Here is a 57,479-nt window from a genome sequence, read left to right on the forward strand (position 1 = left end):
CAATACGGATAAGGTGTTCCACGGACGGCTCCCTTGTTTGAGATCTCAACGAACTCATTCTGGCACATCCGATGCCGTCGGGCGCCGTCCACCCCATCATGCCGTGACATCAGAGTGTTGCTGCGGTGCAGAACTTTTGATGCAGGCTGGACAAGGAAGGTGTGAAGGATCGCTATAGAGCGCTTCATTCTGAGCCGCTACATTCTTCGGCTGATGTAACGGCATGGATCCCAGGGTCTCCGCGACGTCGCTTCGCTCCTGCTCCGCCCTGGGATGACGAAGCTTGGTGGGTATCAGCCAATCTCAAAAGATTGCGATAGTTCAAGCCCCGCAGCGGAACCATTGGCAGGCCCTTCAAGCCGCTTCAGCCAAACACTTCGCACATGTCCCACGAAACTCGATCACCGCCTTCTTGGCGGCGAAGCCGGTCGAGCGTACCCATTCGTCGAGCCGGTGTCCGACATCGTGGTCGGAGAACTCAGTCACCTGGCCGCAGGTGTCGCAGATGGCAAACGCTGTCATCGAATGGCTGTGGTCGTGCGGCTCGGCACAGGCGACGAAGGAATTGAGGCTTTCGAGCCTGTGCACGAAGCCGGATTTCACCAGCGTGTCGAGCGCCCGGTAGACCTGCAGCGGCGCGCGAAAACCGCGCTCGCGCAGTTGGTCGAGCAACGTATAGGCGCTGAGCGGGCCGCTGGCGGCCTCGAGCTTCTCGAGAACGCAAAGCTGGTTCTTCGTCAGTACATCCCTTGCCGCCATGATCCTGTTCCAAGCCGCTCCGTGCCGATCGCTGCCATTTCGCAAGCAGTCGGACCTCTTCCACTGAGATAGCGACGAACTGCCATTTTTGCTACTGTTTCTATTCGCAGCCGGTGGTCGGCTGGCCGGCGGCGCCATATTCAAAATACTGACAAAATCCTCGGCCAGGCTGGCCGTGCTTGGAAATTCGATCGGGCTTGGGGAAGCAATCATGATCAAAGTGACGCGGCGGACGCTGCTTACCTGCACGTCCGCGCTGGCCGCTGCCGGCCTGGTGCCGTTTCGGGCATTCGCAGCGGCGCGCACCTACCATGCGCTGCTTGTTGCCTGCACCGATTACCCGAACCTGCCGAAGAAAAACTGGCTGATCGGACCGAAAAACGATGCCGGCCTAGTGCGCGATTACCTCCTGGGGAACACGCCCGCGCCGGTAAAATTCCTGGCCGAAAACGTCACGCTGCTCGCCAAGGATGTCGAAGGCGCCAACGGACCGCCGACACATGCGGCGATCAAGGCGGCGTTGGCCGATCTTGCCGCCAAGGTCCAGCGCGACGATTTCGTCTACCTGCATTTGTCCGGTCACGGCGCGCAGCAGCCGGCAGCGAACAAGGGCGACGAGACGGACGGCCTCGACGAGATTTTCTTGCCGTCCGACATCGACAAATGGGTGAACCGCGAAAAGGGCGTGCCCAATGCGCTGGTCGACAACGAGATCGGCACCGCGCTCGACGCTATTCGCGACAAGGGCGCCTTTATCTGGGCCGTGTTCGACTGCTGCCATTCCGGCACGGCGACGCGCGCCGCCGAGGTCGACGACGAGTTGGAACGCAAGGTCGAGTTCGCCGATCTGGTTGGCGGCGACGACGCTGCCAGGGCGGCTGCGGTGAGAGCCTATGACGAGATTGCGTCGGCCGCGCCGCGCGGCTTTGACGAGGACGGGCAGCGCAAGCCGGCCTTCAAGCTGACGCCGACCGGCGCCGAGCCGACCACCAAGGGCAAATTGGTCGCCTTCTACGCGGCGCAGACGGTGGAGACGACGCCCGAGATGCCGCTGCCCAAGGGCACGGCCGATGCACCGCGTTTCGGGCTGTTCACCTTCACCATCCTGTCGAAACTGGCCGAGAACCCCAACATCACTTATCGCCAGCTCGGCCAGGCCGTGCTGCAGCAATATTCGGCGGACGGCCGCACCCGGCCAACGCCGCTGTTCGAGGGAGAACTCGACGCACGCGTCTTCGGCACCGACAAGACCGAGGCGGTCATGCAATGGCCGATCGTCATCGAGAACGACAAAGCCACGATCGGCGCCGGGTTGCTGCATCGCCTCACCCCCGGCAGCAGGCTCGCAATATTGCCGTCGGCGCTGTCGCCGCTGTCCGAGGCGCTTGGCTATCTCCAGGTTCAGTCGGCGAAAAACCTGGAAAGCCGGGTCAAGCCGGTCGAGTTCGGCGGCAAGCCGGCGCTCAAGCTGGCCGACATCCCCGCCAATGCCTATGCGCGGCTGGCCGAGCTCGCCGTCGACTACAAGCTCGTGGTCGCGCGGCCGGCAGCGGCCAAAGGCCTCGAGAAAGAGGCCGCGCTGGCGAACTCGGTTCTCGACGAACTGGCGGCCAGGGAGAACTCAGGGTTCCACATCGCGCTGGTCGAGCCCGGCAAGAGCGCAGATCTGCGTCTCGCAGTGCTGCGCGAGAACGCCATTGCCGGCGCCGCGGAAGACGCCACCGACGCGCCGGCGCTGTGGTTCCTGCCGGCTTCGGGCGACATGACGCTCAAGGGCGGCAGCAAGCCGCCGTTGATCGTCATTCATCCGGACGGCCGCGAAAAGTTGATCGAGGCCGCCGCAGGGAATCTGACGAAAATCTTCCGCGCCATCGGACTGTCGAGGCTGGCCGCCGCTTCCGATTATCGGCCGGAAGAGGTCAGCGTCGAGTTCCGGATCAAGCGTTTTGACAGCGACACGCTGCAGCCGATCGAACCGTCGACGGTGCCGCGTGTTTCGCCCGACGATCAGGTCCACGTGCTGGCCAGGAACGGTTCGACCAACCTGGTCGACATCAACGTGCTCTATGTCGGCTCCGACTATTCCATCCAGCATTTTCTTGCCGAGCGCCTGACCGAAGGCGCCGTGCTCGAGGAAGGGCTGTTCAAATTCACCGACACCAGCTTCGGCATGGAGCGGATGATCGCCGTCTTGACCGAAGCACCGCCGCAGAGCGAGAAGCAGGATCTGAGCTTCCTGGCGCAAGAGGGGGTTGTCTCGGTAACGCGCGGGCTCGGACAGCCAAGCTTCTCCGATATGCTCGCCGATATCGGCATGGCGCCGGCGACGCGGTCGGCCATGCGGCTTACCGACGACAAGGGATCGAAGGGCGCCGTGATGATCTTCCCGATGGAGACGGTGCCGCGCGCCTGAGGCGGGGTCAGGTGCCCGGCCGGGCCTCTTGCCTAATCGGCTGATAATGAACATTCTTCGACCGCCGCTGTCGGCGGCCGAACGGAACGGATGAGGGCGTTCGTGAACAGGATCGTATTTTCGTGGCGCGCAACAACCGCCGGCCTTGTCGCCGGGCTGTTGCTGGCCGCCAATGCTTCGGCGGACGAGGCTTGCGGCCTCTGCGCCAAGGAGGTCGTCATCAATTCCGAACTGGCGAGTTGCTTTCTCGACCAGTATGACCAGATCGCCAAAACCAGCAACGCCGCCGTCGTCGTCGATCTCAGCAGTTGCACCTCGCGCGGCGTGGTCGAACCATTGCCGTCGCCGAGCAAGGCGCAGGTGGCGCCTGACGTGCAGTTCATCGTTTCGCGGGCGCAGCTGGATTGCCTGAAGAAGAAGCTGGAGACGCCGGGCATCGTGCTCGACCCGTCCGCTACCATAGAACTGGACAGCTGCGGATGACGAAAGCGGGGGGCAACGCAACGCAGCAGGCAGTGACGGCGCCGGTACCGCAAAAGAAGCCGGTGTCGCTGCCGGAAACCGTCGAAGGCCTGCCGTGGGTGAGCAATCACGAGGTCAAGAAGGAGGCGAACCCATTCACCGATCGCGACTGGCGCATGCTCGTCTATGCCTGGTCCGGATTGCTGGTGCGCCTGGCGATCATCTTCACCTTGATCTTTTCGGTCTACCAGTTCCTGGCGAACCAGGAGCAGAAGCGCGTCGAGCAAACGATGTCGCTGGTCGAGCTCTGGGAAAGCAAGGATTACCAGCAGGCGCAACGGGCCCTCAAGCAACGCCTGGCGGCGCTCAACGCCAAATACGGCAATCTGCTCAGTGCCAATCCGACTCCGACCGAGGAACAGGTGTTCAGACAGCGCATCGGCATCGAAGCGATGAGCGCAACCGGCGGCGACATGCCGCTTGCCGAGTTCAGCGACAATTTCGACCGCATCGTCTATTTCCTCAACCGCCTTTCCTTCTGCGTCGAAGGCAGGCTGTGCTCGCGCGACGTCGCCGACTCCTATTTCCGCGACTATGCCGCTTCGTTCTGGAGCTATTTTGCCGGCTATATCGACAAGGAGCGCAAGGCCGGTTCACCGACTTTCGCCCAGCCGATCGAGAACTATGTCCGCCAGGCGCCACCCTCGGCCCAGTCCAGATAATTCCCGAAAATGCGAAAGCCGGCGACGGAAATGCTCCGCCGCCGGCCGGTTTTCCGCGACGATCGCGGCCGAAATTCTGCAGGCCTATTTGTACAGGCTGTTGATCCACTGGACGTTGATGGCGTTCAGACGCACGGCTGTGTTGGCATCCGGGCTCTCGGCCACGTTCACGCCGGTGATGACGCGCTGCTTGGAGCCATTGTCGTAGGCATAGACCGAGCTGCCGCTCGATCCTGGATAAGTGTCGCAGTCGTACTGGAAATACTCGGTGGCGATGTGTTCGGCGAGCACTTCGCAGGTCGCCTTCCACATCGTGCCCATCGGCTTGTCGCCGGGATAACCGACGATGTTGGCGGTGAAGTCGCCAAGATCCACGTAATTGGCATAGCCCAGCCAGCCGAGATTGGTGCCGACATCCTGTTTCAGGGTGACGATGCCGAGATCCCACGGCACGACCGAGCCGTAAAAGCCCTGGTAATTGTCGATGAAGCCCTGGACGATATAGGCGCTTTCATAGGTGAAGGCGCCGAACGGTGCGTCGTCGGCGGTCTTGCCATTGAGAGCCGGGACGAACAGGATATCGTCCAGCCAGGCCTTGTCTTCGTGGCTGTAGAGGCAGTGCGCCGCGGTGAGCACCGTGCGCGGGCCGATCAGCGTCGCCGAGCAGCTGCCATAGCTGCCGCTCTTCGATTTGCCTTCGAGATAGCCGATCGCCGTGAACGGGTAGGTTTTGGTATTCTTGATCTGCTCGCGGTCGTCCGTCCCGAACACCTGGCGGCCGGCCTCTTCGCCTCCGCTCAGCCCGGAATTCTCGGACTTCTGTCCCTCGGCGGGCGCGTTCATTTCCTTGATGACAAGGTCCTTCAGCGTCTCGTTCGGATCGATCTTGATGTCCTTGCCATCGGCGGAGCGGCCGACGATGCCATAGGATTTGACGGCCGTTGCTTCGTCGGTGAGCGGCGCGGCGCGGTTGGCCTCGTCCTCGGTCAGTTTCGGCGGGGCGATCGGTTTCGCCCGGCCAGGCTTGTAATCGCCCGATGTTACGTCCCGCATGCTTTCGCCGTTGCCGGCATTGGCGGAACCTGGATCGGCAGCCAAGGCAGGAACCGCCCACATTGCCGTGGAAAGCAACGCGGACGCAATAATGCACTGTGTCAGTTTTGTCATGGTGAGACTCTCCCAAAACTCAGCAAGGACTGGATCAAGATACAGAAATATTGTCGAGATCGTGGTGGCGCAGAAAAATGAAATTAGTTACCGGTGCCTTTACCGGGCCATTATTCAGTGCAGCCAGTTTAGGTCCCCGCCAAAAAAGCCTGCACCGGTATACTGCCTAAAATAATCCAACATTGGCAACGACAAATTGCTTCCACATAGCCCGTGGGGGGCTATAGGATTTTGGGCGGGTTTGGCTCGACAGCACGACTAGCAGAAATGGTGCTCGGCTTTGTGACGGATCGTGCTTCGCCTTGGAGCATGATCTCACCGGCCGGTTCCATTTTAGTGGATCATGCGTCGGCGACTGACCTGTCGGGAACATCGTCTCAGGGGGTTCGAGGTGAAGATCATCCATAGGTTCAGACCGATTGCCGCCGCCGCGCTGCTCGGCATCGCGGCGGCCGTGCCGGCCGTCAATTCCGTTCATGCCGGAGACGCGGCCGCCCGGCCGGAGGCGGCAATCTCGCCGATGAAACGCGTGGCCGAGGCCAGGGCAAAGGCCAGGGTGGAGAATCCCGACGGCGCCGATCGCGTCTACGGCGGCGAAGAGGCCGAGAAGGGCGCTTACCCGTTCCAGGTGGCATTGTTGACCACCAACAGACTGGACAAAAGCCCGGCGTCGCAGGCGAATGCGCAGTTCTGCGGCGGCAGCCTGATCGGGCCGCAATGGGTGCTGACAGCGGCGCACTGCCTCAATGACGACGGCGAACCGATTTCGCCTGATGTGGTTACCGTGCTCACCGGCGCCACCGATCTCAGCGAGGGCAAGCGCTACAAGGCGGCGGAAATCATCGTCAACGAGGGCTATAGCGAGCAGACGCTGGACAACGATCTCGGCTTGATCCGGCTGGCCGAGCCGGCCGATGCCCCGACCATCAAAATTGCCCGTGAGCCGACACCGGACACCGGTAAGACGACGGTCACCGGTTGGGGCAAGATGCAGGACGGAACGTTTCCCACCGCGCTGATGGTCGCCGACCTGGATCTCCAGCCGAACGCAACCTGCAACAGCGGCATCAAGGCGATTTATGCGCGTGATTTGAAGGCAGCGCTCGGCGAGCTCGCCCGCCGCATGCGTTACTCGGAAAGGGGCATCGAGGCGGCCGCCAACGCGATTGCAGCTGACATGGCCGATCCGCTGACCGGCAACATGATCTGCGCCGGCACCGCCAGCGGCGAGCGCGATGCCTGCAATGGCGACAGCGGTGGACCGCTGTTCATGACCGGTGCCGACGGTCCGCTGCAGGTCGGTGTCGTCAGCTGGGGCGAAGGTCCGGCCGACGGCAGCACCGCCTGCGGCCACAAGAACGCCTACGGCATCTACACGCGGCTGGCGAATTACACCGGCTGGATCGAGGAGAAGATGAAGACGGCAGCGCCCGCAGCGCCCAAAGCCCTCGGCACGGCGCAGAAGCCCGCCACGCCCTGACCGGTGTCATTTGCTGAATGACGGCGGGAGCAATCCCGCCGTTTCTGCCCGGAACCTTCGGTTGGGACTAAAACCAGCGATCGCGGCGCTGGTCTGTGGCGGCCAAGGCGAGGCCCAGTAGCGCCCCTACGGCCGCTCCGAGTATGAAGGCGGACGATACTGTCCCAGGATTCTCCTGGACAACCCCGGACACCGTCTGCGCCCTGTTGCGCAGGGCTTGTGCCGTCCGCGAGGCGCGCTCAGCAGCGTTGCCATACCAATCGCCGGCGTCCTCGATCGCCTCTTCCGCGCGTTCCGCCAAGGTTCGGTTGATCTTGTTGATCTCGCGCCTCAGCTGCGCGACCTGCTTCTCCAGGGCTTCCTGAGCTTCACGTTGAGTCATCTTCGGTGCTGCGGATTCGTTTGGTTCGTCGGCCATTGTAATCTCCTTTGCTCAGGCTCGGCTCAACGGCCGGCCCACTGTGCAGGTTCCTCCGCAAAACGCGTATGTCCGGTGTTTGTTCGGTGAGAAACCGGCTTTTGTCCGGCATGTCTGCGAATTCGGCATCAACATCGGATCGTTCCGGCGCTCCCCGCGTTGGTGAAAACGCCACAAGGGAGGAACCGCCATGGACGACGATCGGCATGAAAAAATTCGGCAGCGAGCCTATGAAATCTGGATGCGCGAGGGCCGCCCGGATGGCGCGCATGAGCGTCATTGGCAGCAGGCGAAGCAAGAGCTTGGCCTCGACGACGCGGACGTTCCGGCGGGAACGATCGCCAGTTCCGACGTTCTGACGGTCGAGGCACTGGCGATGCGCACCGGGATAACCGGTGATCAGGCGCAAGAGCTGATCGACAGGCTTGGCAACGACAGGGCGACGCTGGAGGAAGCCGCGCGGAACCTCAAGGCAGCCGAAAGTTAGAGCGTGTTTGAGAAGGGGATTTCCAGCGTGGCTCCGGCGTACTTCATCGCACGCTCTTAGCGGCGCTCGACACCCCTTGCCGCCAGGATGTCATCAACAGCTGCCGACATCAGAAATGCCGACAGCTGGTTGGCAGCTTCTGCGTCCGTCGAATCGGCGCTGATGCCGATGGCGAAGTCGACGTAACTTTGGAGTTCTTCCGGAAACCGACCGACAAGCACGACATCGGGAGCGGCCGCGAGAATCGAAGTCACGGGAACCACCCCCAACTCGGCTTCCCCACGGCCCACGGCCGGCGCTGTCTGCCCTCCTGGTATGGCCACCAGCTTGGGCTTCACCTCATCCGCTATCCCCAAACGTTCCAGCAAACCGGAGAAGTAGCCACCGCTGGTTCCTTCACTGGCGTAGGCGATCGATCTGGCGCTCTTCAACGCCTGTTCGAATGCTTCCACGGACCCGATGTCGAGCGGTCGACTGCCTGCCTTGGCTGCCACCCCCATTGCTATCCGGCCAAACGCCACCTGGCTCCCCGCCTTGACCTTTCCCGAGGCAGTCAGATCCTGAACCAGGTCCGGATTGGTGATGACGAGGTCAAAAGCTTCCCCAGCTTCAATCTGCTTCTTTACTGTCGGATTGAGCTCCCACCTGACCGCAACTGTGAATCCCGTGCCCGTTTCGAACCGGGGTATGAGAGCTAGAATGGCGGGGCGGACCGCAATAGCGCCAAAAAGCCGGATTTCCTGATTCATCGCCTAACCCCGAATCGGACGAAACGACCTTCTTGCAATACCCATCCAGCTGCCCGGCCATTCTATGCTCAGCGTCCCGGAAGCCGTCGCCCTTCGGCCACCGGATGCCGTCATCGCCTACTTCCTCGGCGGCCCCTTGCGCTCGGCCGATGCCGCCCAGAGATTGATGTCCGACTCGCGGGCAAAGGTGTCGATCTCGGCGAGCTCGGCATCGCTGAAGTCGAGCGCCTTCAGCGCGCCGACGCAATCCTCGACCTGTTCCGGCCGGCTGGCGCCGATCAGCGCCGACGTCACCCTGCCCCGGCGCAGCACCCAGGCCAGCGCCATCTGCGCCAGCGTCTGGCCGCGGCGACGGGCGATGACGTTCAGCGCCTCGATATTGGCGATCGACTTGTCGTTGATGAATGCCGGGCGCAGCGACTTGCCCTGGCTGGCGCGGCTGCCATCGGGGATGCCGCCGAGATATTTGTCGGTCAGCATGCCTTGCGCCAGCGGCGAGAACACGATGCAACCGACGCCAAGCCCCTCCAGCGTATCGAGCAGGCCGTCATCCTCGACCCAGCGGTTGAGCATCGAATAGCTCGGCTGATGGATCACGCAAGGCGTGCCGAGCTGCTTCAATATGTCGGCGGCCTCGCGTGTGCGCTGCGAATTATAGGAGGAAATGCCGGCATAGAGCGCCTTGCCCGAGCGCACCGCGTGATCGAGCGCGCCCATCGTCTCTTCCAGCGGAGTGTCTGGGTCGAAGCGGTGGGAATAGAAGATGTCGACATAGTCGAGCCCCATCCGCTTCAGGCTCTGGTCGAGGCTGGCCAGCACATATTTGCGGCCGCCCCATTCGCCGTAAGGCCCTGCCCACATTTCGTAGCCGGCCTTGGTCGAGATGATCAGCTCGTCGCGATAACCGGTAAAGTCCGTCCGCAGGATCTCACCAAACGCCCGCTCCGCCGAGCCGGGCGGCGGGCCGTAATTGTTGGCGAGGTCGAAATGCGTGATGCCGAGATCGAACGCCTTGCGCGCGATCGCCTGCTTGGTTCTATGCGGCGTGTCGTCGCCGAAATTGTGCCACAGCCCAAGCGAGATCGCCGGCAGCTTCAGGCCGGACCGCCCGCAGCGATTGTAGACCATCTTGTCGTAGCGGTTTTCGGCGGGGACATAGGGCATGGGAAATCCTCAAATCGAAACGAGCCCGACGGCTGCCGCCGCGACAGTGGGGCAGTCGAGCTTGCCACCCTTAGCCTCTCCCCGCGCAAACGGGGAGAGGCTTTTTGCGGTGCTTGGGAGGTGCGCCGCCTACTTGGTTTTCTTCTTCGCCAGCAGCTCCTTCGCCGCCTTGACGCCGAGTGCCGCGGGCCGCTCGCAGCTGGTCTGCATGGCGACGAACTTTCCGGTCTCGCCCGAACGCAACAGGCCGGTCATGACGTCGACGGCATGCAGCGCCAGTTCCATCGAGCAGCGGTGCGGCCGGCCTTCCCTGATCGCGATCGCCATGTCGGCCAAACCGGCGGTGCGGTAGTTGGCCATCATGCCTTGCGAATGCATCTCGTTGGGCACGCCGAACGGATGCGGCCATTTCGGCAGCTTCTTCACCGGTTTGGCGGCTTCGGTGTAGCGCACTTCGCCGCCGAAGAAGTTCGGATCCGGCACGAACACCGTGCCCGCCTCGCCATAGAGTTCCATCGGCGCGTGGCCATGGCTCCAGACATCCCAGCTGGTGTTGAGCGTCACCATGGCGCCGTTCTCGAATTCCAGCACGCCGTGGATCGTCGTCGGCGTGGAGACCGGGATCTTTTCGCCGGCGCGCGGCTTCGAGCTGATGATGCGTTCCGTCATCGGGATCGAAGCGAAGGCGGCGACCTGCTTCACCGGCCCGATCAGCTGGATCAGGTTGGTGATGTAATACGGTCCGATATCGAGCACCGGCCCGGCGCCCGGCTGGAAGAAGAAGTCCGGATTGGGGTGCCAGTGCTCCATGCCATGGCTCATCACATGACAGGTGCCGCTGGTGATCCTGCCGAGCCTGCCGGTGTCGATCAGGTCGCGGACAAGCTGGTGCGCGCCGCCGAGGAAGGTGTCGGGGGCCGAACCGATGCGCAGCCCCTTGCTTTCCGCCCGTTTTTTCAGGTCGAGCCCTTCCTTGACCGACAGCACGAAGGGCTTCTCCGAATAGACGTGCTTGCCGGCGTCGAGGATCTGCTTCGACACCTCGTAATGCACCGCCGGAATGGTCAGGTTGACGATGATGTCGATATCGTCGGCCTTGAGCAGCCCCTCGACGGTCTCGGCGCGCAGCTTGAACTCTTTTGCCCGCGCTTTCGCCGCTTCCATGTTGATGTCGGCGCAGGCGCGCATCTCGATGCCGCGAAACAGCGGTGCCAGCGAGAAATACGCCTTCGAGATGTTGCCGCAGCCGATGACGCCGATGCCAAGTTTTGTTGCCATGCTGGTGTGCTCCTAATAGGTCTTGGCGGCTGCGATCGAGCGGCGGGCGAAGCGCTCGATATCGTTGGGATTGTCCTGTTCCATGACGTAGTATTTTGCGGCGCTTTTGGCGCGTAGCGCCTTGATCAGGCCGGGCCAGTCGATGGTGCCGTGGCCGACATCCGACCAGCCGTCCTCGTCGAGGCCCTCGCCCGGCTTGGCCAAGTCCTTGACATGGACGGCGACGATGCGCTTGCCGTGCTTCTCGATCCAGGGCAGCGGATCGACGCCGCCGCGCACCACCCAGGCGACGTCCATCTCCCAGCCGATGTCGGGCGCCGAGGACAGGATGTGGTCCTGCGGCACCGAGCCGTCGGCGAGCGCCTTGAACTCGAAATCATGGTTGTGCCAGGCAAAGCCATAGCCGGCTTTCCTGGCCGTCTCGCCGACCTTGGCCAGGCGTTCGCCGAAGCCGCGCCAGCCGGCTGTGTCGGCCGGCCTGAACTCGGCGTTCAGGAACGGGCAGATGAGCAGCGTGATGCCGAGCGCGTCGGCCGTCCTGCGCACGCCGTCGAAATCCTTCTCGAGCGCGTCGATCGAGAAATGCCCGGTCGGCATGGCGAGCCCGTTCTTGTCGAGCTCGGCACGGAACGCCTTGGGACCGTCATAGACGCCGCCGAACCCTTCGACTTGGCTGTAACCAAGCTCCCCCAGCATCTTGAGCACGCCCTCCCAGGGCTGGAAATTGCGGGCGCTGTAAAGTTGGAATGACCAGTTCATCGTCTCTGTCCGTTTTCTTGTGGATGGTTAGTTTTGGGGGGATGAGTCTTGGGGGAGTGGAAGAGTCTTGGGAGTGGAAGAGTCTTGGGAGGCTAAATCATGCTCTAGAGGCGGTTACCTGTGGCGGCGTCGAAAAGCGAGGCGCGCATCGGGTCAAAACCGATGCCGACCGCCTCGGCGTTGTTTGGCGTGCGCTCGGCTGTCACCCGCACCGTGAAATTCTGGCCGGCGAGCTTCAGCCAGACCAGCGTGTCGGAACCCATGGGCTCGACGACCTCGACATTTGCCGTGGCTGCGAACGGCCATCCCGTGCCGCTGTTGAACGCCACGTGCTCGGGGCGGATGCCGAACACGGCCGGCCCTGGCACCGGCTCCTTCTCGAAAGCATAGGTGGCAAGCGGTATCCGCACATCATCGGCGACGAAGTGCCAGTCGCCTGCCGCTTGCTCCAGTCTGCCGTCGAGGAAGTTCATTGCCGGCGAGCCGAGGAAGCCGGCGACAAACCGGTTGACCGGCCGGTTATAGATGGTCTGCGGCGCATCGAGCTGCTGGATGACGCCGCCCTTCATCACTGCGATACGGTCGGCCAGCGTCATCGCCTCGATCTGGTCGTGGGTGACGTAGATCATGGTGTTCTCGAGCTTGCGATGCAGCAGCTTGATTTCGACGCGCAATTCCGCGCGCAGTTTGGCGTCGAGGTTGGAGAGCGGTTCATCGAACAGAAAGACATCGACGTCACGCACAAGTGCGCGCCCGATCGCCACGCGCTGGCGCTGGCCGCCGGACAGCGCCGCCGGCTTGCGATGCAAAAGCGGTTCGATCTGCAGGATCTCGGCGGCCCGGGCGATGCGTTTGGCGATCTCGTCCTTGGCGAGGCCGGCAACGCGCAGCCCGAACGACAGGTTCTTCTCCACCGTCATCTGCGGATAGAGCGCGTAGGACTGGAACACCATGCCGATGCCGCGATCCTTGGGCTCTTCCCAGGTGACGTTCTTGCCCTTGATGAAGATGCGGCCTTCGGAAACGTCGAGCAGCCCGGCAATGCAGTTGAGCAAGGTCGACTTGCCGCAGCCGGACGGGCCGAGCAGCACGATGAATTCGCCTTCGGCAACATCGAGGTTGAGCGTCTGCAGCACCGATATCGCACCGAAATTCAGCGACAGGTTCTGGATCGAGACGCTGGTGCCGTTTGCCGCAATGCTGCCGTTTGCGTTCATCGCCATCATCCTTTCACCGCGCCGGCGGCGATGCCGCGCACAAACAATTTTCCGGACAGGAAATAGACGATCAGCGGCACCAGGCCGGTCAGGATGGTGGCTGCCATGTTGACGTTGTATTCCTTCACGCCTTGCACCGAGTTGACGATGTTGTTGAGCTGCACCGTCATCGGATAGGTGTCGGGGCGGGTGTAGACGACGCCGAACAGGAAGTCGTTCCAGATGCCGGTCACCTGCAGGATGATGGCGACGACAAAGATCGGCAGCGACATCGGCAGCATGATGCGGAAATAAATGCCCCAGAAGCCGGCGCCGTCGACACGCGCTGCCCGGAACAGCTCCTCCGGCATGGAGGTAAAGTAGTTGCGGAACAACAGTGTGAGGATCGGCATGCCGAAGATGGAATGGACGATCACCAGGCCGCTGAGGCTGCCGTAGAGGCCGACTTCGCGCAGGATGATGACGATCGGATAGATCATCACCTGATAAGGGATGAAGGCGCCGACGATCAGGATGATGAAGAAGGTGTCGGCGCCTTTGAAGCGCCAGTTGGCAAGCGCATAGCCGTTCACCGAGGCGAGCGCGATCGACAGGATCACCGACGGGATGGTGATGCGCACCGAATTCCAGAAGCCACGCGACAGCCCGTCGCAGTTGAGCCCGGTGCAGGCGCTCGACCAGGCCTTGACCCACGGCTCGAAGGTGATCTCCATCGGCGGCGAGAAGATGTTGCCGAGGCGTATCTCGGGCATGCCTTTGAGCGATGTCACCACCATCACGTAGAGCGGCAAAAGATAGTAGAGCGCAACCACGATCAGCGTGCCGTAGAGGAAGATGTTGCGGCGCGAGAATGTGTGGCGCGGCTTCGGCCCGCTCGGCCCGTAGGCTTCGAGCCCGCCGGCGCCGGCAATGGCGGGCAATGAAATGGCTTGGTCAGACACGCTTCTTGCCTCCGAACTCGAGATAGGCCCACGGCACGATGACGATGATCACCGACAGCAGCATCATGGTCGAGGCGGCGAACCCCTGACCGAGGTTCTGGGCGAAGAACATGTAGTCATAGACATATTTGGCCGGGACTTCGGAGGCGATGCCGGGCCCGCCGCTGGTCTGGGCGACAACCAGGTCATAGATCTTGACGATACCGGCAGCGATGATGACGAGCGTGGTGATGAAGACCGGCCGCATCATCGGTATGATGATGAACAGATAGGTCTTCCAGGTCGGTATCCCGTCGACCCGCGCTGCCTTCCAGATATCCTCGTCGATGCCGCGCAGGCCGGCCAGCATCAGGCACATGATGAGCCCGGTGCCCTGCCAGAGAGCGGCGATCAATATGCCGTAGATGACGATGCTGGAATCATAGAGCGGATTGAAGCTGAAGCTCTCCCAGCCGAGGCTGCGCACCACTCCCTGGATCCCGAACTCGGGGTTGAGCAACCACTGCCAGACGAGGCCGGTGACGATGAAGGAGAGGGCGAAGGGATAGAGGAAAATGGTCCGGAACGTGTCCTCGAACCGGATCTTCTGGTCGAGCAGGGCGGCAAGCAGGAAGCCGATCACCAGCGAGAACAGCAGCGACAGCACGCCGTAGATCAACAGGTTCTCGATCGAGACCAGCCAGCGCGGCACCGACCACAGCCGGTAGTACTGGTCGAGCCCGACGAAATTCAGCCGTGGCAGGAGCTTCGAACTGGTGAAGGAATAAAGCACCGTCCACGCGCTGCCGCCGACAAAGATCACCAGCGCTGTGAGGATCATTGGGATCGAGGCGATTTTCGCATTGAGGTTGCGAAAGAGTTGGCTAGGGCGTTCGCTCTTGCTCATCTGCACAGCCGCGCTGGATCGGGTAAGGGCCGGAGGGTCAAGAGGCCTTGACCCGAGCTCCCGACCCTGCGTTTGCAGGGGCGGGAGTGAGGCGGTCGGTCGATCGCTCAATCGGCCGAACCGACAATGGCGGCGAAGCGCTTCTGCGCATCTTCCACGGTCATGTCCTGCTTGGCGAAGAACTCGGAGAAAAGATCCTCCTTCTGCTTCTGCGTATCCTGCGAAAGCAACTGGTCGGTCCAAGGCATGACATTGCCCTTGGCGAGAATTTCGAGCCCCTTCTTCATGCAGTCGTTCGCCGCCTTGAGGTCGACGTCGCCGCGCACCGGCAGCGAACCTTTCTTGAGATTGAAGGCGACCTGCGTCTTGGGATCGAGCAGCGTGTGGGCCAGCACTTCCTGTGCCTTCGATTTTTCGGGATCCTTCAGCAGCGGGAAGTAGAAAGCGTCGCCGCCGGTGGCGATGACCTCGTTGAGACCGAGGCCCGGAAGGCAAGTATAGTCCTTGCCGGCGGTCTGGCCGGCAACCTGGAACTCGCCCTGCGCCCAGTCACCCATGATCTGGCCGCCGGCCTTCCCGGTGATGACCAGATTGGTGGCCTGGTTCCAGTCCTGCACATTGGTGTTCTTGGCCATCTTGCGGGCGTCGTCCGCGGCCTTGAAGACCTTGGCGACCTCGGGCCCAGCGGCGAATTCCGCGTCCTTGTCCTTGTAGACCTTGAGGAAGGCGTCGGTGCCGCCGACCGCCGCAAGCAGCACGTCGAAAGCGCCGGAGGCCTGCCAGGGCTGGCCGCCGACCGCTAGCGGCTGGATGCCTGCCTTTTCAAGCGCGGGCGCCGCAGCGACATATTCATTCCAGTTCTTCGGCACCGGCACGCCGGCTTTTTCGAAGGCCGCGTTCGACAGCCACAGCCACTGCCAGGAGTGGATGTTGACCGGCACGCAATAGATCTTGCCGTCGAGGGTACAGCCGTCGAGCAAGCTCTTCGGCTGCACGATTTCCGTCCACTTTTCCTTGGTGGCGAGATCGGTGAGGTCGCGCATCAGCCCGGCCTGCACCAATTCTTCCGCCTGCCGGCCGTGATTGAACTGGGTCGCGCCCATCGGGTCGCCGCCGGTGATGCGGCTGATCATGATCGGCCGCGCCGTGCCGCCGGAGCCGGCGATGGCGCCGTCAACCCAGTGATTGCCGGTTGCGTCGAAAGCCTTGGCGAGTTCGGCGACCGCTGCCGCCTCGCCGCCGGAGGTCCACCAATGGGTGACTTCCAGATCCGTCGCGGCCGCCGGGCCGGCAAATTGCAGCGCGACCGTCGCAGCCAGCGCAGCAGTCATGAGTTGGTATCGCATTTCGTTCCTCCCAGAATCTGAAACGTTACAGATTTTCGATACGGCAATTGCTTGAGGCGCGCAACCCCTCAGGCGAAGGTGGCATCAAGTTTTTTCGAAGCGCGAATAAAATCGGGTGGCTCGTCGGCCTACCGCATCGCAACAAGAGGGGTTGCACTGCAAAATGCAATGCTGCGACGCCAGAAAACCGGAAAAGCCCCCTCTGTCGCTCTTTTTAGCGCCGACCGGAGTGCCGCTCGTTCTGCATCTGTCACCAGTGATATGGCGACGGTCGTGACAATCTGTAACGTTTCAGTATATAGCGGTTTCATTCGGTGAGGGCCCGCGGCGAACCCGCGGCCGGCCGATTGCCGGCCTGTCCGGCAACTGTTATGCGCCTGACGGGGCGGGATGAATGAACAGGCATCAAAAAGAGAAGGCCGACGAAGCGTCGGGCCAGGGCCGGCCGACACTGAAGACGCTCGCCTTCATGACCGGGCTGGGCGTCACCACCGTGTCGCGCGCGCTGAAGGACGCGCCCGAGATCGGCGCCGAGACCAGGCGGCGCGTCCAGCTTGTCGCCAAGCAGATCGGTTATCGGCCCAACCGTGCCGGCGTCCGCCTGCGCACCGGCAAGACCAATGTCATCAGCCTGGTGCTCAACACCGAGCACGAGATCATGAGCTTTGTCTCGGACATCATCTACGGCGTTTCCGAAGTCATTGCCGACACGCCCTACCATTTGATCGTGACACCCTACTCGCGCTCGCAGGATCCGCTCGACCCGATCCGCTACCTCGTGGAAACCGGTTCAGCCGACGGCGTCATCATTTCGCGCACGCAGCCGAACGATCCGAGGGCCCGTTATATGCTGGAGCGCGGCATCCCCTTTGCCACGCATGGCCGCACCGATATGGGGCTGATCCATCCCTACCATGATTTCGACAATTACGCTTTCGCAGCCGAGGCAGTGCGCCATCTGGCCGGCCTCGGCCGCCGCCGCCTGGCTCTGTTGGCGCCGCCGGTCGAGCTGACCTATCACGGCCACACGCTCGCAGGCTTTGCCGATGCGCTGAGCGAGGTCGGCGCCAGCGAGATTCCGTTCAACACCGTTTCGATCGATCATTCGATCGAGCAGATCAGAATGCGGACCGCACAGCTGATGCGCCGCGAAAGCCGCCCCGACGGTTTCATCAGCAGCGCCGCCGCCGCGACGCTCGCCATCGTCGCCGGCATCGAAGACGCCGGCCTCAAGCTTGGCCGCGATGTCGATGTGGTGTCCAAACAATCGTCGGAGCTTCTGCACCTGTTTCGCAGCGAATTGCTGGTCGTCAACGAGAACTTCCGACTGGCCGGCGCCGAACTCGCCCGCTCGGTGCTGGGCTGGATCGGCGGCGCCGCACCCGGCTCCTTGCAGAGCCTGAGCAAGCCGACCGGGGTTCTGGCATATCGCCGTCCCGACTAGAGCGGATACGTTCAAATTGAACTGGGCATCCCGCTCCATCTATTTGTCTTAGCCGCATTTCTGCGACGCCAAGTGTTCCACTTGGCTGCAAAATGCGCGCTGCTGACTGGCAGCCTTGGGGCCGCAAGCGGTCTGTCCGCTTGTCGGCAAAATAGCCAGTACAGCGGACTATACACACGACGACATAGGTGGAAGGTCAGCCTATTGGGTCAGCCTGTTCGCCCAGTTCAGTCGTACCTGCCTGCGCGCTCGTTGGCCCGGGCGCTACACCCAGCTTATCGAAAACCGCCTTGGCAAGTTCATCATCCAGCTTGGCCAGCGTCCTGGCCACCGCCCACCAACTCTTCACACGCATGTAAGCGCCGTGCATCGAGGAAGATTGCACCCCAACTATCTTCGCAAAGCCTTCTGGTGCCCAGAAGCCCTGCTCAGGCTGTCCACTCACGTCCCAGAACGCTGCTCCGCTTGCACCCTCAAGGTTAGGCGTCGTCGTAAAGGATTTGCCGACCACGTCCGCGATCCGCGAATATTCGTAAAACCAATCGAGGCCTTCAAGCACGGGCTGCTCAGCGCCTTTCGGCACGGATGGCAGGAGGGCAGTCATGACAGTGATAGGCTTGAATATCATTGTTTTGCCGTCGACGTCGTATTCCGACCTGGGGAAGCCGACGAGCCATCCGCCGCCCGGCGGATTGACGCTGACCCGGACGTTGTCGAGCGTAAGGAAATTCCAGTTATCTTTCAACGCACTCACGGAATCCGGATGAATGATCTCCATAACAGCAACGTCAACATGTTGGTTTCTGGGACGCGTGTACTGCATATTGAGGATGCGGGTATAACCACTTGTCTGTCGCGAGTCGGGTATTGCCACGTGTTCAAGGTGGCTAGGGTTGTCCATGAACAGGTGGGCAGCTGTGACGATGAAATGGCGGTCGTTGATCCGCAAGAGGTTCCCCGTGCCAACGGGTACAGGTTTATTGTCCTCTATTTCCACCATAATTGGCACGGTGGACTTCAAGATGAATCCGCGAACCGCGTCGACGCGCTTCATCAACTCTTCGCCAACTTCCATATTTCGCCTGTCTCCTCCGAATCAAGTGGTCCGCGCCGCCGATGTTATGTAGGAAAGCACTGTGCCGCCCGCGAGGCGAGCCTATTGGATGTTGCTTGCAACCGGGCTTCATCTGTGCACCGCCCCGTCACAAATGCAAATGCAAAACCTTCATGGGGCTGTGAACCGATTGGCGGCTTCTGGAGAGCAAGACTAAATAAGCAGACTCGCTCTTGTGTTCGAAGGTCGCCGTCGCGGTATGCGTGTTGTCGATTGGTCTAAATGCCATCATCGATACGATGAATAAATAGGATCTGCATGGCGCTGCCGATTTGACAGCTTACAAATTGCCCAATTAGTTCGACTCGTCGAATTTAGAGCACGCTCAATCGCACAACGCTGAGAGTGTTGCGTCGACTTTTGCCGTGTGCTGCCACAATTCCGGAACGGCATGACACAGCGTGCGCAGGTGAGAGCGAAAACGGGCCGCTTCTTTCCGCTCAAGCTCTCCGTTGGCAATTTCAAGCAGCCACTCACCGACGGTTTTGCACCATTCGAGTTTGTCCTTCCTCGAAGCGCATGCCACGAGTGCGATCCGCATCTTGGCTTCGGCATCGGCTTTCAGGTCTCCACGCCGTCCCAGTACGCGTGTTAGGATACGAAGTTCGTCTGCGAGCTCGGGATATCGCGCGGAAGCGGCAATGGAGGCGAGACCCATTAGCAACGTGAAGGTAATATCCGCATCTTGTTCGAATGCGAGCCGATATTTTACGCTCCTCAGCAGGTTTGAAATTAATCCGGCAATCTCCTTATCGAAGTGAAAAGTCATCGAGAAGTTGACGACGCTTGCGAAGATTTTCGCTTCCAAAACCTTACCATCTTGAGGTGCTCTAAGGTCGGCTTGAAGGTCCTTGGGAAATTCTATTGGTGCAGCGATGCCGCCTTCGACAGGGCTCGGAGCGGCGGCCGTAGGCACCGAGGTCAAAGTCTCCAGTTGATTTGGCTCTTTGCCCAACACTAGCGAGCGAAGCGGTCCGTCAGATATGTCGGATTGAAATTCATTGCTCACGATTCTCGCGCGCATCAACAGCTCCAAACGGAGTTGCGCAGGGGTCATCAGGTCGGGAAGCCAGCGCGGTTCTTCGCGAAGGTCTGCTAAAGTTTGCATAAAGAAGTGCTGGGCACGCAGATGTGCCCATTCGCTCCAATCCTCGCCGGCGCCTCCGAGCGATACAATCGCTCGCTCCAGTATCGACGCTTGCGCTGTAGCGGCAAGTCGCCGCCAATATGGCGGCGCATCGGCAAAGCACCGTGTGCGCGCCAATTCTCCATCCGCAAAAACAAAAAGGTGCGCTGTTAGTGCCAATCTTCCGTCTTTATCGGATGGATTTTCATCGCGAACGTCTTCTATGATCTTTACGAGATACGGTTCGATCTGGGGATATTTCGAGAACGCACGTATGCCAACTTCTACTCCGGCGATTTGAGAGAAACGATCTCCCTCATTTGCGAGCCATCTAAAAAAACTCTTCACTTCCTCCGGCGCTTTGCCGGAAATATCGATGAGGGCGCTAAGGCGAGGATTTGCGCAAAAGAGAAGGCATTGGGCCAACCCTCGACCGAAATCCCAGTTGAGGAGCCGATCGACCTGCGCCTTGGCATTGCCAGCTGCGTATTTTTCCACATTCGCGGCATCGCCCCGATCCCCGATCAAGCCTCGATAGTATCTAGCGTTGCGAGGGACGAGGACTGAAACTCGGCCTTCGTTCTGCATGGCCTCATGTCGAATTGCCTTGGCCACTTCTTGGGGAACGAGCGCAAGGTCTTCTTTGAGGTCGCTCATTTCCTCGTCGCTGAGTGGGCGCTCCTCGATCTTTTGCCGCCACGATTCGATAGTATCCGTCGGTAGGTTCCGCTCTGCGACCTCGACTTGGAAGCCGGACAAACGGATGTCTTTATTTTCGGCAAGCATCCAAAAAGAGGGTATCTCATGGCGTGCTTCGCCCAACGAAAGGAAAAGCTTCGGTTCCTTTTCAAGCTCCATCGACAGTTTTGCGGATGTTCCATCGACCGTTTTGACCGGGATGGAAGTTTGAGGGTTGGCATAAAGTGCGCGGATTGCCGGGAAAAGCGCCGACCTTTTGATGGAGGCATCGAGCCCGTTAAATGTGATCGTCGCGTCTAGCGAGAGACCGTAACGCTCGCGGAAAACGGTGTCCTCCAATGCATCGACGCCGATAGACGGCGGAAATATCCGCAAAAGCTCTACCGCCAAGTTTTTTCGGGTGTCCAACGGTTCAACCATCGCTCCCCCCATCCGGCAAACCTTTCGCTATCTCGAAATCGATCACATCGCGGACCGATTCGAGCAACTTATCGTACGATTGCGGTTGCTCGTCTTTGAACTCGTTAAGCAGAAAGTCTTCAAGCCACTTCCAGTAGCGTACTCGGACCGCTTCCGTAGCCGACGGGAATATCATCAGCGCCATGACCTGCGCACGGTGACGATCCGTGCTATCAGTTGCCATGTGAACCGCTATGTGTGCCCAGCCGCGCGGGTCGAGCAGTTTGAGCACCCAATTCGATCGGGCGCGTGCCTCGACTTCGGGAATTTCATCGTTCCATTGCGCTCTGAGAGCGGTTAGGAGTTCCTTGATAAGTGTATCTAGCCACTCGCTCTCGGCCGGTAACTGAAGCGCGTCTGTCATGCGGACGCGGGTAATCGATTCCCGAATAGCGCGGAGCTCGGCCGTTTCTCGAACGCGAGAGTCAACGACCGGTGCGGCATTGAGAAGCGTCGATATTTCGCCGGCACAGTGCGGCACGAAGGCAAGGCCGGCCCAGCGCAGACAGGTGATAGCCTCGGTGAGGTCGTGCTCCGAAAGTGCGCCATCGCCCGCCATCGTCGTCAGCACATCTACAGAGGTTGCGGTCGGTGCAGTGTTGGTAGTCGGATATTTGTTGACGAACCGATCATCGACAACCACGGCATCGACGTCAGGGGTCTGCGCGATCATTAAGCGACTGGGATTTAGGTCGTAATTGTCGTTCACATCTCCCGGCATTTGGCGTCCAAGAACGACTTTGCCGGATGCGATGCCATCTCGAAGAATGTTCTGAACGGTTTCGACCGTTACCCGAGCTTCCGCGCCGGACTCATCGAAGTTTGTAAGCGCGTCGGCTTGTTGCGCCTCCGACGAGGTAATGAAAGCTTTAAAGCCAGCTTTTGCCAAACGTGGGAGCAGTTTCAATTGTTGGAGGTATGACACCGTCAGATCGTCGAGATAAAGAGTAGATCCCGGTTGAATTCGAGGAGTATGTGGCCATGGCGTTTCGTGCAGTTGAAGGAAAGAAAGCGCGTTCGTGCGCTCGACTTCCGTCAAAACTCCGGTCGTTCTGAGGACTTCGATAAGGTCTGTACATCCGGCGAAATGACTTTCGAAGCCGGATACATCCGCCTTTTCCTCCAATAGCGATCCCGGTCGATGAAGCGGGTACGGGCATATAACGATCTTTTGGGAGGCGTCTTCGCTATCGACAGTCTGTGCTGCAATCAAATACTTGGCGATTTCGTCTCCGACTTCGTGCTCAATCGCAGGAGGTGGAGCGCCCCCTTCGAAAATGTGCAGCTGTCCGTCGTCTATGAGGTTTTTGATTTCTTGCGCTCGCTGGACTTGGCTGGGTTGGTGAAACGCCAGTTTCGCTCGTTCTTCGAAGAGCCACGAAAGGGTCGTGTGCGAAATAAAAACGCTGTCGCTCCAATCGAGCACGCGTTGCAAAACACCGGTCACAGCGAAGGACAGTATGCTGGTAATATCGAGTGCAAGCCTTTTCCCACCGACACGTCGGATCGGTCTGTTACCGGCATAGGCAAAAATCAGCGGTCGCTTGCGCGGGTCCGCTTCTTTGAGGTTCTGAAGCGCAGGGCGCAAAGTCAAATCGAGCAGGGTGCGGCGGGTCGCTTGAGCGGCTAGGAACATCGGCGTTTCCCCGCGAACAAGCATATCCCATGAGCGGTCTACACGTTCGTTCCAACGCGGCTGCCCATCAATAATTTCACGAATGTCTACCCGCTTGATCGGACCGTCTTCGCCTGAGGTCTCGATTGCGGTCGCAAGCCAGCCATGAATGTCCCCATCGTTCTCCCAACCCGACGAGGAGGCGATATCGTATGCTTGCACCAGTACATTCGGATCCTTATCGGCTTTTTTAGCGGCTTCTCGGACCAGTTCTTGCGACCTAGGGCCCGCGCCAAGGCGCTGAGCTAGAATACCGGCACGCAGAAGCTCAACCGGTTCTCTCTCATCTCTTTTCGCCCACTCGCTTTCCACGAAACTGTTGAGCGAACTCCAATCTCCGGAGGCGATTGCGATGTTCATCGAGAGATAGCGATCGTTTTGAACGTCACGGCTTGAACGGAGTGCGTCGAGCATCGCTTTTGCATCCGCCAGGTGCCCCAATCGAAAATAGGACCATGACACCGCGGTGCCGATATTGCCCGATGCACGCACAATGGCTGGATTGCCCTCTGCGAACTCGACGATTTTCTCGTCGGCTTCGATCTCATAGAGAGCCGATACGTAAATCTCTGCACTTGCACCGTCTTTCAGCGCCGCAAATAGTTTTTCCCCATACTGTGCCAATCTTGGGAAATCTCGCGTACGCTTCAGTTCATCGACGAGCTTTATGAGAGCCGATACGGTTTTTTGAGCTGAATACTCACTTTCCCTTCCAGCGACCGGGTCTGCACCTTCGGACTCTTCGATGATGTTTTTCAGGGTTTCAACGATATGGGGTTCAACCTCGCTCTCAATATCGACTAGTTTGGCTCGCGCGTCCGTCGTTCGCCCTGCCCTTGCCAGCGCTTCGATCTCAATCGAAACGATAAATGCAGGTTGATAGTATTCGATGAGTTCTGCTCGATGCGCTTCGATGTAGTTGGCGACTTCCGGCGCTTTTTTCCTCAACGCCATCATCAAGCGGGCAACTGAGGCGTCGACGGATGTTCCTCCCGAAAGCGCCATTGCACGTTCGATATCGCTCTCGATAGCCTCTTCGTTGAGCGGCAATCCGAAGTCGGCGGCCAAGGGCAATCGCCGAAGACGAACTTTCTCGTCAGCCATACTGTCTTGCAGTTCTTTGAGAGCAGCTGCGTGCGATGACGGGTCTCTCAGTTCAAGCCAAAGAGCACGGTCGGAAGCGAATGCAGCGGCTTTATCCGCCTCAAGCGAGGTCAGGATGACTGCCGACCTTTTGTAGAACTCGATAGCCTTCGTTCTGCATTCCATCGCCGATGCGTCCTCGCCGAGCGGAAAGCCGGCCAGGTCTTGCGGCAGCGGGAGCTGGAGAACTTCTCGGAATTCAGGATGCACGGCGTTGCCGAGATATGCCGCCGCGGCAAGGAAGAGCAGCGCCGGCGTTTCGTTGAAATCGGTTTCCGAAAGAGCGCTCGCTGTCTCAAATGCAGATGACCAGTCGCCTGCAGTCAGTTGCAAACTTATAACTCTGAACTTGCCATCCGGATGCAGGCGATCCAGAGAGATGCCTGCACTTCTCAGCCACTTAAGCGCGTCCTCAGGTGGGAGGCCGTGCGCAGCGATAAAAAGCGACGCAGCTAACGATTGCTGCGTATCCAAGTGCGCCAGCATCGAAAGTGCAGCGGATTTATCGCCGTTCGGTGCATATAAGCGAAGAAAGGCGCGAGCGATGGTAATTTCATCGGACGTTCCATATTCTTCGGCCATTGCGAGTGATCGCTCGGCTTCCGGAAAGTCTACACTAACTAGAATTCTGGCGCACCAAGCGAAGATGGATTGCCGCATGGCAGGCGAAGCGGTCGTCAGCTCACCGCTTTCAGCCTCTCTGCGAAGTTCCATACAAGCTGGCTTGGACTCGAAACCGATAGTGAACCGCGCCCGCTTGAGTTTAGAAAGCCGGCGGAACGCTTCCCTCGTAACAATGGTATTCTGAGCAGAGGGTCCAGAAAGAGCACGTGCCATATCCTTCTGTGCGGCCAGAATTTTTTGGTTTGTTATCTCTATTCCAGTTAGCTGTTCTCGCTGAGTTGGCGAACCCGTTTTGATAGGAACGTTTGCGGCTGTTAGGGCTATGCGGATGCCAGTTCCGTCCACGCGACCTCGCGCCGCCATAATGGCTTGGCATTTGCGCTCGATGACTTGGAAGGCCGCCGAGGCGTTTTCCGGCTCTTCGAGTAAAGCCGCTAGCCTGGTCTCAGCAGAGTCGCGGCTCGGTCCACCGAAATCGAAATTCATTACATGAATGAATTTCATTACGTCATTCAAATCGAGCGTGGCTAGAGCGTTGTGGCTATTGAAGGCCTGCCGCAACAATCCTGAAAATGAGGTCAGTACCGCCTGTTGCGCATCATTTAGTGTATCGATTGAACCCATGCGCAACGCATTGAGCGCGATCGGTAAGTCCGTTTTGTAGGTTACCGAGGTTGTCGGCCCTACGGCGATGACCATTGCATCTCGGTCGTTTTTGAGAGGGCGGTTCCAACCGCGTGCGCCATCGCCTGACACTGTTAGGCGCCAAAGGCGGGCGAACTCATCGCACGTCTTTCCTAACTCGCTATCCAACTTCGTGCTGCCGCTGAGTCTATTTTTGGATTGAATGAAGACCCATCCGGCCTGATCCGTTTCGACTACAATGTCATCAACCGGGGCATCGCTTTCCATGCGCAGCGAAACGGGCTTCGCGGCACCCAGCTCCAGACGAGCATCTAATATGCTAGGCGTGATTATCTGTACGGCGAACGAGGCCGCGACCGATACTTGCATGGAAACGCCGGCTGCTGTGGCGTTTCCACCTCCGGTCGCAAACAGGCTTTCGTTCTTAGCTTTCCCTTTAGCCATGGCCTTTCATTAGAGGACAAAACGCCCCCATCATACTCTCTATATCTGGTGAACATACCATAGGCGAAGGGTGAGCCGGGGCAGAGGAAACAAAGGCACGCGCCTCGTGCAACACCTGCTTCATAATTGGACCCTCTCCTCGCGACAAATGTCAGCTTTTGAGAGTAAGCTAGCAGTAGCTCAATGTCTGATTTGAGGCGCAGTCCCGACGTCCAGATGGCGAACCGCCGGACCGGCCCGAGAACTCCCAACGGCGCGCTTGAGATCACCCGCGCGCGGCTCTACTAGTCCGAAAACCTCACGCTCACGCCGCGCTGCCGAAAATAGGCCTGCATCAACTTGCGCCCCGAGCGGTTGTTCTGCGCCAACTTGGTCGGATCGAACACCGCCTGTTTTATCCCTTCTCGTGTCAGCGCCGCTTTAAGCGTCGCGATATGTACGTCGATGTCGGCATTATCCGCCCGCAGCGAGGCATAGATACTTTCGGTCGCCTGGGCCACGGTCGGTTCGCTCACAGGTGTCGTCCTTTGGTTGGTTGAGCGGCGGCTTACCACAGATTCGCGGCTCCGCCGATACCGATGAGACCGTCAATCGTCTCTACCGGCATAGCAGGTTCTGGCGCGAACCGACACCCAGTTGGTGGCTGGAGATATCTGCCTTCTGACAACCGCAAAATTGGACTCTAGGTCCAAGTCGCGGCGCTAGCCGCCCGCACCGCTCCCCCAGGGCCCATGGAAAGCGCCCTGCCCATCGATGCGCTCGAAGCCGTGCGCGCCGAAGAAATCGCGCTGCGCCTGGATCAGGTTCGAAGTGCCGCGGCCCTGCCGGTAACTGTCGAAATAGGCAAGTGCAGATGACAGGGCCGGCACCGGCGAGCCGGCTTCGGCCGCCCTTGCGACGACACGGCGAAGCGACGGATGTGCCTCCTGCATCAATGAGACGAAAGCCGGCGCCATCAACAGGTTGGTGGCTGCGCCGCCGCCGCCGAAGGCCTCCGCCATCGTATCCAGCAATTGCGAGCGGATGATGCAGCCGGCCCGCCAGATCTTGGCGATGACCGGCATCGGCAGGTTCCAGTTGAATTCCTTCGACGCGCCGCTCATCACCGCGAATCCTTGCGCGTAGGCGGCGATCTTGCCGGCAAACAGAGCCAGCTCGAGATCGGCGAGCAGGGCGTCCCTGTCTCCGGAAATCTTGCTCACGCCGCCGCCATAGACCTTTTCGGCGGCAAGCCGCTCGTCCTTGATCGACGACAGCACGCGTGCCGCCACAGCCGCCTCGATCGCGGTGGCCGGGATGCCGAGCTGCTGCGCCTCGATCACCGACCATTTGCCGGTGCCTTTCTGGCCGGCGCGGTCGAGGATGATGTCGACCACCGGTTTGCCGGTCTTGGGATCGTCGGCGGCCAGCACCTTGGCGGTGATCTCGATCAGGTACGAATTGAGCCTGCCCGTGTTCCACTGGGAAAACACCTCGGCGATCTCTTTCGGCCCCATGCCGAGCCCGTCGCGCAATATGCCGTAGATCTCGGCGATCATCTGCATGTCGGCATATTCGATGCCGTTGTGGATGGTCTTGACGAAATGGCCGGCGCCGTCGGTGCCAAGCCACGCCGCGCAAGGCTCGCCCTTGAACTTGGCCGAGATCGCGGTCAGCACCTTTTCGACGCGCTTCCAGGACTCTTCGGTGCCGCCGACCATGATCGAGGGACCGTGGCGTGCGCCCTCCTCGCCGCCGGACACGCCCATGCCGATGAAGGTCAGGCCCGAATCGGTAAGCTCGGAGAAGCGCCGCATCGTATCGCGGAAATTGGCATTGCCGGCGTCGATGACGATGTCGTTGACCGACAGCACGCCGCGCAATGCCGCGATCTGCTCGTCGACTGGCTTGCCGGCCAGCACCATGATGATGATCGGCCGCGGCGGCCGGATCGCGGCGGCCAGTTCTTCGAGGCTGTAGCAGGGCACCACCCTATCCCGAAGCGCGCCGGCATTTTCGACAAAGGCATCGGTGCGCGCCGCGGTGCGATTGAAGACGGCAATGCGGTGCCCCTTCTCGGCGATATTGAGCGCCAGGTTGGAGCCCATCGTGCCAAGGCCGATCAGGCCTATTTCGGCTTTTTCCATCGTTTCTTCCCTGCTTTCGGATCTTGTTGGTTTGAGCCCGCGATTGGGTTGGACGCCCATTCTTGATGGCGATGATTGACGGGGGTTCGCGGCCGCGTCAACCGCCTCGCCGAATTGTCTTGCGTGGACCAGCGCTCTCGTCACGGCCTGATGTCGATCGGCGCCTCTATCTTCACCATCTCGAAATCCGAGACCAGGATATCGAGCCGCGCCGTCCACCGGCCGGCGACCGGAATGACGAGATCGTCGACGCGCCAGGTGCCGTCGCCAAGCCTCGTCGCCGGGCGCTTGATGGGTTCGATGCCGGAATCGGGCTTTGACAGCACCAGCGTTAGCTGCTTGACGTCGAGCGGGCCGAAATCGCCGGTCATGATGAAGATCGAAGCGGCAACAGGCCCGGCATGGCCGGGCACAATGCTGAGGTCGGCCATCGCTTGCAGCGTGTGGATATGCACCGACGCCGGCTGTACCGCGGCGATCGCCAGCGCGCGCGGCGGCGGCGTGAAGCGCCAGCCGGCGGCAACGCCGAAGATCGCGACCACGATCAGCACCTCGATGCCGATCGAGCGGGCCAGTCGCCTCTGGACTTCCGTCTTTCCTGCCTCGGCGGGGACCGTAAGCTTGAAGCGGTTGACGGCAGCGAGCGTGAACAGAAAGACAAGCAGCACCAGCTTGATCAGCAGCAGCCGGCCATAGGCAGTGTGGACCAGCGCCGACGGCGTTTTCACCTGGATGACGGCGAGCACGATGCCGGCTGCCGCAAGCGCGACCACGACGGGCAGGATCGCTTGCGAAAACCGGCGCAGCAACGGCCCGGCTTCGGCCGGCTGCCGTTTCAAGGCTAGACCGAGCGGCGTCAGCGCTCCGGCCCAGACAGCAATGCCGACGCCGTGCAGAAACACCATCGGCCTTGTCAGCCATTGCGGCTCGGCGGCATTGGCATGCCCGCTGGCGGCAAGTGCAGCGCCGACGCCAACCAATCCGGCCAAGGCCAGCGGCCTTGCGTCGGCGGGCGGCACGACCAGCGACAACAGGCCAAGGCCGAGCGCCATCAGCGCGATCAGCACCGTCCAGCCAAAGCTGGTACCGAGCGCGGTCTGCCAGATGACCGGCTGCGCCAGCCGGGCGAGCGGCGCACCGAGTGCATCCAGCCCCTGGAAACCGAGCGACAGCGGTGCCGCCGCCAACCCGCACAGGATCGCAGCGACGATCATGTTCCGGCCGGATCGCCCGCCTTGCGCCAACCAGGCCTGCGCAAAGGCACCGCCGACACCGAAAAACAGGCCGATGTATAGAAAAACCTTGCCGATCCAGATCGCCGTTCGAAGCTCCCGGTCGACAGCTTCGGAGGCGGCCGGCGCAGCACTCGGTGCACCGACCGAGAACAGCACCGAGCCGCCGACCGGATGCCCGTCGGCGGAGATTACCCGCCAGCTCAGCACATGCGTGCCGGATTTCAGCGCCTGCGGATTGTCGACCTCGACGGTCTGGCCGCTGAGCCGGAAGGAGGTCAGCGGGACCGCCGTGCCGTCGGGCCGCACCAGCGTCAGCACCAGCGGCGAAACCGGTTCGCTGAAGGTCAGCGACATCTGCGACGGGCTCTGCGCCAGCACCGCACCGTCAGCCGGCTCGGCCTTGATCAGCGCCGCATGGGCGAAGGCTGCGTTTGGCGCGGCAATGGTGGCAAGCAGCACAATCGCGGCCAGCAGGCCGATGGCAAGCCGGCCGGTTGTGCAGGCCGTTCGGACGATGGATGCCGCGCTCATGTCACCGCCACAAAGACAGCGGCGCGCTCTTTCGGATAGAGCGCGCCGCGTAAGGATCACTTCTTCGGCAGCAGCTTGAGGCCGGGCGCCGGAAATTCCAGCGCGTCCTCAGCCTGCCCGGCCGCCGGAATTTCGATCCAGCGATCGGCAACCCCGTCACATTCCTGCACCACCGGGAAATGCAGCGTCTGACCTGCCGGCAGGTCGGACGCCAGCGTCGCGCGAAAGACGAATTCGTCGTAGAACTCGTCCGGCAGGCTGCCGGCGCTCCAGTCGATCTCCTTGACGCCGCTGGTCACTGCCTGGCCGTAGAGCTGGTAGGACTTTTCGTATTTGCCGTTCTTGACCTGCAGTGTCCAACCCGGCTTCGGCATCGGTTTGACCGAGAGCACCCCTTCCGGGATCTGCACGCGCAGCGCGGTCGTCGCCTTGCCCTCGCAGCCATGCGGCACCCGAAGAACCGCCTTGTAGGTCGAGCCCACCGCCGCCTCCGGCGTTTCGAGCGTGATGTGGGCAAAGGCCGCGCTGGTCCCGAGGACAAGAAGCACGCAGCCGGGCAAAAGAGATTTCTTCATGATGCTACCTCTCGAAGCGGCCAAGTCAGTCGTCGTCCTGGGGCGCCGCGCTGCCGATGCCTTGCACGGCGAATTCAATCTGCACGGGCCCGGCTTTCTCGAAGGTCAGCGTGGCGGAGAACGTTTCGCCCTCCTTGGGCTGCCGCTTCAAATCCATGAACATCAAATGATAGCCGTTAGGCGCCAGCGCGACCTTGCCGCCGGCCGGGATTTCGAGGCCGCCGGTGACCGGCCGCATGGTCATGACGCCATTGCTGACGCCCATCTCGTGCAGTTCGGCCTTGGCCGAAATGTCGGAGGTGATCGACAGCAGGCGATCCGCCGCACTGCCTGTGTTGGTGATGGTGAAGTAGCCGCCGGCCACCTTGGCGCCGGCTGGCGTGGCGCGCGACCAGGGGTGCCCGATCTCGAGATCGCCAAGCTTGAACTCGTGTGCCAACACCGTCTGGGCGCTGGCGAACAGGAGGGCAAGAACGCAAAGGGCGACGCCGAGACGCTGCTCGAAACTACCCAGTGCGAAGCGCCTGCGGCTGGATGCGGCAGCGCGAAAAGAGTGAGACATGATTGCTCCGTGGACTGTAGGGGATCGCGCCGATGGCCGGTCGCGAACGATGTCGATAAACGCGCCGGCAAAGCGTTGCGCGGCGCGAACCAGAACGGATCAGGCCGTCGCCGGTGGTGCGCGCGGATTGGACGGAGTGCGGGTGCGGGCGAAATCGCGATGCCGGAAGGCCGGCAGGATAAAGGCGATGGTTTCGACGGAAAGGCTGCGAGCCAGGCTCCCGGCGGCATCGGGTGGCGCGTAGACCGCCGAAACGAGGTTGCAGCCAAGCATGCAGCAAGCCGGCATGTGCTGCTGATGCGGATCGCCGGCGGGGAGTTGCGCCGCACCGTCATGGGTGCAGATCGTGTTGCCGAAAGCATCGAATTGCGAGGCTTTCGGCGCGACGCCGGACGCAAACGCGCCGAACATCGACTGGAGCATGAAAAGCCAGGCCGCGGCGAACGCGACCGGCATGCTCCATCGTCTCCGGCGTATGGTCAAGAACCAGCCTCTTCGCGCAGCAACGTCAGCTCTCTAGCACGGAGCCGGCGGCCGGAAAATCGCCAAAACGTTGCTGCGGCAACGCAACACAATCACGCGCGTTGCGGCTGCCTGCCCTCGGGAATGGACGTCAGCAGCGTTTGGCGGGCCGATTTCAGGTGCTTGCGGCAGGCGGCGTCGACCTTGGCGAGATCGCGCGATTTGAGCGCGGCGATATAGGCGAGATGCTCCTGGACCGCGACTTCGTTGCGTTCGCGCTCCTGCGCCTTGTTCCACTGGTAGTGGTAGTGGAAGATCATGGCGATGACGTCGTAGAAATCGACGATGAAGCGGTTGTGCGACGCCCGATGGATCAGCCGGTGAAAGCGCTCGTCAAGCTCGGAGAATTCGTTGAAGCGCACGGCGATCTCGCGCTCCAGCCGGTGATGCTCGTCTTCCAGGCGGTCGAGGTCGGCCCACACCGGGCTGTCCTCGGGCAGAGCGGCAAAGGCTGCGGCCGAGCGCAGTTCGAACATCTCGCGGATTTCGGTCAGCTCCAGCGCGAAGGCGCGGGTAAAGCCTTTCAGCACCCAGTGGCTGTTGCGGCGCTTCTCGATCAGCCCAAAGCGCGAGAAGCGGATCAGGAATTCGCGCACGCTGGTGGTGCCGACGCCGATCTCGCGTGCCAGTTCGAGCTCGTTGATCTGCATGCCGGCTTCGGCACCGCTGGCAAGCAGCCGCCGCATGAAGGAGCGCTCGATGATTTCGGCCAGCGTGTCGGTTTCTTCCTCGGGGAAGAAATCGTCCGGTCGCGGTTCGCGCAGGACCGTCTTGCTGCGCTTGTTCCAATCGATCAGCCCGGTTTCTTCCATGCGCGCAAGGATAGTGCGGACCGTCGTGCGGCTGACGCCGAGCAGCGTACCCAGCTCCGGCTCCGAAGGCAGGCTCCTGGTTTCGTCGAGCAGCCTCAGACCGCGATTATAGGCGTCCTTGTAAACGTTGTTGCTCTTCGACATCCCCTGCCCCGTGGCGCATCGGCGTTTGCGGCCAGTGTGAAGCGTTTCTCGCGCATGAAACCGGTACCTTTTCGGAAAACATCATGCGCAACGCTAGTTTTGGTTGTAGAGCCTACTTCTCGCATCCAAAAGACGCGTCGCGCTCTGGCGAAAAAACAATTGACGCAAAAATGTTTTTTCACGATAAAAGACATTATATGTTAAGAGCCGCGTGTCAATCCGCTCGCGCACCCAGGAACACACCCAGGAAGCTCCCGTGAACGCCGCAAACAGCATTCTTCTGTCTCCCGCCGACAATGTCGCGGTCGCCAATGGCCGCATCGAGATCGGCACCGTGCTGCCGGGCGGCGCCGTCGCCGCCGCAGTGATCGAGCCGGGCCACAAAGTGGCGATCAAGCCGATTGCGGCCGGCGAGGCCGTGGTCAAATACGCCCAGGCGATCGGCCGCGCCACGCAAGACATCGCGCCCGGCGAGCATGTCCATTCGCACAATCTGGTCTTCGAAAGCGGGCGTTTGCCGGTGGTGCCGCCGAGCGAGGCAGTGCATGCGACCGAGGCCGACCGCGCCCGCACCTTCATGGGCTACCGCCGCGCCGACGGCCGCGCCGGCACGCGCAACTTCATCGGCATTCTCGCCAGCGTCAATTGCTCGGCCACCGTCTGCCACGCCATCGCTGACGCGGCGAACCGCACGCTTCTGCCGCAATATCCCGGCATCGACGGCTTCGTCCCGATCGTCCACGGCCAGGGCTGCGGCATGAGCGCCACCGGCGACGGCATGATGGTGCTACACCGCACGCTGGCCGGCTACGCCCGTCATCCGAATTTTGGTGGTGTGCTGATGGTCGGGCTCGGCTGCGAGGTCAACCAGCTCACCCTCTACGGCCAGAAGGGCGTTGCCGCGGGAAAACGCCATTTCAACATCCAGGAAGCCGGCGGCTCGCGCAAATCGGTCGAGAAGGCGCTGGTCGTGCTGGCCGAGATCGCCGAGGAGGTCGGCAAGCTTCAGCGTGAGCCGATCCCGGTCAGCGAGATCGTCGTCGGCCTGCAATGCGGCGGCTCCGACGGCATGTCCGGCATCACCGCCAATCCGGCGCTGGGTGCCGCGGTCGACATTTTGGCCGGCGTCGGCGGTGTCGGCATCCTCTCCGAGACGACGGAGATCTACGGCGCCGAGCACCTGCTTGCCTATCGCGCCGCCACCCCCGAGATCGCCGCCAAGCTCGACGGCTACGTGAAATGGTGGGAAGACCATGTCGCCAAGCATGGCGCTTCCATCGACAACAACCCATCGCCGGGCAATAAGCGTGGCGGCCTGACCACCATCCTGGAAAAGTCGCTCGGCGCGGTCGCCAAGGGCGGCCAGACGCCGCTCAACGGCGTCTTCGGCTATGCCGAAAAGGTCATCGGGCACGGGCTGGTGTTCATGGACACGCCCGGCTACGACCCGGTCTCGGCCACCGGCCAGGTGGCGGGCGGCGCCAACGTCATCGTCTTCACCACAGGCCGCGGCTCCTGCTTCGGCTGCCGGCCGACGCCGTCGATTAAGGTCGCCACCAACTCGACCATGTATCACACGATGGAAGAGGACATGGACGTGAATTGCGGCGTCATCGCCTCGGGCGAAAAGACCATCGCCGGCATGGGCCGCGAGATCTTCGAACTGATCGTCGAGACGGCTTCGGGCCGCAAGACCAAGAGCGAAGAGTTCGGCTACGGCGACAACGAGTTCGTGCCTTGGCATCTCGGAGCGACGCTCTAAGCCGGACATGCGCAATAGTCGCGAACACCGGACGTGATCGCCAGGCGTCACAGTTCCAACGCTCCCGAAAAAGAATGAACATTCCATATTGACTGGACGATGGAATTAATATTCCATGCGACATATAGGAGGAGATTGGCAGCGGAGTTCCGGAGGGAGCAAGCTTTCCCGCCCAGCCATTCGAGCGGCCATCAAACATCGCTTGCGCCGACCGAGGTGATGCACTATCAAAATGCGGTAAATGTTTTTTATTGATAAAGTTCCGTTTGGGCCGCGCCATCCGAATGGAGCTTCCGTAACATTCACCGGGCGACTTAGGGAGGACTCCTAATGAAATTCGTGACCAGCATTCTCAACCGCCGCGCCTTCGTGGCACTTGCAGCCGCCTCGATGCTTGCCGGCGTGATGCATTCGGCGCCGGCATCCGCGGCCGACGCGACCATTCCGATCATCGTCAAGGACACCACGTCCTTCTACTGGCAGATCGTTCTGGCCGGCGCCCGCAAGGCCGGCAAGGATCTCGGCGTCAACGTGCCGGAGCTCGGCGCCCAGGCCGAGACCGACGTCAACGGCCAGATCTCGATCCTCGAAAATGCCGTCGCCGGCAACCCGGCGGCCGTCGTCATTGCGCCGACCGAAGCCAAGGCGCTCGGCAAGCCGATCGACGAGGCCGCCACCAAGGTCAAGATCATCGGTATCGACTCCGGCGCCGACTCCAAGGCCTTCACCTCGTTCCTGACCACCGACAACATCCAGGGCGGCCGCGTTGCCGCTGACGGCCTTGCCGCAGCCATCGGCGAAGCCAATGGCGGCAAGGTCGAGGGCGACGTCGCCCTGATCACCGCTCTTCCGGGCGCCGGCTCGCTCGAACAGCGCGCCCAGGGTTTTAAGGAACAGCTCGCTGCCAAATATCCGGGCCTCAAGCTGGTCGCCGACAAATACGCCGACGGCCAGGCCACCACCGGCCTCAACATCGCCACCGACCTGATCACCGCCAACCCCAACCTCAAGGGCATCTTCGCCTCCAACCTGATCATGGCGCAGGGCGTCGGTCAGGCGATCGCCGAGAACAGTCTTGCCGGCAAGGTCGGGCTGGTCGGTTTCGACAGCGACGAGAAGCTGATCAAGTTCCTCAACGACGGCGTCATCTCGGCGCTCGTCGTCCAGGACCCGTACCGGATGGGCTATGACGGCATCAAGACGGCGCTCGCCGCCTCGAAGGGCGAGAAGGTCGAGGCCAATGTCGATACCGGCGCCAATTTGGTTACCAAGGCCAACATGAAGGATCCGAAGATCGACGCGCTGCTCAACCCGAAGCTCGACTGAGCATAGCCGCAAGTGAACTGTTTCCGGGGCCTTTTCGCCCCGGAAACATCCCACTCGTGCCAATCGCGAGGCCAATCTTTGGGGGCCAATCTGGGAGGATTGTCATGATGTCGACGGCGCAGGAACTCCATCCGGCCCCAACGCTGGAACCGGGCAGGACCATCCTCGAACTCCGCGGGCTGGAAAAGCGCTATCCCGGCACCCATGCGCTGAAGCCGGTCGATCTCGCCTTCAAGGCCGGCGAGATCCACGCCATCGTTGGCGAGAACGGCGCCGGCAAATCCACCCTGATCAAGCTTCTTACCGGCGTCATGCCGCGCACCTCCGGCGACGTCATCTGGGAGGGCAAGCCTGCCGCATTGGCAACGCCGCATGAGGCGATGGCGCTCGGCATCAATGCCGTGCATCAGGAAGTCGTCCTATGCCGCCATCTCACCGTCGCCGCCAACATGTTCCTCGGCGAGGAGGATTCCCGCTTCGGCATCCTGCAGCAGCGGGCGATGGTCAGGCAGGCGCAGAAGATCATCGACGATCTCGGCTTCGACCTGCCGGCGCATGTCATGCTGGGTGACCTGACCATCGGCCAGCAGCAGTTGATCGCCGCCGCCCGCGCCACGGTGCGCGGCACCAAATTCCTGATCTTCGACGAGCCGACCGCCTATCTTACCCGCAAGGAGGCCGACCAGCTGTTCACGCTGATCCGCCGGCTGAAGGGCGAAGGCGTCACCATCATCTACATCAGCCATCGCATGGAAGAAGTGTTCGAGCTCGCCGACCGCGTCTCGGTGCTGCGCGACGGCACGCTGGTCGGCACCAGGAACATTGCCGAGACCAATGACGCCGAGCTGGTCAAGATGATGATCAACCGCTCGATCGAGCAGGTCTACCACAAGGAGCATTTCACCCCCGGCGCGACCATCGTCGAAACCAGGAACCTGTCCGGCAAGGGTTTCGAAAATGTCTCGATGTCCGTCCGCGCCGGCGAGATCGTCGGCCTCTACGGCCTGATCGGCGCCGGGCGCAGCGAGTTCGTCACCACGCTCTATGGCCGGCACCGCAAATCGGCCGGCCAGATCCTGTGGGAGGGCAAGGAGGTCAAGGTCAATTCCGAACACGACGCGATCAGGCTCGGCATGGCGCTGGCCCCGGAAAGCCGCCGCGACCAGGGCCTCTGCCTCAACCTGCCGGTCGGACTCAACCTCAATCTGCCGATCTACAAGCGCATCTCGAGCAATCTGCTGATCTCCCGCGCGCAGGAAAAGGCGCAAGCCGATCGCCAGATCGCCGACCTGCGCATCAAGACGCCGACGCGCGGCGCGCTGGCCTCCAGCCTGTCCGGCGGTAACCAGCAGAAGATCGTCATCGGCAAATGGCTCGCCCATGGCGCCAAGCTATTCATCTTCGACGAGCCGACTGTCGGCGTCGACGTCGGCACCAAGGCCGAGATCTACCGCCTGTTCGGCGCGCTGTTGTCCAAGGGAGCCGGCATCATCCTGATCTCGTCCTACCTGCCCGAGGTCTATGAACTCGCCGACACGCTGCACGTGTTCCGGCGCGGCAAGCTGGTGGCCACGCACGGCTTTCGTACCGCTGACCACGAGGAGATCCTCACCCAGGCGCTGGCCGAGAAACAAGAAAAACCGGGAGGACGGATATGAGCACCGAGGCGATCGCTGCCGAAAGGCCGAAACGCAACTACAACGCCCTGTTCGGGCTGACACTGCTGGCGCTGCTGGTTCTTTTATGGATCATCCTGTCGGTGGCGACGCCGAGCTTCGCCTCCGCCAACAACATCTCCAACCTGTTGCGGCAAGGGTCGATGATCGCCATCCTGGCGGTCGGCCAGACCTTCGTCATCATCACCGGCGGCATCGACCTTTCCGTCGGCGCCGTGGTCGGCTTCGCCACCGTCATCGTCGCGATGCTGATCAACGCCGGCACACCGGTTTTCCTCGCCATCCTGATCACCTTGCTGGTCGGCGTCGCCATCGGCATGTTCCATGGGTTCGGCATCGTCAAGATGGGCCTGCCGCCCTTCATCATCACTCTGGCAACGCTGACCTCGCTGCGCGGCATCGGTCTGTTGATGACCAATGGCAACTCGATCTCGATCAACAACGACGCCTTCCAGACGTTCTCGCGCAGTTCCTTCGCCGGCGTCCCCAATCTGTTCTGGATGGTGATCCTGGTCGGCATCCCAGCCTACATCTTCCTGCACCACAGCCGCTGGGGCCGCTATCTGTTCTCGGTCGGCTCCAACGCCGAGGCGTCGCGCCTGTCAGGCGTCAACGTCCAGCGCACCATCTACATGGCCTACACGCTGTCGGGCCTGTGTGCGGCCTTCGTCGGCGTGCTGCTTGCCTCGCGCATCGGCATCGGCAATCCGACGCAGGCCGAGGGCTGGGAATTGCAGGCGATCGCCTCCTCGGTGATCGGCGGCACCTCGCTGTTCGGCGCTGTCGGCTCAGTGCACGGGCCGCTGCTCGGCGCCTTCATCCTTGCCACCATCAACAACGGCGCCAATCTGCTCAACGTCAACGCGTTCTGGCAGCGCATCATCACCGGCGTGCTGATCATCGTCATCGTCTATTTCGACGGGCTGCGCCGCCGCGGCAAATAGACTGCCTCCCAACAACCGCCGGCCTCGCGACGGCGGTGCCATGAACCGACTGGATTGAAGCATGAAAGCCGTCGTCTGCCGCTCGCCCGGCGAACTTGTCCTCGAAGATCGTCCGGCGCCTGGCGCGCCCCCCGCCGGCTGGGCGCTGGTCGCCGTCAGCCATGTCGGCATCTGCGGCACCGACTATCACATCTTCGAAGGCAAGCACCCGTTCCTCGCCTATCCCCGCATCATGGGCCACGAGGTTTCCGGCACCGTGATCGAGGTTGGCGAGGACGTCGATCTCGCCGTCGGCGAAGCGGTGATCGTCAATCCCTATCTCGCCTGCGGCAAATGCATCGCCTGCCGGCAAGGCAAGCCGAATTGCTGCGTCAGGATCGAGGTGCTCGGCGTCCACCGCGACGGCGCCATGTGCGAGCAGATCCTGGTGCCGGCGCAAAATCTTTATCCGGCAAACGGCTTGTCGCTGGCCGATGCCGCCGCCGTCGAATTCCTTGCGATCGGCGCCCATGCCGTGCGGCGCTCGCTGGCTGATCCAGGAGCGCGCACGCTGGTCATCGGCGCCGGCCCGATCGGGCTCGGCACGGCGCTGTTCGCCCGCATCGCCGGGCTCGATGTGACGCTGCTCGACATGAGCGCTGAACGGCTTGGCTTTGCCGAAAGCGAACTCGGCTTCGCGACGCTCGACGGCTCGCGAGGCACCGCTGCCGACCTGGTGCGGGAAGCAACCGGCGGCGACGGCTTCGACGTGGTTTTCGATGCCACCGGCAACACCCGGTCGGTGCAGTCGGCCTTCGCCCATGTCGCGCATGGCGGGGCGCTGGTCCTGGTCAGCGTCGTCAAGGACGACATCGCCTTTTCCGATCCCGAATTCCACAAGCGCGAGATGATGCTGATCGGCAGCCGCAACGCCCTGCGAGCCGATTTCGACCATGTCGCCGCCTCGATCCGCAACGGCGCGCTGCCGCTGGCAAAGCTGGTCACCCACCGCACCACGCTTGGCGAGACGCCGCACGACCTCGCCCGCTGGGCGCATGAGAAGTCCGGCCTGATCAAGGCCGTCATTCAAGTCGGATGATGCCAGGGCTGCCGCATCTCAGAGCGCCGACAATTTGAGCTCGATCCGCTCGGCCGGGAAGCGCGACTCCGAAAACTGTATCGGCTGACCGTCGGGCGTGACGTTGACGGCGACCGTCACCAGCACGATGGCGCCGGGCTGCAGCTCGAGGTCCGCAAGGTCGGCGGCATCGGCATGGCGCGCCGACAGCACGGTCGATTGCCTGAGATAGTCGTCGATGCCGAAACGTGCCAGCGATGCGGTGATCGAACCGGTTTCCGCCATGGCGGCATCGATGCCGGCAAAGCGCCTGGCATCGAACCAGCCGGCCGCGCGGGACACCGGCATTCCATCGGCTTCGCCGCGCGTTTCCAGGCGTATCACATCGGCCCCCGTCGCAAGGCCTAAGCCCTCTGCGACACGACGGTTGGCCGGCTCGATCGATGACGCGAGCAAGGTGATATGCCGCTCGGACGCCTGTCCTTGCAATCCCTCGGAAAAGCGGGTGCGGGCGCCGATCGGATAAGACAGCCGCTTGCGCGACAGCACGAAGGTGCCGCGCCCCTGCTCCGCCCTGAGCACACCCTCCTGCACCAGCGCTGCGATAGCGCTACGCACCGTGTGGCGGTTGACGCCATAGCGTCCGGCCAACGCGATCTCCGGCGGCAGCGCGGCATTCTCGGGAAAATCGCCGGCGGCGATCGAATGCAGGATCTGGTCGGCGATCTGCCGCCACAGCGCGACACCGCTGCGCCGCTCGATGCTGTTGGCTTGTCCGATCATCTCCCGCCCCAATTCCTCGCGCCGATCTTTTGGCCCGTGTCACGTGCCCGTCATGGACACGCGCTAGATAATGGATATAATTTGTATAGTTGTCTATATCAATAGACAAATGAACGCAGACGAGGAGCACCGGCCATGCGAGGACGGGAAGCGCGAGAGCAGGCCGAGCGCAAGGCCGTGATGGCGACGCTGGCGCAATCGGCCGGCGACGACATCGTCCGCCTCTGGGACGAAGCCGGTCTGCCTTGCGAAGCGGAACTTCTGCGTGGCCCCGAAACCGGCCTGGTTACGGTACGCGGCCGCATCGGCGGCGGTGGTGCCCCTTTCAATGTCGGCGAGGCGACGGTCACCCGTGCCACGGTGCGGCTTGCGTCCGGCCATGTCGGCCACTGCTACGCGCTCGGCCGCGACAAGCAGAAGGCAAGGCTGGCGGCAATCGCCGATGCGCTGTGGCAGGACCCGGCCCACCGCAATGAGGTCGAGATCAGGATCGTTGCGCCATTGCAGGCGGCACTGGCCAAGGCGCGTGAACAGCGCCGCGCCGAGACGGCGGCGACCAAGGTCGATTTCTTCACCATGGTGCGCGGAGAAGACTGATGGATATCGCCACTCAATCCATTGAAGGCGGCTTCGCCGATCCGGTATTCAATGCCCAGACCGTATTCCGTGCCGTGATGGACGCGATGGCGCGGCCAGGCAGCGTGCAGCCGCTGCCGGCCCTCGCCCACCCCCCGGTGCCGCTGTCGGCCACCGCCGGCGCCGTTGCGCTGGCGCTGTGCGACAACGACACGCCGCTCTGGCTCGACCCGGCTTTGCAGGTGTCGGCGGTGAAATCCTGGCTTGGCTTCCATACCGGCGCGCCGCTGGCCAACACCCCGGCCGACGCGCATTTCGCGCTGATCGCCACGCCGGCCGAGATGATGGCGCTCGACGGGTTTTCGCAAGGCACCCAGGATTATCCCGATCGCTCCACGACGCTGATCCTCGAGGTCGGCGATCTCATCTCCGGCGCTGCGCTGGTGCTCGAAGGCCCGGGCATCGAGAAGACGGCGACGATCGCGCCGGCGCAAATGCCGCGCCATTTCGTCGAGCAATGGAAGCAGAACAACCAGCGCTTTCCCCGCGGTGTCGACATCGTCCTCGCCACCCCTGACAGCGTTGCCTGCCTGCCGCGCACGACGCGCATCAAGATGATGGAGGCGTAGCATGTATGTTGCGGTAAAGGGTGGCGAAGCGGCCATTCGCAACGCCCACAAACTGCTCGCCGACCGCCGGCGCGGCGATCGTTCGGTGCCCGCACTTCGCCTCGACCAGATCGTCGAGCAGCTGGCGCTCGGCGTCGACCGGGTGATGAGCGAAGGTTCGCTCTACGACAGGGAATTGGCGGCACTCGCCATCGTCCAGGCGCGCGGCGACATGATCGAGGCGATCTTCCTGGTTCGCGCCTATCGCACCACGCTGCCGCGTTTCGGCTACACCAGGGCGATCGACACCGGCACGATGCTGGTCGAGCGGCGGGTGTCGGCCACCTACAAGGACCTGCCCGGCGGCCAGTTGCTCGGCCCGACTTTCGACTACACCCACCGGCTGCTCGATCCCGAACTTGCCGCCGGCGGCGATGTCGCCGAGCCGGAACAGCGTGCAGGCGAAGCGGAGGCGATGCCGCGCGTCTCGGCCATCCTCGCCCGCGAAGGCCTGATCGAGCCCGACGGCGACATGCCCGGCGATCATGTCCCCGGCGACATCACCCGTGAGCCGCTCGAATTCCCGATGGCGCGCGACATCCGCCTGCAGGCGCTGTCGCGCGGCGACGAGGGATTTCTGCTGGCGCTCGGCTATTCCACCCAACGCGGCTATGCGCGCAACCATCCCTTCGTCGGCGAAGTTCGCATCGGCGAGGTCGAACTGGAACTGGACGTGCCGGAACTGCCCTTTGCCGTGTCGCTCGGCAGCATCCGCGTCACCGAATGCCAGATGGTCAACCAGTTCAAGGGCTCGGCCAAGGCGCCGCCGCAATTCACCCGCGGCTACGGCCTCGTCTTCGGCCAGAGCGAACGCAAGGCGATGGCCATGGCGCTGTGCGACCGCGCGCTGCGCGCCTCGGAGTTGGGTGAGGATGTCATCGCCGCCGCGCAGGACGAGGAGTTCGTCATCTCGCATTCCGACAATGTCCAGGCGACCGGCTTCGTCGAGCATCTGAAGCTGCCGCATTATGTCGACTTCCAGGCCGAGCTCGACCTCGTGCGCCGCATGCGCACCGAGCACGACGCCCGCGAAAATGCCGGCAAGGGCGAAGAGAAGAGGCAGGCAGCGGAATGACTTCAGTTAGCTCCACCACCGTGACCTCCCCCGTCTGGGGAATGGCCTCCGGATCCGCCGTAACCGCTACTGCCGCCAATGGTCTCGCCTTGCGCGCCTTCCCTCGGCTCAGGAAGAACCATTCTTCGAAGCACAAAGGCAACCACCCCGACGAACACCAGCAACAGGATTCCGAGGCGCATCCATCCGGTCGGGGTCATCGGAGCCCAGCCCCTTTTCCGTGTCCTGGAACTCAACTCGGTAGCACAGAGCGGAAGCGATCGCCATGACCGACATCGCCACCTACAACTTCGCCTATCTTGACGAACAGACCAAGCGGATGATCCGTCGGGCGATCCTCAAGGGCATCGCCATTCCTGGCTATCAGGTGCCGTTCGCCTCGCGCGAAATGCCGATGCCCTATGGTTGGGGCACCGGCGGCGTCCAGGTCACCGCTTCGATCATTGGCCCGGACGATGTGCTCAAGGTCATTGACCAAGGCGCCGACGACACCACCAATGCCGTCTCGATCCGCGCCTTCTTCAAGAAGGTCGCCAATGTCGCGGTCACCACCGAGACGGCGAAGGCGACCATCATCCAGACGCGCCACCGCATCCCTGAATATCCGCTGAGTGCCGGTCAGGTGCTGGTCTACCAGGTACCCATCCCCGAGCCGCTGCGCTTCCTCGAGCCGCGGGAAACGGAGACGCGCAAGATGCATGCGCTGGAGGAATACGGGCTCATGCATGTAAAACTCTACGAGGACATCGCCAGGCACGGCCGCATCGCCACCACCTACGCCTACCCGGTCAAGGTTGAGGGCCGCTATGTGATGGATCCCTCGCCGACGCCGAAATTCGACAATCCCAAGATGCACCGTTCGCCGGCTTTGCAATTGTTCGGCGCCGGCCGCGAAAAGCGCATCTACGCGCTGCCGCCCTTCACCGATGTGGTCAGCCTCGATTTCGAGGACCATCCGTTCGAGGTGCAGACCTTCGACCAGCCCTGCGCGCTGTGCGCGGCCGAGAACGTCTATCTCGACGAGGTCATCCTCGACGACCATGGCGGCCACATGTTCGTCTGCTCCGATACCGATCATTGCGAGAAGCGGCGCGCGGAAGGCCACTGCGGCCATCTCGCGCCCGAGACCCATCTTGCCCCAGGAAAAACGGAGCCGGCGCAATGACAGACGAACCGCTGCTGCGCGTTTCGGCGCTGTCCAAATTCTACGGCTCGCGCGTCGGCTGCGAGAACGTCACTTTTGACCTCTGGCCGGGCGAAGTGCTGGCGGTGGTCGGCGAATCCGGTTCCGGCAAGACGACTTTGCTCAACTGCCTGTCAACTCGACTGCTGCCCAGCTCCGGCACCGCCAGCTACCGGATGCGCGACGGCCAGTTTCGCGAACTCTACCGCATGAGCGAGGCCGAGCGCCGCTTCCTGATGCGCACCGATTGGGGTTTTGTCCATCAGAACCCGGCCGACGGGCTGCGCATGACGGTGTCGGCCGGCGCCAATGTCGGCGAGCGGCTGATGGCGGTCGGCGACCGTCACTATGGCAGGATCCGCGCAACGGCGGTCGACTGGTTGTCTCGTGTCGAGATCGACGAAGACCGCATCGACAACGAGCCGCGCGCCTTTTCCGGAGGCATGCGCCAGCGCCTGCAGATCGCCCGCAACCTCGTCACCGGGCCGCGGCTGGTGTTCATGGACGAGCCAACCGGCGGCCTCGACGTCTCGGTGCAGGCGCGCCTGCTCGATCTGTTGCGCGGCCTGGTCACCGATCTCGGCCTGGCCGCCATCGTCGTCACCCACGATCTCGCCGTGGCGCGGCTGTTGTCGCAGCGCATGATGGTGATGAAGGACGGCCGCGTCGTCGAAAGCGGCCTCACCGACCGCGTCCTCGACGATCCGCGCGCGCCTTATACCCAATTGCTTGTCTCCTCGATTCTGCAGGTGTGACGATGATTGCTCCGGCGTACCCCCCTCTGGCCTTCCGGCCATCACCCCCTCAAGGGGGGAGATCAGCAGCTTTTATGTCCCGCCCGTTCTGCGACACAGGAGAATGGCGAAACCGAATGCGACAGCCGATCTCCCCCCTTGAGGGGGAGATGGCCGGCAGGCCAGAGGGGGGTGCTCAGGCGAAGACATTGCGGGCCGGCGAAGCGCCGAACGGGAGAACCCTCTGATGGCAACCCCGCTCGTTGTCTCCGATGTCGCGAAGAGCTTCACCATGCATCTGCGTGACGGCATCAAACTGCCTGTCGTCGCCGGCGTGTCGTTCTCGATCAGGAGCGGCGAATGCGCCGTGCTCGGCGGCCCTTCCGGCGCCGGCAAGAGCTCGATCCTGAAGATGCTCTACGGCAACTATACCGCCGACGAGGGGCAGATCATCGTCCAGCATGATGGCGGTCTGATCGATCTCGCGACAGCCAGCCCACGCACGGTGCTTGCCGTGCGCCGGCAAACGATCGGCTATGTCAGCCAGTTCCTGCGCACCGTGCCGCGTGTCTCCACACTTGACGTGGTTGCCGAGCCGCTGGTCGAGCGCGGCGAGGAGCGCGAGGTCGCGTACGGCAAGGCACGCGCCTTGCTGGCGCAGCTCAACCTGCCGGAGAAGCTCTGGGCGCTGCCGCCGGCGACGTTCTCCGGCGGTGAACAGCAGCGCGTCAACATCGCGCGCGGCTTCATCACCGAGCACCCGATCCTGCTGCTCGACGAGCCGACCGCTTCGCTCGACGCCAGGAACCGCGATGTGGTGATTTCCCTGATCGCCGCCAAGAAGGCAGCGGGCGTCGCTTTGCTCGGCATCTTCCACGATCACGACGTGCGTGAGGCGGTCGCCGACCGCGTCATCGACGTGACCGCCTTCGCCGCCGGGAAAATCGCCGCATGACCAGGAAACTGTCGGAGGCGCCGCTGATCCACGAGACGGCGGAAGTCGAGAACTCGACGCTTGGCCGCTGGACCGAGATCGCCGAGCGCTGCCGGGTTTCTGAAAGCACGCTCGGCGACTATTCCTACATGATGCAGGACTGTGGCGTCTGGTGCGCGACGATCGGCAAATTCGCCAACATCGCCGCCAGCGTGCGCATCAACGCCACCAACCACCCGACCTGGCGGCCGACGCTGCACCACTTCACCTATCGCGCCTCGGATTATTGGGACGACGCCGAGCACGAGAGCGAATTCTTCGCCAAGCGCCGCGCCAAACGCGTCACCATCGGCCACGACACCTGGCTCGGCCACGGCTCGACCATCCTGCCGGGCGTCACCGTCGGCGATGGCGCGGCGGTCGGTGCCGGTGCGGTGGTGTCGAAGGCCGTCGCGCCCTACACCATCGTCGCCGGCGTACCGGCCAAGCCGATCCGCGAACGCTTCGACCGCCGCACCGCGGAGCGCTACCAGGCGCTCGCCTGGTGGGACTGGGACCATGCAAGGCTGCGCGCCGCGCTCGACGATTTTCGGGAATTGTCGGCGGAGGCGTTTCTGGAGAAATATGGCGGCTAAGGGATCGTGAACGGTGAATGGTGAATAGTGAATGGCGGGACGGATAGGTTTCGAGGCTTAGGGAAGCCTCTCTTGCCACCATTCACTATTCACTATTCACCATTCACCATTCACCATTCGAGCTTCTCGCGCCGAGTTGATCCCGCCCCGCTCCAGGCTGTGGGCAGTAACAAAACTGACATCGTTCCGACACTGCAGGTTCATGCGGCTGCGCTAGCCAGGGTAAACAGACCTTCAATTGCGATTGGACTGGAGCCTGCACCATGTCAGCAACGCTCGAAATTCGCGGCGTCACCCGCCGGTTCGGCAAGAACACCGCTGTCAGCAATGTCGACATCTCGATTCCGCACGGTCAGATGGTCGGCATCATCGGTCGCTCCGGCGCCGGCAAATCGACGCTTCTGCGCATGATCAACCGCCTCATCGATCCGAGCCAAGGATCGATTTTTTTTGACGGCGCCGAAGTTTCCCGGCTGCGCGGCTCGCCGCTCCGACGCTGGCAGCGCGACTGCGCCATGATCTTCCAGCAGTTCAACCTGGTGCCGCGCCTCGATGTGCTGACCAATGTGCTGCTCGGCCGGCTCAATCACCGTTCGACCGTGTCCAACCTGTTTGGCATGTTCTCCCGCGGTGAATGCGCCGAGGCGGTTGCAGCCCTCGAGCGCCTCGACATCGCCCGCACCGCCCTGCAGCCGGCCGGCACGCTTTCCGGCGGCCAGCAGCAGCGCGTTGCGATTGCGCGCGCCATGATGCAGCAGCCGAAGGTGTTGCTGGCGGATGAGCCGATTGCCTCGCTCGATCCGCTCAACGCCAAGGTGGTGATGGATTCGCTGCAGGACATCAATTTGCGCGAGGGCATCACCGTCATCACAAATCTGCATACGCTGGATACGGCCCGCACCTACTGCAACCGCATCATCGGCATGGCCGCCGGCAAGGTCGTCTTCGACGGCCCGCCTGAAGCCCTCAACCGCGAGGCCATGCGCATGGTCTACGGCGCCGACAGCAATGGCGGCGAAATCTCCGAGGCCATCACCTCCACCAGTGTCGCCATCAAACAGAAAATCGCTGCATCCGCCGGACCGCTCGAGCCCGCATTCCCGGGATATTGAGAACGGCCTGATCGCCCGCCCGCGTCAAAGGCACCTGTCAAAAAATTCGAACGCTACCGGCGCGAGGCCGGGACCAACAGGAGAGAGATAATGTTCAGGAAGATGGTTTTTGGCGCCGTTTCATTGCTCGCCATCGCGGCAAGCGCCGCTCACGCCCAGGATATCAAGGAATTCCGCATCGGCATCCTTGGCGGTGAAAACGAAGCGGACCGGCTGCGCAACTTTCAGTGCCTCGCCGATCACCTGAAGTCCGAATTCGGCTTCGAGAAGGTCTCGCTGTTCCCGGCCGCCGACTATGACGGCGTTATCCAGGGCCTGCTCGGCGGCACGCTCGATTTCGCAGAGCTTGGCGCGTCGGGCTATGCCAGCGTCTACCTCAAGGATCCGAACGCCGTGACCCCGATCCTCACCACCCAGCAGACCGACGGCGCGACCGGCTATTATTCGATCGGCCTTGCGCTGAAGTCGTCCGGCATCACCGACATCAAGGCGGCCAAGGGCAAGAAGCTCGGCTATGCCGACCCGGATTCGACCTCCGGCTACCTGATCCCGCTGACCCAGATCCCGAAGGACACCGGCGCTTCGAACGAAACCTTCTTCGCCTCGACCCAGTTAAATGGCGGCCACGAGAACAACCTTCTCGCGGTTCGCGACGGCAAGGTCGATGTTGCGGTTGACGATTCCTCGGGCATCGGCGACTTCAAGAACGGCTACACCTCCGGCACCTTCCACAAGGAAGTCGCCAAGGGCGCCGTGGACCCCAACGATTTCGTCGAAGTCTGGCGCTCCGGCTTGATCCCGAACGGCCCGCTGGTCGTGCGCACCGCGCTCGGCGACGGTATGAGCGCCAAGCTCGCCAACTTCTTCACCAGCCTGCCGGCCAAGGACAAGCCTTGCTTCGAGGCCATCGAAGGCGGCGATTTCACCGGCTATGTTCCGGTGAAGCCGGACTTCTACAGCGTCATCGTCGAAGCCCGCAAAGCCGCGATCGGCGGCTGACGACAATTGCGGAAAGGGCGGCGTCCTCCAGCGCCGCCCTTTTTGCGTGTCCGCTCGTGACCCCGTATGACCTTCGCCGCTACAATTCGTTCAGACGCGGTCCGGCAGGCAGCAGACGCCTGGCGACGCCAGACGTCCCTGCGCCGGTTCTACACGGCGCTCGGCATCGGCTCACTGCTTGTCGCCATGTGCACAGCCATGTGGTTCGCCGACGAGGCCAATGCCGGACATTTCTTCGATCGGCTGCCGCACATACTGGATTTCCTTAGTTGGCTTGTTCCCAAGGACTGGAACGACGTCTGGCGGGCGCTGTTCGACATCGCATCGCCGCACGACAAGGGCAGCCAAGAGTTCAACTTCCCGCTTGGCCGCGTCTATCTCTGGGGCGGCTTTTATCTACCCGAATATATCGAGCTGATGCTCACCACGCTTAACGTGGCGCTGGTTTCCACTTTCATCGGCTTTGTCTTTGCGGTGCCCTTTTCCTTCATCGCCGCGCGCAACTTGACGCCCAGTCCGGTGCTCAGGCTCGTCGTCAAGCGCTTCATGGAACTGCTTCGCGCCTTCCCCGAGATCGTCATTGCCGGCCTGTTCGCAGCCATCCTCTCGACCGGCCCGGTCGCAGCCATCATCGCCATCGGCCTGCATTCCATCGGCGCCCTCGGCAAGCTCTTCTACGAGATCAACGAAAACATCGACATGCGCGCCGAAGAAGGCCTGCGCGCGGTCGGCGCCAACTGGTTCGAGCGCGTGCGCTTTGCCGGCCTGCCGCAAGTGCTGCCCAATTTCATGTCCTACACGCTGCTCAGGATCGAGATCAATGTGCGTATCTCGACCATTATCGGCGCGGTCGGCGGTGGCGGCATCGGCGAGGAACTGAAGCTCTCCATCTCGCGCGGCTTCGGCGCCAAGACGCTGGCATTGGTGCTGCTGCTGTTCACGACGATCTTCCTCGTCGACCAGTTTTCCGCCTGGCTACGCCGCAAGCTCGTCGGCGAGCAGGCATTCATGATGGGTGCCCGACCATGATCCCAAAAAGTGGATTCCGGTTTTTGGAAAAGATCATGGCAAATCAACAAGAAGACTGCCCATGGCCGCAATGACCGCCGATGAGATGCGGTCGATCGAGGAGCGCTTTCCCCAAGTGTTCCGGCGGCCCTTGTACAAACGCTTCGGCCCGCTGGTCCTGTTCACAGGCATCCTGCTCTATCTCCTCTACGCCTTGTGGTTCTTCAGCCTGCCGCAAGTGCTGAGGGAATCGCACTGGGAGCGCCTGCCGCTCTTCCTGACGCAATGGATCAGCTACGATCTGCAGCCGGAATTCCGTCTCGACCAGCCTCAGATCACACCCAGATACCCGCGTTTTTCGGCGCTCGGCGAAGACCCGCATCCCGATTGGGTCATCACCAACGCCAACGGCTCCTACACCATCCTGATCGACGGCCGGGCCAAATCCGTCGCCTTCGACAAGGCCGAAGCGATGCTTGTCGCCAATGGCCATGCGGTGCCGGTGTCCTTGGCCAGCGGCAAACCGGTAATATCCGGCCCGGTGCCGGAGTGGATCACCGCGCATGACGATGAGATCGTCGCCAGGATGGGCTTTGCCGGCGAGGTCCGCATAACCGTCGATCGCGTCAAGGTCCGCAAGCGCTTCCTCGGCTGGGCGAATTTCGTCTTCGACACACGCTCGCCCTTCTTCGGCAAGTCGCCCGGCGAGGTGGTCTCGTTGCTGATGTCCGGACCCCAGCTCAAGCCGGGCACATCAAACATTGCGCTGGCCGCCGACAATATCTGGAACAACGCCCAATGGCAGCATGGCGACGTCTGGACGAAGCTGTTCCAGACCATCGTCATGGCGTTTCTCGGCACCTTGCTCGGCGGCATCGTTGCCTTCCCGCTCGCCTTCTTCGCCGCCCGCAACATCACCCCGAGCGGCCTGCTTAGCCAGGTGCTAAAGCGGTTCTTCGATTTCATGCGTTCGGTCGACATGCTGATCTGGGCGCTGTTCTTCACCCGCGCCTTCGGCCCGGGCCCGCTTGCCGGCAGCGCCGCGATTTTCTTCACCGAGATCGGCACGCTCGGCAAAGTCTATTCGGAAGGCCTCGAGAACATCGACGACAAGCCACGCGAGGGCATCCAGTCGACCGGCGCCAACGGCTTGCTGGTGCAGCGCTATGGCGTGCTGCCGGAAGTGATCCCGGTCTTCATCAGCCAGACACTCTATCAGTGGGAATCCAACACCAGGGGCGCGACGATCATCGGCGCCGTCGGTGCCGGTGGCATCGGCCTGAAGCTCTGGGAGGCGATGCGCACCAATTCCAACTGGGCCAATGTCTTCTACATGGTGCTCTTGGTCCTGCTCGTCGTTTTCATCTTCGACAACATTTCCAATTTCCTGCGCCGCCGCTTGAGCAGGACGATCCACGACTACAACCGGATCCAGGCCGGCCAGGGCTGACGGGGGCGTTACGCAGACGTGCGGTTAGGGCGCCTTCCTCCATCCATTCCTGATATGCCTGTAGCCGTCGCGGTAAACAGCTTCCGGGCCTTCGGAAAAGTCGCGCCACACCTTGGTGGCCGCGGCTAAATCCTTCAGCGAACGCCCGAACGCCTCGATCGTTAGCCAATCGTCGTAGCCGCTCTTGCGAATGGCGGAGAAAGTCTCCTTCCAGGGGACGTGGCCGCGGCCCGGCACGCCGCGATCGTTCTCCGAAATATGGATATGGACGATGTTCTTGCGGTTGCGCGTATAGGCGCCGATCGGGTCGGCCTCTTCGATGTTGGCATGGAACGTGTCGTACATCGCCTTGATGTGCGGCCGGTCGATCGCGTCGATATGCGCCGACAAATCGTCCATCGTGTTGAGCAGATAGCATTCGAAGCGGTTGAGCGCCTCCAGCCCGATGGTGACACCCTTGTTGCCGGCATGGTCACCGATGGCGCGCTGCGAAGCGATCGAACGTTTTTTCTCGGCCGCCGTCGGCCCGCTGCCGGAGAAGGCTCCGAGTGTGGAATGCAGTGGGCCGCTCAACGTGTTCGCGCCAAGCGCCTGAGCGCAGTCGATCGCCGATTTCATGTAGTCGATACCGGCCTTGCGCGTCGAGGCGTCGGCCGAGATCAGGTTCATCGCCGGATCGCCCATCGCCGAGACGGCGGTACGTTGCAGCCCGATGCGGTCGAGCAGCTCACCGAGCTTCTTGTAGTCGTCCGGCGTGCCGGAGAAGACCGGTATCTCGACGCCGTCGAAGCCGGTCGCCTTGATATCCCTCAACAACGGCTCGTGTTTTTTCGTGACACTGGTCGTCCACAACAACATGCACATGCCGATTTTCATCGACGCCCCTCCCCTTCATTCGCTCGATCGCCGGAGGGGTGGTGAGATTCAGGTCAGGCCGAGCCGAAAATGGTGGGTTCCGAGAACCGGAGCGGAGCGTACTTTTGGTACATGAGCACCGGAAGCGCAGGAAACTGCCATTTGCAGGCCGGTCTCACCTGAATATCACCACCCCTTCAGAGCTTCGTCCACGCTCCATTCTTCTTCGCCGATTTCACGCAGGCCTCGATGAAGGCCATGCCTTCGACGCCGTCTTGCACAGTTGGGAAAACGACATCCTTAGCCGGCTTGCCGCCCTTCCGGCGCGCCGCACGAATGGCCCGCGCGGCTTCCTGGTAGATGTTGGCGAAACCTTCGAGATAGCCTTCCGGATGGCCTGGCGGAACGCGGCTGACGCGCCCGGCGACGGGCAACGCTCCCGCGCCGTTTCGGGTGATCAACTGCTTCGGCTGGCCGAACGGCGTGTACCAGAGATAGTTCGGATCGGCCTGCACCCATTCGAGCCCGCCCTTCGAGCCGTAGATGCGCAATTTCAGGCCGTTCTCGTGGCCGGGCGCCACCTGGCTTGCCCAGATCATGCCCTTGGCGGAGTGCGACCCGCCGACCGGCTTGAAGCGCAGCAGCACATTGATGTTGTCGTCGAGCAGCCGCCCCGGTACGAAGGCATCGAGATCGGCCGACAACGAATCGAGCTCCAGCCCGGAGACGAAACGGGCCAGGTTGTAGGCGTGCGTGCCGATATCGCCCAGCGCACCGCCGGCACCGGCCTGCTTGGGGTCTGAGCGCCACGCAGCCTGCTTCTGGCCGGTGGCGGCCAGATCTTCGGTCAGCCAGTCCTGCGGATATTCCGACTGCACGATGCGGATATCGCCGAGTTGTCCTTTGGCCACCATCTCGCGTGCCTGCCGCACCATCGGATAGGCGGTGTAGTTATGCGTCAGCACAAACACCTTGCCGGTCTTTTCGACCAGAGCCGCCAGCTTCTTTGCCTCGGCCAGCGTCGTCGCCAGCGGCTTGTCGCAGATGACGTGGATGCCGGCCTCGAGAAAAGCCTTGGCGGCCGGCACGTGCACATTGTTCGGCGTGACGATGGCCACCACCTCGATGCCATCCGGCCGCTTGGCCTCGGCCTTGGCCATCTCGGCATAGGAGCCGTAGCTGCGTGCCGGATCGAGCCCAAGCTCGGCCGCCGAGGCCTTGGCGCGCTCCGGATTCGACGACAAGGCGCCGGCAACCAGCACGAACTCGTTATCAATGCGCGCCGCGATGCGGTGCACCGCGCCGATAAAGGCGCCTTGTCCGCCGCCAACCATGCCGTAGCGGATCGGACCGCCCCCGGTTTCCGTCTTCGATGCGCCAACCATGATTTTCTCCCTCGTTATCTGAGATACCCCTCCCCCTTGAGGGGAGGGTCGACGCGTAGCGCGGGGTGGGTCGCCGGGCATGAAGCTCGGCATGGACCGACCCCACCCGGCCCTCCGGGCCACCCTCCCCTCCGGAGGGATATCTGTGCTAGATCCCCATCATGCCGCGCAGCACCTTTTTATCGGTCGTGCCGCCGGCGAAATCGTCGAATGCTTTTTCCGTCACCCTGATGATGTGGTGCTGGATGAAGGGGGCGCCTTCGGCAGCACCATCCTCCGGGTGCTTCAGGCAGCATTCCCATTCCAGCACCGCCCATGAATCGTAATTGTATTGGGTGAGCTTGGAGAAGATGCCGCCGAAATCCACCTGCCCGTCGCCGAGCGAGCGGAAACGCCCGGCACGGTTGGTCCAGCTCTGGTAACCGGAATAGACGCCTTGCCGCCCGGTCGGATTGAACTCGGCATCCTTGACGTGGAACGCCTTGATCCGCTCGTGGTAGATGTCGATGAATTCGAGATAATCGAGCTGCTGCAGCAGGAAGTGCGACGGGTCGTAGTTGATGTTGCAGCACTTGTGGCCGCCGACCGCATCGAGGAACATCTCGAATGTCGCGCCGTCGAACACGTCCTCGCCCGGATGGATTTCGTAGCCGACATCGACGCCGTTCTCGTCATAGACGTCGAGGATCGGCTTCCAGCGCTTGCCCAACTCAGCAAATGCTTCCTCGATCAGTCCCGCCGGCCGCTGCGGCCATGGGTAGAGGTATGGGAAGGCCAACGCGCCGCAAAACGACACCGACGCCTTGAGCCCGAGATTCTTCGACGCCTTGGCGGCGAACTTCATCTGTTCGACCGCCCATTGTTGCCTGGCTTTTGGATTGTTGTGCACCGCAGCCGGCGCAAAGCCGTCGAACTGCGCGTCATAGGCGGGATGCACCGCCACCAGTTGCCCCTGCAGATGCGTCGACAGTTCGGTGATTTCGACGCCGGCATCGGCGCAGATGCCCTTCACCTCGTCGCAATAGGCCTTGGAGGAGGCTGCCTTCTCGAGATCGAACAGTCGAGCGTCCCATGTCGGGATCTGCACGCCCTTGTAGCCCAGACCAGCCGCCCATTTGGTGATCGAGGCCAGCGAATTGAACGGCGCGGCGTCGCCCGCAAACTGCGCCAAGAACAGACCAGGCCCCTTCATCGTCGTCGGCATCGGCATCTCCCTATGTTTCACGACCAAGCATAGCGCCGATTGAAAACAGGGCCAGCGTCTTTGGTCTCTTTGCACAGCGCGCTCAGCGCTGCTATTCTGGTATTACCAAATGCCGAAATCTGGTCAAGCCATTTGACGCGCTGCGACGGTCCTGCAACCATGCCGAGTTAGGCCACATGTTTAAGCATAATCAATGGTCTAGCTAGGAGCCAACGCTTGATGGCAGCAGTTCTTGCCGTCCAGATAAAATTACTGTAGACCTCCCTTCAAGCCCAATTGGTCGAACCAGTTTGCAAAAAATGCTGGGACGCCTTGGGGAGGAATCATGCGGCACGCTTCGGCAGAGTGCGCCGCAGGCGAACTGGTACAGGCGATTCTGGGAAGGATAGACCATGCATCTTTCGACGCACAATTGGATGCGGGCGGAGCCGCTGGAAACGACGCTCAAGCGCATCAAGAAATTCGGCTACGAGTCGATCGAGATCTCCGGCGAACCCGAACAGTACAAGCCCAAGGAGACGCGCGCACTGTTGAACGAGTACGGCATTCGCTGCTGGGGAGCGGTGACGCTGATGCTGGGCGAGCGCAATCTCGCCGCCAAGGACCAGGGCCAGCGCGAGCGCTCGGTGCAGTATGTCAAGGACGTGCTGACCATGGTCAGCGAACTTGATGGCGAGATCATCACGCTGGTTCCGGCCACCGTCGGCAAGGTGGTGCCGGACGGCACCGAGGAAGAGGAGTGGAAATGGGTGGTCGACGCCACCCGGGAATGCTTCACCCACGCCAAGAAGGTCGGCGTCAAGATCGCGGTCGAGCCGCTCAACCGCTTCGAGACCTATCTGTTCAACCGCGGCGCCCAGGCACTGGCGCTGGCCGATGCGGTCAGTCCCGAATGCGGCGTCTGCCTCGACGCCTACCACATCCACATGGAAGAATTTAACGTCTACGACGCCATCCGGCAGGTCGGCAAGCGCCTGTACGACTTCCATGTCGCCGACAACAACCGCTTCGCCGCCGGCCTCGGGCAGATCGACTGGCCGAAGATCGTCGGCACGCTGAAGGAGATCGGCTATGACGGCGCGCTGACCAATGAATTCGTCGCCCCCGTCGACCGCACGCCGGCTGCCCCCTATCCCGACATGGTCGAACGCAACCCCGTCGACATCTCGCCGGAGCAGCTGAAATTCATTCAGGACCACGGCTCCAGCGTGCTCACGGAGAAATTCTACACCGACCAGATGCGCATCAACGCGGAAACGCTGCTGCCGCTGATCAAGTAGCCGAGCCGTTTGGAAAAGCCCTTCCGCCTCACCGCGGCCGGGCCGAGGATGAACATGCGCATCAAGACGGTCCAAGCCTGGTGGGTCCGCATACCGATCGAAGCCGCGAAGCAGCACCGCAGCGACTTCGGTCAGGTGGCGACGTTCGACGCCGCCATCCTGCGCATCGAGACCGACGACGGGCTGGTCGGCTGGGGCGAGGGCAAGAATGCCGCCGGCAGCGCCGGCAGCTACGGCGCCCTTGTCCATTTGCTGAACTACGAGGTCGGCCCGCAGCTGGTCGGCCGCGACCCGGCTGACATCGGCGTCATATGGGAGATGCTCTATAATGGCACGCGCCACGACAGCGCCGCTCGCGCCGGCCACGCCATGCCGCAATTGGCGCGACGCGGCATGAGCATCGCCGCTATCAGCGCCGTCGACATCGCATTGTGGGACATTCTTGGCAAATCGCTCGGCGTTCCGGTCTGGCGGCTGCTCGGCGGCCGCAAGCTGGACCGCATGCCGGCCTATGCTTCCGGCGGCTGGGCCACTGCGGAAGCCATCGGCGACCAGCTGCAGTCCTACATCACCAAGGGCGGTTTCAAGGCGCTGAAGATGCGCGTCGGCGCCATGGACGGCGCCCCACATATCTCGGCCGCTCGCGTCCGTGCCGCCAGACAGGCGCTCGGTCCCGATATCGACCTGATGGTCGACGCGCACGGCACCTACACGGTGGCCGAAGCCAAGCGCTTTATCCATCTCGCCGGCGACCTCGATCTCGCCTGGTTCGAGGAGCCGGTGATCGCCGACGACAAGCCCGGCATGGCCGAGGTGCGCGCCTGCGGTTCGATCCCGATCGCCACCGGCGAAAGCGAGGCGACGCGCTATGCCTTCCGCGACCTCGCCGTGCTCAAATCCGCCGATATATTCCAGCCGGATCCGGCCTTTTGCGGTGGCATCAGCGAGGCGATGAAGATCGGCACCATCGCCAGCGCCTTCAATCTGCGCTTTGCGCCGCATCTTTGGGCCGGCGCGCCCTGCTTCTTTGCCGGGCTGCATGTCTGCGCTGCTTCGCCGGCGAGCTTCACCGTCGAATATTCGCTCGGCGCCAACCCGATGATCCACGATCTGATCGAAGAGACTGTCGAAGCAAAGGACGGTATGGTAGCGATCCCTGATAGACCCGGGCTGGGATTCACCATTTCGGAGCGGTTCCTGGAGGCGCACGCGCAACACGGCTGACATGAAAGAAAAGAACCTTCTCGCGGAACTCGCCGCCTATCTGTTCTCCCATTCGGACAAGGAGACGGGCCGCACGCCGTCGGAGCGCGAACTGGCAGAGCATTTCAGCGTCAGCCGCGGCCAGATCCGCGAGGCACTGGCCATTCTCGAGGCCATGCGCATCGTCGAGCGACGGGCGAAATCCGGGATCTACATCGATACGAAGCAGGCGAGCGTCGAGGCGATGGCGCTGTTCGCCCGCGCCGGCCTGCCGCTCGATCCCGTCCAGATCTACGAGACGGTCGAGTTGCGCAAGATCCACGAGATCAAGGCCGCCGAACTTGCCTGTTCACGCGCCACCGAGGAGAATTTCGAGCGGCTGCGCGAGATCCTGAAGGCCTCCGAGGATCGCATCGCCGCCGGTGAAGGGCTTGCCCGGGAAGACCGCGAGTTCCACCTCGAGATCGTGCGGGCGACCAGGAACAGCGTCTTCCACAATATCTGCAGCGTCTACTACATGATGGGTGAACTGCGCCTGCCGATCTATTTCAACGATCCCGAACGCAGCGTGCGCTCCCATGCCGAGCATATCCAGATCTACGAGGCGCTGCTGCGCCGCGATGGCAATCTCGCCCAGGCGCTGATGAGCGCCCACCTGCAAGGCGCGGAAAGCTACTGGAAGGGGCTGATCGAGGGGCGTGGGGCGGAACCGGAAAGCCCTGCGCTCGAAAAGGCCTGAAATGCCCAAGATCCTGTCAACACACAGACTGCACCCTCGTGCCGCTTCCATGCTGACCGGGGCCGGCGAACTCGTCGTTGCTTCCGCCCTCGATGCGGCCACGCTGGCCGCCGAGGCGAGGAACGCCGATGTCATCATCGTTCGCGCTCCCTTGCCTGCGGCGCTTTTCGAAGGCGCGAAGAAGCTCAGGGCCGCGATCCGCCACGGCGCCGGGCTGGACATGGTACCGATGGAAGCGGCCAATGCGGCCGGCGTGCTGGTGGCGAACGTGCCGGGGGTGAACGCGCGATCTGTCGCCGAATATGTAATGTTCGCGGCGCTGGCGCTGCTTAGGCGCTTCCGTGTGTTGGACCGCGACTTGCGTGCGAAGGGCTGGCTGGCGGGCCGCGAACACACGGTGGTGGCCAGCGAGCTAGCGGGCAAGACGATCGGCATTGTCGGCCTCGGCGCGATCGGTCAGGCGGTTGGCCACATCGCCGCCCATGGGTTCGATCTGAATGTGGTGGCGACGACGCGCAGCATGCGGCCGGCGCCGGACAGGGTCGGCTTCCTGTCGATCGATGCACTCATCGAGCAGAGCGACATCATCGTTCTGTGCTGCCCGCTGACGCCCGAAACACGGGGGCTGATCAGCCGCGAGCGCATTGAGCGGATGAAGCCGGATGCGCTGCTGATCAATGTTTCGCGCGGGCCGGTGATCGATGACGACGCGCTGATCGAGGCCTTGCAGAAGGGCCGCATCGGCGGCGCTGCGCTCGATGTT

The 57,479-nt window shown here is 62.1% G+C and carries 51 protein-coding genes (1 of these 51 running past the window's edge); 26 read left to right on the plus strand and 25 right to left on the minus strand.

Annotation, left to right across the window (positions count from 1 at the left end; translation table 11 throughout):
* Window positions 1–354: 354 nt before the first annotated feature.
* Window positions 355–759: a Fur family transcriptional regulator gene (locus tag NKJ91_RS18830; RefSeq protein ID WP_023675234.1), complete on the minus strand. Its 405-nt coding sequence runs from the start codon at window positions 757–759 to the stop codon at window positions 355–357.
* A 211-nt stretch (window positions 760–970) separates the two neighbouring features.
* Here NKJ91_RS18830 and NKJ91_RS18835 point away from each other — a divergent pair, with 211 nt between their 5' ends.
* From NKJ91_RS18835 to NKJ91_RS18845, 3 genes are all read left to right on the plus strand, one after another.
* A complete protein-coding gene (locus NKJ91_RS18835) occupies window positions 971–3,172 on the plus strand; it encodes a caspase family protein (RefSeq protein WP_352456779.1) in 2,202 nt (733 codons plus the stop codon).
* 102 nt (window positions 3,173–3,274) lie between these two features.
* Window positions 3,275–3,655, plus strand: coding sequence for a hypothetical protein (locus NKJ91_RS18840; protein ID WP_352456780.1), 381 nt, complete (start codon window positions 3,275–3,277; stop codon window positions 3,653–3,655).
* Window positions 3,652–4,356 carry a DUF4760 domain-containing protein gene (locus NKJ91_RS18845; protein WP_352456781.1) on the plus strand — a complete coding sequence of 235 codons (705 nt, stop codon included), beginning with the start codon at window positions 3,652–3,654 and terminating at the stop codon, window positions 4,354–4,356. The genes NKJ91_RS18840 and NKJ91_RS18845 overlap by 4 nt, the downstream gene beginning before the upstream one ends.
* Before the next feature lie 84 nt (window positions 4,357–4,440).
* On the opposite strand, the gene NKJ91_RS18850 is transcribed toward NKJ91_RS18845, so the two are convergent.
* Window positions 4,441–5,523, minus strand: a complete 1,083-nt coding sequence (locus tag NKJ91_RS18850) for a trypsin-like serine peptidase (protein WP_352456782.1) — start codon at window positions 5,521–5,523, stop codon at window positions 4,441–4,443.
* 391 nt (window positions 5,524–5,914) lie between these two features.
* Here NKJ91_RS18850 and NKJ91_RS18855 point away from each other — a divergent pair, with 391 nt between their 5' ends.
* Window positions 5,915–7,003, plus strand: coding sequence for a S1 family serine peptidase (locus NKJ91_RS18855; protein WP_352456783.1), 1,089 nt, complete (start codon window positions 5,915–5,917; stop codon window positions 7,001–7,003).
* A gap of 67 nt (window positions 7,004–7,070) precedes the next feature.
* Here the strand turns inward: NKJ91_RS18855 and NKJ91_RS18860 are convergent, their stop codons facing one another.
* The gene (locus tag NKJ91_RS18860; protein WP_352448357.1) at window positions 7,071–7,421 is read right to left on the minus strand and encodes a hypothetical protein; all 351 of its coding nucleotides are present in this window, start codon (window positions 7,419–7,421) and stop codon (window positions 7,071–7,073) included.
* A 190-nt stretch (window positions 7,422–7,611) separates the two neighbouring features.
* Between NKJ91_RS18860 and NKJ91_RS18865 the strand changes: the two genes are divergently transcribed.
* Window positions 7,612–7,908 (plus strand): DUF2934 domain-containing protein, encoded by a 297-nt coding sequence (locus NKJ91_RS18865; protein WP_352456784.1) that lies wholly within the window; start codon window positions 7,612–7,614, stop codon window positions 7,906–7,908.
* Between the two features lie 56 nt (window positions 7,909–7,964).
* Here the strand turns inward: NKJ91_RS18865 and NKJ91_RS18870 are convergent, their stop codons facing one another.
* From NKJ91_RS18870 to NKJ91_RS18905, 8 genes are all read right to left on the minus strand, one after another.
* On the minus strand, window positions 7,965–8,657 hold the full coding sequence (locus NKJ91_RS18870; protein ID WP_352456785.1) for a molybdate ABC transporter substrate-binding protein: 693 nt from the start codon (window positions 8,655–8,657) through the stop codon (window positions 7,965–7,967).
* A 117-nt stretch (window positions 8,658–8,774) separates the two neighbouring features.
* A complete protein-coding gene (mgrA, locus tag NKJ91_RS18875; protein ID WP_352456786.1) occupies window positions 8,775–9,821 on the minus strand; it encodes an L-glyceraldehyde 3-phosphate reductase in 1,047 nt (348 codons plus the stop codon).
* 129 nt (window positions 9,822–9,950) lie between these two features.
* The gene (locus NKJ91_RS18880) at window positions 9,951–11,099 is read right to left on the minus strand and encodes a Gfo/Idh/MocA family protein (RefSeq protein ID WP_352456787.1); all 1,149 of its coding nucleotides are present in this window, start codon (window positions 11,097–11,099) and stop codon (window positions 9,951–9,953) included.
* Window positions 11,100–11,111: 12 nt separating this feature from the next.
* Entirely contained in the window at window positions 11,112–11,858 is a 747-nt protein-coding gene (locus NKJ91_RS18885) for a sugar phosphate isomerase/epimerase family protein (RefSeq protein WP_352456788.1), read from the minus strand.
* Window positions 11,859–11,962: 104 nt separating this feature from the next.
* Window positions 11,963–13,075, minus strand: coding sequence for an ABC transporter ATP-binding protein (locus NKJ91_RS18890; RefSeq protein ID WP_352456789.1), 1,113 nt, complete (start codon window positions 13,073–13,075; stop codon window positions 11,963–11,965).
* A gap of 5 nt (window positions 13,076–13,080) precedes the next feature.
* Entirely contained in the window at window positions 13,081–14,016 is a 936-nt protein-coding gene (locus NKJ91_RS18895; RefSeq protein WP_352456790.1) for a carbohydrate ABC transporter permease, read from the minus strand.
* On the minus strand, window positions 14,009–14,902 hold the full coding sequence (locus tag NKJ91_RS18900; protein ID WP_352456791.1) for a carbohydrate ABC transporter permease: 894 nt from the start codon (window positions 14,900–14,902) through the stop codon (window positions 14,009–14,011). The genes NKJ91_RS18895 and NKJ91_RS18900 overlap by 8 nt, the downstream gene beginning before the upstream one ends.
* A 107-nt stretch (window positions 14,903–15,009) precedes the next feature.
* Entirely contained in the window at window positions 15,010–16,248 is a 1,239-nt protein-coding gene (locus tag NKJ91_RS18905; RefSeq protein ID WP_352456792.1) for an ABC transporter substrate-binding protein, read from the minus strand.
* Window positions 16,249–16,642: 394 nt separating this feature from the next.
* On the opposite strand from NKJ91_RS18905, the gene NKJ91_RS18910 reads away from it, so the two are divergent.
* Window positions 16,643–17,692 (plus strand): LacI family transcriptional regulator, encoded by a 1,050-nt coding sequence (locus NKJ91_RS18910; RefSeq protein WP_352456793.1) that lies wholly within the window; start codon window positions 16,643–16,645, stop codon window positions 17,690–17,692.
* Between the two features lie 196 nt (window positions 17,693–17,888).
* On the opposite strand, the gene NKJ91_RS18915 is transcribed toward NKJ91_RS18910, so the two are convergent.
* The 10 genes from NKJ91_RS18915 to NKJ91_RS18960 all read right to left on the minus strand — a co-directional run bounded on the left by NKJ91_RS18915 (window position 17,889) and on the right by NKJ91_RS18960 (window position 32,128).
* Window positions 17,889–18,767, minus strand: a complete 879-nt coding sequence (locus NKJ91_RS18915) for a hypothetical protein (RefSeq protein ID WP_352456794.1) — start codon at window positions 18,765–18,767, stop codon at window positions 17,889–17,891.
* Window positions 18,768–19,131: 364 nt separating this feature from the next.
* Window positions 19,132–21,051: a hypothetical protein gene (locus NKJ91_RS18920; RefSeq protein WP_352456795.1), complete on the minus strand. Its 1,920-nt coding sequence runs from the start codon at window positions 21,049–21,051 to the stop codon at window positions 19,132–19,134.
* Window positions 21,044–25,621, minus strand: coding sequence for an HTH domain-containing protein (locus NKJ91_RS18925; RefSeq protein WP_352456796.1), 4,578 nt, complete (start codon window positions 25,619–25,621; stop codon window positions 21,044–21,046). Before NKJ91_RS18925 ends, NKJ91_RS18920 begins: the two co-directional genes overlap by 8 nt.
* A 284-nt stretch (window positions 25,622–25,905) precedes the next feature.
* Window positions 25,906–26,136 carry a hypothetical protein gene (locus NKJ91_RS18930; RefSeq protein WP_352456797.1) on the minus strand — a complete coding sequence of 77 codons (231 nt, stop codon included), beginning with the start codon at window positions 26,134–26,136 and terminating at the stop codon, window positions 25,906–25,908.
* A 186-nt stretch (window positions 26,137–26,322) separates the two neighbouring features.
* Window positions 26,323–27,747, minus strand: a complete 1,425-nt coding sequence (gene gnd, locus NKJ91_RS18935) for an NADP-dependent phosphogluconate dehydrogenase (protein WP_352456798.1) — start codon at window positions 27,745–27,747, stop codon at window positions 26,323–26,325.
* Window positions 27,748–27,887: 140 nt separating this feature from the next.
* Entirely contained in the window at window positions 27,888–29,513 is a 1,626-nt protein-coding gene (locus NKJ91_RS18940) for a copper resistance CopC/CopD family protein (RefSeq protein WP_352456799.1), read from the minus strand.
* A 56-nt stretch (window positions 29,514–29,569) separates the two neighbouring features.
* A complete protein-coding gene (locus NKJ91_RS18945) occupies window positions 29,570–30,088 on the minus strand; it encodes a YcnI family copper-binding membrane protein (protein WP_352456800.1) in 519 nt (172 codons plus the stop codon).
* A 25-nt stretch (window positions 30,089–30,113) separates the two neighbouring features.
* Window positions 30,114–30,650: a copper chaperone PCu(A)C gene (locus NKJ91_RS18950; RefSeq protein ID WP_352456801.1), complete on the minus strand. Its 537-nt coding sequence runs from the start codon at window positions 30,648–30,650 to the stop codon at window positions 30,114–30,116.
* 99 nt (window positions 30,651–30,749) lie between these two features.
* On the minus strand, window positions 30,750–31,106 hold the full coding sequence (locus NKJ91_RS18955; RefSeq protein ID WP_352456802.1) for a DUF2946 family protein: 357 nt from the start codon (window positions 31,104–31,106) through the stop codon (window positions 30,750–30,752).
* A 119-nt stretch (window positions 31,107–31,225) separates the two neighbouring features.
* Window positions 31,226–32,128, minus strand: coding sequence for a GntR family transcriptional regulator (locus NKJ91_RS18960; protein WP_352456803.1), 903 nt, complete (start codon window positions 32,126–32,128; stop codon window positions 31,226–31,228).
* A gap of 256 nt (window positions 32,129–32,384) precedes the next feature.
* On the opposite strand from NKJ91_RS18960, the gene NKJ91_RS18965 reads away from it, so the two are divergent.
* The 5 genes from NKJ91_RS18965 (at window position 32,385) to NKJ91_RS18985 (ending at window position 38,914) form a co-directional block, all read left to right on the plus strand.
* Complete coding sequence (locus NKJ91_RS18965; RefSeq protein ID WP_352456804.1) at window positions 32,385–33,890, plus strand: UxaA family hydrolase; 1,506 nt, start codon at window positions 32,385–32,387, stop codon at window positions 33,888–33,890.
* A gap of 330 nt (window positions 33,891–34,220) precedes the next feature.
* Window positions 34,221–35,216: an ABC transporter substrate-binding protein gene (locus tag NKJ91_RS18970; protein ID WP_023675208.1), complete on the plus strand. Its 996-nt coding sequence runs from the start codon at window positions 34,221–34,223 to the stop codon at window positions 35,214–35,216.
* 104 nt (window positions 35,217–35,320) lie between these two features.
* Window positions 35,321–36,874: a sugar ABC transporter ATP-binding protein gene (locus NKJ91_RS18975; RefSeq protein ID WP_352456805.1), complete on the plus strand. Its 1,554-nt coding sequence runs from the start codon at window positions 35,321–35,323 to the stop codon at window positions 36,872–36,874.
* The gene (locus NKJ91_RS18980) at window positions 36,871–37,836 is read left to right on the plus strand and encodes an ABC transporter permease (RefSeq protein WP_352448376.1); all 966 of its coding nucleotides are present in this window, start codon (window positions 36,871–36,873) and stop codon (window positions 37,834–37,836) included. Before NKJ91_RS18975 ends, NKJ91_RS18980 begins: the two co-directional genes overlap by 4 nt.
* Before the next feature lie 61 nt (window positions 37,837–37,897).
* Window positions 37,898–38,914, plus strand: a complete 1,017-nt coding sequence (locus tag NKJ91_RS18985; RefSeq protein WP_352456806.1) for a zinc-binding alcohol dehydrogenase family protein — start codon at window positions 37,898–37,900, stop codon at window positions 38,912–38,914.
* A gap of 18 nt (window positions 38,915–38,932) precedes the next feature.
* On the opposite strand, the gene phnF is transcribed toward NKJ91_RS18985, so the two are convergent.
* Window positions 38,933–39,676 carry a phosphonate metabolism transcriptional regulator PhnF gene (gene phnF / locus NKJ91_RS18990; RefSeq protein WP_352448378.1) on the minus strand — a complete coding sequence of 248 codons (744 nt, stop codon included), beginning with the start codon at window positions 39,674–39,676 and terminating at the stop codon, window positions 38,933–38,935.
* 135 nt (window positions 39,677–39,811) lie between these two features.
* Between phnF and phnG the strand changes: the two genes are divergently transcribed.
* The 11 genes from phnG to phnE (NKJ91_RS19045) all read left to right on the plus strand — a co-directional run bounded on the left by phnG (window position 39,812) and on the right by phnE (NKJ91_RS19045) (window position 50,050).
* The gene (gene phnG, locus NKJ91_RS18995; RefSeq protein ID WP_023675204.1) at window positions 39,812–40,273 is read left to right on the plus strand and encodes a phosphonate C-P lyase system protein PhnG; all 462 of its coding nucleotides are present in this window, start codon (window positions 39,812–39,814) and stop codon (window positions 40,271–40,273) included.
* The gene (gene phnH / locus NKJ91_RS19000) at window positions 40,273–40,881 is read left to right on the plus strand and encodes a phosphonate C-P lyase system protein PhnH (protein ID WP_352456807.1); all 609 of its coding nucleotides are present in this window, start codon (window positions 40,273–40,275) and stop codon (window positions 40,879–40,881) included. The genes phnG and phnH overlap by 1 nt, the downstream gene beginning before the upstream one ends.
* A gap of 1 nt (window position 40,882) precedes the next feature.
* Window positions 40,883–41,995: a carbon-phosphorus lyase complex subunit gene (locus tag NKJ91_RS19005; protein ID WP_352456808.1), complete on the plus strand. Its 1,113-nt coding sequence runs from the start codon at window positions 40,883–40,885 to the stop codon at window positions 41,993–41,995.
* A gap of 265 nt (window positions 41,996–42,260) precedes the next feature.
* Window positions 42,261–43,160, plus strand: a complete 900-nt coding sequence (locus tag NKJ91_RS19010) for an alpha-D-ribose 1-methylphosphonate 5-phosphate C-P-lyase PhnJ (RefSeq protein ID WP_352456809.1) — start codon at window positions 42,261–42,263, stop codon at window positions 43,158–43,160.
* Window positions 43,157–43,933, plus strand: a complete 777-nt coding sequence (phnK, locus tag NKJ91_RS19015) for a phosphonate C-P lyase system protein PhnK (RefSeq protein ID WP_352456810.1) — start codon at window positions 43,157–43,159, stop codon at window positions 43,931–43,933. The genes NKJ91_RS19010 and phnK overlap by 4 nt, the downstream gene beginning before the upstream one ends.
* Before the next feature lie 226 nt (window positions 43,934–44,159).
* Window positions 44,160–44,867 (plus strand): phosphonate C-P lyase system protein PhnL, encoded by a 708-nt coding sequence (phnL, locus tag NKJ91_RS19020; protein WP_352456811.1) that lies wholly within the window; start codon window positions 44,160–44,162, stop codon window positions 44,865–44,867.
* Window positions 44,864–45,481, plus strand: coding sequence for a DapH/DapD/GlmU-related protein (locus NKJ91_RS19025; protein ID WP_352456812.1), 618 nt, complete (start codon window positions 44,864–44,866; stop codon window positions 45,479–45,481). The genes phnL and NKJ91_RS19025 overlap by 4 nt, the downstream gene beginning before the upstream one ends.
* Before the next feature lie 263 nt (window positions 45,482–45,744).
* Entirely contained in the window at window positions 45,745–46,593 is an 849-nt protein-coding gene (gene phnC, locus NKJ91_RS19030) for a phosphonate ABC transporter ATP-binding protein (RefSeq protein WP_352456813.1), read from the plus strand.
* 90 nt (window positions 46,594–46,683) lie between these two features.
* A complete protein-coding gene (phnD, locus tag NKJ91_RS19035) occupies window positions 46,684–47,592 on the plus strand; it encodes a phosphonate ABC transporter substrate-binding protein (protein WP_352456814.1) in 909 nt (302 codons plus the stop codon).
* A 66-nt stretch (window positions 47,593–47,658) separates the two neighbouring features.
* Entirely contained in the window at window positions 47,659–48,621 is a 963-nt protein-coding gene (gene phnE, locus NKJ91_RS19040) for a phosphonate ABC transporter, permease protein PhnE (RefSeq protein WP_352456815.1), read from the plus strand.
* Between the two features lie 61 nt (window positions 48,622–48,682).
* Window positions 48,683–50,050, plus strand: coding sequence for a phosphonate ABC transporter, permease protein PhnE (phnE, locus tag NKJ91_RS19045; protein WP_352456816.1), 1,368 nt, complete (start codon window positions 48,683–48,685; stop codon window positions 50,048–50,050).
* Window positions 50,051–50,074: 24 nt separating this feature from the next.
* On the opposite strand, the gene NKJ91_RS19050 is transcribed toward phnE (NKJ91_RS19045), so the two are convergent.
* The 3 genes from NKJ91_RS19050 to NKJ91_RS19060 all read right to left on the minus strand — a co-directional run bounded on the left by NKJ91_RS19050 (window position 50,075) and on the right by NKJ91_RS19060 (window position 53,494).
* Window positions 50,075–50,926, minus strand: coding sequence for a sugar phosphate isomerase/epimerase family protein (locus NKJ91_RS19050; protein ID WP_352456817.1), 852 nt, complete (start codon window positions 50,924–50,926; stop codon window positions 50,075–50,077).
* 176 nt (window positions 50,927–51,102) lie between these two features.
* On the minus strand, window positions 51,103–52,290 hold the full coding sequence (locus tag NKJ91_RS19055; RefSeq protein ID WP_352456818.1) for a Gfo/Idh/MocA family protein: 1,188 nt from the start codon (window positions 52,288–52,290) through the stop codon (window positions 51,103–51,105).
* Between the two features lie 148 nt (window positions 52,291–52,438).
* Window positions 52,439–53,494, minus strand: coding sequence for a sugar phosphate isomerase/epimerase family protein (locus NKJ91_RS19060; RefSeq protein ID WP_352456819.1), 1,056 nt, complete (start codon window positions 53,492–53,494; stop codon window positions 52,439–52,441).
* 392 nt (window positions 53,495–53,886) lie between these two features.
* Here NKJ91_RS19060 and NKJ91_RS19065 point away from each other — a divergent pair, with 392 nt between their 5' ends.
* The 4 genes in view from NKJ91_RS19065 to NKJ91_RS19080 are tightly spaced (at most 54 nt apart) and all read left to right on the plus strand, a layout consistent with a single transcriptional unit that may run on beyond the window.
* Complete coding sequence (locus NKJ91_RS19065; protein WP_023675190.1) at window positions 53,887–54,774, plus strand: sugar phosphate isomerase/epimerase family protein; 888 nt, start codon at window positions 53,887–53,889, stop codon at window positions 54,772–54,774.
* Between the two features lie 54 nt (window positions 54,775–54,828).
* The gene (locus tag NKJ91_RS19070; RefSeq protein WP_023675189.1) at window positions 54,829–55,998 is read left to right on the plus strand and encodes a mandelate racemase/muconate lactonizing enzyme family protein; all 1,170 of its coding nucleotides are present in this window, start codon (window positions 54,829–54,831) and stop codon (window positions 55,996–55,998) included.
* 1 nt (window position 55,999) lies between these two features.
* The gene (locus NKJ91_RS19075) at window positions 56,000–56,716 is read left to right on the plus strand and encodes a FadR/GntR family transcriptional regulator (RefSeq protein WP_352456820.1); all 717 of its coding nucleotides are present in this window, start codon (window positions 56,000–56,002) and stop codon (window positions 56,714–56,716) included.
* Between the two features lies 1 nt (window position 56,717).
* Window positions 56,718–57,479 carry the 5' portion of a hydroxyacid dehydrogenase gene (locus tag NKJ91_RS19080; protein ID WP_352448395.1) on the plus strand. 219 nt of this gene lie beyond the right edge of the window, so only the first 762 of its 981 coding nucleotides appear in the window; it begins with the start codon at window positions 56,718–56,720; the stop codon falls past the right edge of the window.

Source organism: Mesorhizobium sp. M0040, assembly GCF_040323505.1.
GTDB lineage: Bacteria > Pseudomonadota > Alphaproteobacteria > Rhizobiales > Rhizobiaceae > Mesorhizobium.

Coding starts and splice junctions, on each gene's coding strand:
- phnH (WP_352456807.1), top strand. CDS start 40,273: ATGGATATCGCCACTCAATCCATTGAAGGCGGCTTCGCCGATCCGGTA.
- NKJ91_RS18910 (WP_352456793.1), top strand. CDS start 16,643: ATGAACAGGCATCAAAAAGAGAAGGCCGACGAAGCGTCGGGCCAGGGC.
- NKJ91_RS18890 (WP_352456789.1), bottom strand. CDS start 13,075: ATGAACGCAAACGGCAGCATTGCGGCAAACGGCACCAGCGTCTCGATC.
- NKJ91_RS18885 (WP_352456788.1), bottom strand. CDS start 11,858: ATGAACTGGTCATTCCAACTTTACAGCGCCCGCAATTTCCAGCCCTGG.
- NKJ91_RS18945 (WP_352456800.1), bottom strand. CDS start 30,088: ATGAAGAAATCTCTTTTGCCCGGCTGCGTGCTTCTTGTCCTCGGGACC.
- NKJ91_RS19055 (WP_352456818.1), bottom strand. CDS start 52,290: ATGGTTGGCGCATCGAAGACGGAAACCGGGGGCGGTCCGATCCGCTAC.
- phnE (WP_352456816.1), top strand. CDS start 48,683: ATGGCCGCAATGACCGCCGATGAGATGCGGTCGATCGAGGAGCGCTTT.
- NKJ91_RS18985 (WP_352456806.1), top strand. CDS start 37,898: ATGAAAGCCGTCGTCTGCCGCTCGCCCGGCGAACTTGTCCTCGAAGAT.
- NKJ91_RS19065 (WP_023675190.1), top strand. CDS start 53,887: ATGCATCTTTCGACGCACAATTGGATGCGGGCGGAGCCGCTGGAAACG.
- NKJ91_RS19050 (WP_352456817.1), bottom strand. CDS start 50,926: ATGAAAATCGGCATGTGCATGTTGTTGTGGACGACCAGTGTCACGAAA.
- phnG (WP_023675204.1), top strand. CDS start 39,812: ATGCGAGGACGGGAAGCGCGAGAGCAGGCCGAGCGCAAGGCCGTGATG.
- NKJ91_RS18960 (WP_352456803.1), bottom strand. CDS start 32,128: ATGTCGAAGAGCAACAACGTTTACAAGGACGCCTATAATCGCGGTCTG.
- NKJ91_RS18880 (WP_352456787.1), bottom strand. CDS start 11,099: ATGGCAACAAAACTTGGCATCGGCGTCATCGGCTGCGGCAACATCTCG.
- NKJ91_RS19010 (WP_352456809.1), top strand. CDS start 42,261: ATGACCGACATCGCCACCTACAACTTCGCCTATCTTGACGAACAGACC.
- phnL (WP_352456811.1), top strand. CDS start 44,160: ATGGCAACCCCGCTCGTTGTCTCCGATGTCGCGAAGAGCTTCACCATG.
- NKJ91_RS18905 (WP_352456792.1), bottom strand. CDS start 16,248: ATGCGATACCAACTCATGACTGCTGCGCTGGCTGCGACGGTCGCGCTG.
- NKJ91_RS18955 (WP_352456802.1), bottom strand. CDS start 31,106: ATGCCGGTCGCGTTCGCCGCGGCCTGGCTTTTCATGCTCCAGTCGATG.
- NKJ91_RS19070 (WP_023675189.1), top strand. CDS start 54,829: ATGCGCATCAAGACGGTCCAAGCCTGGTGGGTCCGCATACCGATCGAA.
- NKJ91_RS18850 (WP_352456782.1), bottom strand. CDS start 5,523: ATGACAAAACTGACACAGTGCATTATTGCGTCCGCGTTGCTTTCCACG.
- NKJ91_RS18835 (WP_352456779.1), top strand. CDS start 971: ATGATCAAAGTGACGCGGCGGACGCTGCTTACCTGCACGTCCGCGCTG.
- NKJ91_RS18970 (WP_023675208.1), top strand. CDS start 34,221: ATGAAATTCGTGACCAGCATTCTCAACCGCCGCGCCTTCGTGGCACTT.
- NKJ91_RS18975 (WP_352456805.1), top strand. CDS start 35,321: ATGATGTCGACGGCGCAGGAACTCCATCCGGCCCCAACGCTGGAACCG.
- NKJ91_RS18950 (WP_352456801.1), bottom strand. CDS start 30,650: ATGTCTCACTCTTTTCGCGCTGCCGCATCCAGCCGCAGGCGCTTCGCA.
- NKJ91_RS19060 (WP_352456819.1), bottom strand. CDS start 53,494: ATGCCGACGACGATGAAGGGGCCTGGTCTGTTCTTGGCGCAGTTTGCG.
- phnE (WP_352456815.1), top strand. CDS start 47,659: ATGACCTTCGCCGCTACAATTCGTTCAGACGCGGTCCGGCAGGCAGCA.
- NKJ91_RS18980 (WP_352448376.1), top strand. CDS start 36,871: ATGAGCACCGAGGCGATCGCTGCCGAAAGGCCGAAACGCAACTACAAC.
- phnC (WP_352456813.1), top strand. CDS start 45,745: ATGTCAGCAACGCTCGAAATTCGCGGCGTCACCCGCCGGTTCGGCAAG.
- NKJ91_RS18900 (WP_352456791.1), bottom strand. CDS start 14,902: ATGAGCAAGAGCGAACGCCCTAGCCAACTCTTTCGCAACCTCAATGCG.
- NKJ91_RS18920 (WP_352456795.1), bottom strand. CDS start 21,051: ATGGTTGAACCGTTGGACACCCGAAAAAACTTGGCGGTAGAGCTTTTG.
- NKJ91_RS18870 (WP_352456785.1), bottom strand. CDS start 8,657: ATGAATCAGGAAATCCGGCTTTTTGGCGCTATTGCGGTCCGCCCCGCC.
- NKJ91_RS18925 (WP_352456796.1), bottom strand. CDS start 25,621: ATGGCTAAAGGGAAAGCTAAGAACGAAAGCCTGTTTGCGACCGGAGGT.
- NKJ91_RS18915 (WP_352456794.1), bottom strand. CDS start 18,767: ATGGAAGTTGGCGAAGAGTTGATGAAGCGCGTCGACGCGGTTCGCGGA.
- NKJ91_RS19075 (WP_352456820.1), top strand. CDS start 56,000: ATGAAAGAAAAGAACCTTCTCGCGGAACTCGCCGCCTATCTGTTCTCC.
- NKJ91_RS18860 (WP_352448357.1), bottom strand. CDS start 7,421: ATGGCCGACGAACCAAACGAATCCGCAGCACCGAAGATGACTCAACGT.
- NKJ91_RS19005 (WP_352456808.1), top strand. CDS start 40,883: ATGTATGTTGCGGTAAAGGGTGGCGAAGCGGCCATTCGCAACGCCCAC.
- NKJ91_RS18940 (WP_352456799.1), bottom strand. CDS start 29,513: ATGAGCGCGGCATCCATCGTCCGAACGGCCTGCACAACCGGCCGGCTT.
- NKJ91_RS18830 (WP_023675234.1), bottom strand. CDS start 759: ATGGCGGCAAGGGATGTACTGACGAAGAACCAGCTTTGCGTTCTCGAG.
- NKJ91_RS19025 (WP_352456812.1), top strand. CDS start 44,864: ATGACCAGGAAACTGTCGGAGGCGCCGCTGATCCACGAGACGGCGGAA.
- NKJ91_RS18845 (WP_352456781.1), top strand. CDS start 3,652: ATGACGAAAGCGGGGGGCAACGCAACGCAGCAGGCAGTGACGGCGCCG.
- phnD (WP_352456814.1), top strand. CDS start 46,684: ATGTTCAGGAAGATGGTTTTTGGCGCCGTTTCATTGCTCGCCATCGCG.
- gnd (WP_352456798.1), bottom strand. CDS start 27,747: ATGGAAAAAGCCGAAATAGGCCTGATCGGCCTTGGCACGATGGGCTCC.
- phnF (WP_352448378.1), bottom strand. CDS start 39,676: ATGATCGGACAAGCCAACAGCATCGAGCGGCGCAGCGGTGTCGCGCTG.
- mgrA (WP_352456786.1), bottom strand. CDS start 9,821: ATGCCCTATGTCCCCGCCGAAAACCGCTACGACAAGATGGTCTACAAT.
- phnK (WP_352456810.1), top strand. CDS start 43,157: ATGACAGACGAACCGCTGCTGCGCGTTTCGGCGCTGTCCAAATTCTAC.
- NKJ91_RS18865 (WP_352456784.1), top strand. CDS start 7,612: ATGGACGACGATCGGCATGAAAAAATTCGGCAGCGAGCCTATGAAATC.